The 54711-nt window shown below is 66.1% G+C and carries 45 protein-coding genes (1 of these 45 cut by a window edge); 22 read left to right on the forward strand and 23 right to left on the reverse strand.

Annotated elements, in window-relative coordinates; genetic code table 11:
* The 5 genes from D1610_RS10905 to D1610_RS10925 form a co-directional block, all read left to right on the forward strand.
* Nucleotides 1-231 carry the final stretch of a glycoside hydrolase family 28 protein gene (locus D1610_RS10905; protein ID WP_118864206.1) on the forward strand. 1158 nt of this gene lie to the left of the window's left edge, so 231 of the gene's 1389 nt are visible here — the last part of the coding sequence; the start codon falls outside the window, past its left edge; the stop codon is at nt 229-231.
* The gene (locus tag D1610_RS10910; protein ID WP_245942163.1) at nt 228-2642 is read left to right on the forward strand and encodes a glycosyl hydrolase 115 family protein; all 2415 of its coding nucleotides are present in this window, start codon (nt 228-230) and stop codon (nt 2640-2642) included. Before D1610_RS10905 ends, D1610_RS10910 begins: the two co-directional genes overlap by 4 nt.
* Before the next feature lie 91 nt (nt 2643-2733).
* Nucleotides 2734-4278: an MFS transporter gene (locus D1610_RS10915; protein WP_118864207.1), complete on the forward strand. Its 1545-nt coding sequence runs from the start codon at nt 2734-2736 to the stop codon at nt 4276-4278.
* Nucleotides 4275-5567 (forward strand): oligogalacturonate lyase family protein, encoded by a 1293-nt coding sequence (locus tag D1610_RS10920; RefSeq protein WP_222926992.1) that lies wholly within the window; start codon nt 4275-4277, stop codon nt 5565-5567. Before D1610_RS10915 ends, D1610_RS10920 begins: the two co-directional genes overlap by 4 nt.
* Nucleotides 5568-5569: 2 nt before the next feature.
* The gene (locus tag D1610_RS10925; RefSeq protein ID WP_118864208.1) at nt 5570-6550 is read left to right on the forward strand and encodes a glycoside hydrolase family protein; all 981 of its coding nucleotides are present in this window, start codon (nt 5570-5572) and stop codon (nt 6548-6550) included.
* A gap of 348 nt (nt 6551-6898) precedes the next feature.
* Here the strand turns inward: D1610_RS10925 and D1610_RS10930 are convergent, their stop codons facing one another.
* From D1610_RS10930 to rhmD, 6 genes are read right to left on the reverse strand one after another with little or no spacing between them, the layout of a single operon-like run.
* A complete protein-coding gene (locus D1610_RS10930) occupies nt 6899-7981 on the reverse strand; it encodes a glycoside hydrolase family 43 protein (protein ID WP_118864209.1) in 1083 nt (360 codons plus the stop codon).
* Nucleotides 7982-7984: 3 nt separating this feature from the next.
* The gene (gene rhaT / locus D1610_RS10935) at nt 7985-9043 is read right to left on the reverse strand and encodes an L-rhamnose/proton symporter RhaT (protein ID WP_118864210.1); all 1059 of its coding nucleotides are present in this window, start codon (nt 9041-9043) and stop codon (nt 7985-7987) included.
* Nucleotides 9040-9942 (reverse strand): amidohydrolase family protein, encoded by a 903-nt coding sequence (locus D1610_RS10940; RefSeq protein WP_118864211.1) that lies wholly within the window; start codon nt 9940-9942, stop codon nt 9040-9042. Before D1610_RS10940 ends, rhaT begins: the two co-directional genes overlap by 4 nt.
* A complete protein-coding gene (locus D1610_RS10945; protein WP_118864212.1) occupies nt 9943-10689 on the reverse strand; it encodes an SDR family NAD(P)-dependent oxidoreductase in 747 nt (248 codons plus the stop codon).
* Nucleotides 10686-11558 (reverse strand): 2,4-didehydro-3-deoxy-L-rhamnonate hydrolase, encoded by an 873-nt coding sequence (locus D1610_RS10950; RefSeq protein ID WP_118864213.1) that lies wholly within the window; start codon nt 11556-11558, stop codon nt 10686-10688. The genes D1610_RS10945 and D1610_RS10950 overlap by 4 nt, the downstream gene beginning before the upstream one ends.
* A gap of 10 nt (nt 11559-11568) precedes the next feature.
* Nucleotides 11569-12762, reverse strand: coding sequence for an L-rhamnonate dehydratase (rhmD, locus tag D1610_RS10955; protein WP_118864214.1), 1194 nt, complete (start codon nt 12760-12762; stop codon nt 11569-11571).
* A 183-nt stretch (nt 12763-12945) separates the two neighbouring features.
* On the opposite strand from rhmD, the gene D1610_RS10960 reads away from it, so the two are divergent.
* The 7 genes from D1610_RS10960 to D1610_RS10990 are packed head-to-tail and all read left to right on the forward strand — an operon-like array spanning nt 12946 to nt 18981.
* The gene (locus D1610_RS10960) at nt 12946-13800 is read left to right on the forward strand and encodes an IclR family transcriptional regulator (RefSeq protein ID WP_118864215.1); all 855 of its coding nucleotides are present in this window, start codon (nt 12946-12948) and stop codon (nt 13798-13800) included.
* Entirely contained in the window at nt 13797-14561 is a 765-nt protein-coding gene (gene lra1, locus D1610_RS10965; protein ID WP_118864216.1) for an L-rhamnose 1-dehydrogenase Lra1, read from the forward strand. The genes D1610_RS10960 and lra1 overlap by 4 nt, the downstream gene beginning before the upstream one ends.
* Nucleotides 14558-15313, forward strand: a complete 756-nt coding sequence (locus D1610_RS10970; protein WP_118864217.1) for a rhamnogalacturonan acetylesterase — start codon at nt 14558-14560, stop codon at nt 15311-15313. Before lra1 ends, D1610_RS10970 begins: the two co-directional genes overlap by 4 nt.
* Nucleotides 15304-16221 (forward strand): alpha/beta hydrolase, encoded by a 918-nt coding sequence (locus D1610_RS10975; protein ID WP_118864218.1) that lies wholly within the window; start codon nt 15304-15306, stop codon nt 16219-16221. The genes D1610_RS10970 and D1610_RS10975 overlap by 10 nt, the downstream gene beginning before the upstream one ends.
* Nucleotides 16218-16982, forward strand: coding sequence for a (Fe-S)-binding protein (locus tag D1610_RS10980; protein ID WP_118864219.1), 765 nt, complete (start codon nt 16218-16220; stop codon nt 16980-16982). The genes D1610_RS10975 and D1610_RS10980 overlap by 4 nt, the downstream gene beginning before the upstream one ends.
* Nucleotides 16979-18370, forward strand: coding sequence for a lactate utilization protein B (locus D1610_RS10985; RefSeq protein WP_118864220.1), 1392 nt, complete (start codon nt 16979-16981; stop codon nt 18368-18370). The genes D1610_RS10980 and D1610_RS10985 overlap by 4 nt, the downstream gene beginning before the upstream one ends.
* Nucleotides 18367-18981 (forward strand): LutC/YkgG family protein, encoded by a 615-nt coding sequence (locus tag D1610_RS10990; RefSeq protein WP_118864221.1) that lies wholly within the window; start codon nt 18367-18369, stop codon nt 18979-18981. Before D1610_RS10985 ends, D1610_RS10990 begins: the two co-directional genes overlap by 4 nt.
* A gap of 266 nt (nt 18982-19247) precedes the next feature.
* Here the strand turns inward: D1610_RS10990 and D1610_RS10995 are convergent, their stop codons facing one another.
* Nucleotides 19248-20540 (reverse strand): glycoside hydrolase family 172 protein, encoded by a 1293-nt coding sequence (locus D1610_RS10995; RefSeq protein WP_118864222.1) that lies wholly within the window; start codon nt 20538-20540, stop codon nt 19248-19250.
* 16 nt (nt 20541-20556) lie between these two features.
* Nucleotides 20557-21570: a glycoside hydrolase family protein gene (locus D1610_RS11000; protein WP_425453217.1), complete on the reverse strand. Its 1014-nt coding sequence runs from the start codon at nt 21568-21570 to the stop codon at nt 20557-20559.
* 211 nt (nt 21571-21781) lie between these two features.
* Here D1610_RS11000 and D1610_RS11005 point away from each other — a divergent pair, with 211 nt between their 5' ends.
* Entirely contained in the window at nt 21782-22795 is a 1014-nt protein-coding gene (locus D1610_RS11005) for a glycoside hydrolase family 43 protein (protein ID WP_118864224.1), read from the forward strand.
* A gap of 87 nt (nt 22796-22882) precedes the next feature.
* Nucleotides 22883-25822, forward strand: coding sequence for a TonB-dependent receptor (locus D1610_RS11010; protein WP_147414315.1), 2940 nt, complete (start codon nt 22883-22885; stop codon nt 25820-25822).
* A 51-nt stretch (nt 25823-25873) separates the two neighbouring features.
* Here D1610_RS11010 and D1610_RS11015 read toward each other — a convergent pair whose 3' ends face one another.
* The 3 genes from D1610_RS11015 to manD all read right to left on the reverse strand — a co-directional run bounded on the left by D1610_RS11015 (nt 25874) and on the right by manD (nt 31534).
* Nucleotides 25874-27151: an MFS transporter gene (locus D1610_RS11015; protein WP_118864226.1), complete on the reverse strand. Its 1278-nt coding sequence runs from the start codon at nt 27149-27151 to the stop codon at nt 25874-25876.
* A 64-nt stretch (nt 27152-27215) separates the two neighbouring features.
* Nucleotides 27216-30275: a glycoside hydrolase family 2 protein gene (locus D1610_RS11020; RefSeq protein ID WP_245942164.1), complete on the reverse strand. Its 3060-nt coding sequence runs from the start codon at nt 30273-30275 to the stop codon at nt 27216-27218.
* Between the two features lie 47 nt (nt 30276-30322).
* Nucleotides 30323-31534 carry a D-mannonate dehydratase ManD gene (gene manD / locus D1610_RS11025; protein WP_118864228.1) on the reverse strand — a complete coding sequence of 404 codons (1212 nt, stop codon included), beginning with the start codon at nt 31532-31534 and terminating at the stop codon, nt 30323-30325.
* Between the two features lie 226 nt (nt 31535-31760).
* Here manD and D1610_RS11030 point away from each other — a divergent pair, with 226 nt between their 5' ends.
* From D1610_RS11030 to D1610_RS11040, 3 genes are all read left to right on the forward strand, one after another.
* Nucleotides 31761-33146, forward strand: coding sequence for a M20/M25/M40 family metallo-hydrolase (locus D1610_RS11030; protein WP_118864229.1), 1386 nt, complete (start codon nt 31761-31763; stop codon nt 33144-33146).
* A 17-nt stretch (nt 33147-33163) separates the two neighbouring features.
* Nucleotides 33164-34780 carry a tetratricopeptide repeat-containing sulfotransferase family protein gene (locus D1610_RS11035; RefSeq protein ID WP_182466790.1) on the forward strand — a complete coding sequence of 539 codons (1617 nt, stop codon included), beginning with the start codon at nt 33164-33166 and terminating at the stop codon, nt 34778-34780.
* Nucleotides 34781-34932: 152 nt separating this feature from the next.
* Nucleotides 34933-37416: a TonB-dependent receptor gene (locus D1610_RS11040; RefSeq protein ID WP_425453216.1), complete on the forward strand. Its 2484-nt coding sequence runs from the start codon at nt 34933-34935 to the stop codon at nt 37414-37416.
* Between the two features lie 30 nt (nt 37417-37446).
* Here the strand turns inward: D1610_RS11040 and D1610_RS11045 are convergent, their stop codons facing one another.
* The 6 genes from D1610_RS11045 to D1610_RS11070 all read right to left on the reverse strand — a co-directional run bounded on the left by D1610_RS11045 (nt 37447) and on the right by D1610_RS11070 (nt 40702).
* A complete protein-coding gene (locus tag D1610_RS11045) occupies nt 37447-37902 on the reverse strand; it encodes a DUF1801 domain-containing protein (RefSeq protein ID WP_245942167.1) in 456 nt (151 codons plus the stop codon).
* 5 nt (nt 37903-37907) lie between these two features.
* Nucleotides 37908-38138 carry a hypothetical protein gene (locus tag D1610_RS11050; protein WP_118864232.1) on the reverse strand — a complete coding sequence of 77 codons (231 nt, stop codon included), beginning with the start codon at nt 38136-38138 and terminating at the stop codon, nt 37908-37910.
* A gap of 9 nt (nt 38139-38147) precedes the next feature.
* Nucleotides 38148-38552 carry a DUF1801 domain-containing protein gene (locus D1610_RS11055; protein WP_118864233.1) on the reverse strand — a complete coding sequence of 135 codons (405 nt, stop codon included), beginning with the start codon at nt 38550-38552 and terminating at the stop codon, nt 38148-38150.
* Nucleotides 38553-38584: 32 nt separating this feature from the next.
* A complete protein-coding gene (locus D1610_RS11060) occupies nt 38585-38995 on the reverse strand; it encodes an SRPBCC family protein (protein ID WP_118864234.1) in 411 nt (136 codons plus the stop codon).
* Nucleotides 38992-39315: an ArsR/SmtB family transcription factor gene (locus D1610_RS11065; protein WP_118864265.1), complete on the reverse strand. Its 324-nt coding sequence runs from the start codon at nt 39313-39315 to the stop codon at nt 38992-38994. The genes D1610_RS11060 and D1610_RS11065 overlap by 4 nt, the downstream gene beginning before the upstream one ends.
* Before the next feature lie 76 nt (nt 39316-39391).
* Entirely contained in the window at nt 39392-40702 is a 1311-nt protein-coding gene (locus tag D1610_RS11070) for a sugar porter family MFS transporter (protein WP_182466791.1), read from the reverse strand.
* 307 nt (nt 40703-41009) lie between these two features.
* Here D1610_RS11070 and D1610_RS11075 point away from each other — a divergent pair, with 307 nt between their 5' ends.
* From D1610_RS11075 to D1610_RS11085, 3 genes are all read left to right on the forward strand, one after another.
* Nucleotides 41010-42098 (forward strand): LacI family DNA-binding transcriptional regulator, encoded by a 1089-nt coding sequence (locus D1610_RS11075; RefSeq protein WP_118864235.1) that lies wholly within the window; start codon nt 41010-41012, stop codon nt 42096-42098.
* Between the two features lie 71 nt (nt 42099-42169).
* Nucleotides 42170-45079 (forward strand): TonB-dependent receptor, encoded by a 2910-nt coding sequence (locus D1610_RS11080; RefSeq protein WP_118864236.1) that lies wholly within the window; start codon nt 42170-42172, stop codon nt 45077-45079.
* Between the two features lie 135 nt (nt 45080-45214).
* Nucleotides 45215-46720: a tryptophan halogenase family protein gene (locus tag D1610_RS11085; RefSeq protein WP_222926993.1), complete on the forward strand. Its 1506-nt coding sequence runs from the start codon at nt 45215-45217 to the stop codon at nt 46718-46720.
* 8 nt (nt 46721-46728) lie between these two features.
* On the opposite strand, the gene D1610_RS11090 is transcribed toward D1610_RS11085, so the two are convergent.
* A complete protein-coding gene (locus tag D1610_RS11090) occupies nt 46729-47742 on the reverse strand; it encodes a cupin-like domain-containing protein (RefSeq protein ID WP_118864237.1) in 1014 nt (337 codons plus the stop codon).
* A gap of 50 nt (nt 47743-47792) precedes the next feature.
* Between D1610_RS11090 and D1610_RS11095 the strand changes: the two genes are divergently transcribed.
* Together D1610_RS11095 and D1610_RS11100 are read left to right on the forward strand one after the other, a co-directional pair.
* Nucleotides 47793-48470, forward strand: coding sequence for a DUF6445 family protein (locus D1610_RS11095; RefSeq protein ID WP_245942169.1), 678 nt, complete (start codon nt 47793-47795; stop codon nt 48468-48470).
* Between the two features lie 19 nt (nt 48471-48489).
* A complete protein-coding gene (locus D1610_RS11100) occupies nt 48490-49938 on the forward strand; it encodes a glycoside hydrolase family 30 protein (protein WP_222926994.1) in 1449 nt (482 codons plus the stop codon).
* Here the strand turns inward: D1610_RS11100 and D1610_RS11105 are convergent.
* The 5 genes from D1610_RS11105 to D1610_RS17085 all read right to left on the reverse strand — a co-directional run.
* Nucleotides 49884-50315 carry a hypothetical protein gene (locus tag D1610_RS11105; protein WP_118864239.1) on the reverse strand — a complete coding sequence of 144 codons (432 nt, stop codon included), beginning with the start codon at nt 50313-50315 and terminating at the stop codon, nt 49884-49886. The genes D1610_RS11100 and D1610_RS11105 overlap by 55 nt on opposite strands.
* 342 nt (nt 50316-50657) lie before the next feature.
* On the reverse strand, nt 50658-51008 hold the full coding sequence (locus D1610_RS11110) for an SseB family protein (protein ID WP_182466792.1): 351 nt from the start codon (nt 51006-51008) through the stop codon (nt 50658-50660).
* A gap of 263 nt (nt 51009-51271) precedes the next feature.
* On the reverse strand, nt 51272-52852 hold the full coding sequence (locus D1610_RS17080) for a hypothetical protein (protein ID WP_222926995.1): 1581 nt from the start codon (nt 52850-52852) through the stop codon (nt 51272-51274).
* 49 nt (nt 52853-52901) lie between these two features.
* Nucleotides 52902-53321: a hypothetical protein gene (locus D1610_RS16865; RefSeq protein ID WP_147414316.1), complete on the reverse strand. Its 420-nt coding sequence runs from the start codon at nt 53319-53321 to the stop codon at nt 52902-52904.
* On the reverse strand, nt 53318-54711 hold a 1394-nt coding region (locus D1610_RS17085), incomplete at its 5' end, for a hypothetical protein (RefSeq protein WP_182466794.1). The genes D1610_RS17085 and D1610_RS16865, both read right to left, overlap by 4 nt.

Genomic DNA, 54711 nt, shown 5'->3' on the forward strand with positions numbered 1-54711 from the left:
GTGCTCTACCAATGGCGCACGCTCACCCCGACCTATGACCGGCGCCTCACCCCGGTCCAGGGCATTCATGTCCGCGACGTCCGGGCCGAAAGCGCCGCATTTCTGTGCGAGATCAAGGGCGCGGCCGAACTGCCGGTAAAAGATGTCACGCTCCGCGGCGTCCGCGTGGCGAACGTCACCGGCAGGCCCGTATTTGCCGATCACGCCGTTGGCCTGCGTGTCGATCGATGAGACGCGTGCTGCTTCTCCTCGTGCTGCTGCTGGCCGTTCCGGCCATGCCGGCCAGCGCGCAGCTGGCCGACTGGATCGACTCGCGTCCCGGCGCCCGGAGCATCGCGCTCGCCGGGGCGAGCGTCGTCACGGCGCCGGGCGACCATGCGGTCGTCGGCATAGCGGCCGACGACCTGCGCCGCGATCTCGCCGCGGTCACGGGCCGGACGACAGGCGGCGGCCAGATCTGGGCCGGCACGATCGGCCGCAACGCCGCGATCGACCGGCTGATCGCCTCGGGCAAGCTCGATGCGAAGCGGCTCCGTGGCGCATGGGAAAGTTTCGTCATCGCCACGGTCGAGCATCCCGCCCCCGGCGTGCCCCGAGCACTCGTCATCGCGGGCAGCGACCGGCGCGGCACCGCCTTTGGCATCTACGAGCTCAGCCGTGCGATCGGTGTCTCGCCATGGCGGTGGTGGGCCGATGTCACGCCGCTCAACCAGCCCGAACTGCACGTTCGCGCCGGGACGCAACGCTTCGGCCCGCCCTCGGTCAAGTACCGCGGCATCTTCCTCAACGACGAGGATTGGGGATTGCATCCCTGGGCCGCGACGCATTTCGAGCCCGAGGCGAAGGGCATCGGGCCGAAAACCTATGCGCGGCTGTTCGAGCTGATGCTGCGTCTGAAGGCCAACACGCTGTGGCCGGCGATGCACAAGGTGACGCCGGCGTTCAACGCCAACCCGGCCAACGCGGCGCTCGCCCACCGTTATGCGATCGTCATGGGCAGCTCCCACGCCGAGCCGATGCTGCGCAACAATGTCGGCGAATGGACCGCGCCGGGCGAGGATTTCAATTACGCCGCCAACGCCAAGGGGGTGGCCGATTACTGGCGCGAGCGCGTCGCCACCAACGCCCGTTATGAGAGCATCTGGACGTTGGGGATGCGCGGCATTCACGACAGCGGCATCGTCGGCGCGGGGACGATGGAGGATCGCAAGGCGCTGATGGCGCGCATCCTCGCCGATCAGCGCGCGATGCTGGCGAAGGCGGGCATCGCCGGCGCGCCGCAGGTGTTCACGCCGTACAAGGAGGTGCTCGACATCTATCGCGCCGGGCTGGCGGTGCCCGACGATGTCACGCTGATGTGGCCCGACGACAATTTCGGCTATATCCGCCGCTTCCCGCAGCCGTCCGAACGGGATCGGCCGGGCGGGCACGGCGTCTATTACCACCTCTCCTATCTCGGCGCGCCGCTCGCCTATCTATGGCTGTCGACCACGCCGCCCGCGCTGATCGCCGAGGAGATGGGCCGCGCCTTCGATCTCGGCGCGGACCGGATGTGGATCGCCAATGTCGGCGATCTGAAGCCCGCCGAGCTCGCCACCGACTATTTCCTGTCGCTCGCCTGGGACGTACCAGGCACACGCGCGATGGGCGTGGATCGCTTCGTTGCGCGCTGGGCGACGGAGAACATCGCCACCGATCCGGCGGCAGAGATCGCCGACATCTTTGCCGAGCATCACCGGCTCAACTTCATCAGGCGGCCCGAGCACCTGCAATGGTGGCGGACCGGAGAGCGGGTGCGCGGATCGCCCTACGACGCCGGCGAGGCGGCACGGCGGATGGCGGCGTTCGATAGGCTGCTCGAGCGGCTGCAGGCGGTCGAGCGACGCGTGCCGGCCGCGCGGCGCGACGCGTTCTTCGAGCTGCTCGGCTATCCGGTCGAATCCGCGGCGATGGCCAATGCCCGCCTGTTCGCGGCCGAAGCGCACGACCGGCTGCGCGACCGCGATCTCGATGCGGCGCTCGTCCAGGCGAAGAGCGCGCACGCCGCCGACCGGCGCATCGCCGCGCTCACCGCCCAGTATGACGCGGTCGCCGACGGCAAATGGCGGGGCTTCATCGCGGTCGAGCCGGCCGACGGCCAGTGGAAGTCCTACCGCGCGCTGCCGCCGGTGCTGCCCGCCATCGCGGCCGGACCCGTCGAGCGCGCGCCGCTGCCGCAAGGAGAGGCGGCGCGCGAGGTCGCGATCGAGGCCGAAACGCTCGCCGGGAACTGGCGCCGCGTCGATGGGCTGGGCCGCAATGGCGCGCTGATCGCGTCGCGCAGCGGCCAAACCGTCTCGGCGCGCGGTTCGTTCACGCTGCCGCCCGGCAAATGGCGGCTGACGGCGGAGCTGGTCCCAACCTTCCCCGATGCCGAGGGCGCACCGCTCGCTCTCGATCTGATGCTGGACGGCACATCGCATGCGATCCGCCTCGCGCGCGAGACGGGCGACGCCGCCTGGTCGCAGGCTGTGCTCGACAACCGCCTCGCCGTGCCGGTCGCGGACGCTGTGGGTGGTGGCGCGCACCTGATCGCGCTGTCGGCGAGCGGCGGCGGCGTGCTGGTCGACCGCCTAGTCGCGATTCCGATCAGCGGCGAATGATGGGTTGAATGTTCCATATTATGTGATAGCAATTCACATTATGGCATAAAGTGACCGGTCGCATGTCCGGCACCCTGCGAAGGAGGATGGATTGGCGGACAGCAAGGCTCCCGCGGCGCGGCCGGTGCGGACGATCAACTATCTCGCCTATGGCTCCAACGACGTGCTCGGCGCGGGGTCGATGGCGGTCATCTCGGGCTGGGTGCTGTTCTTCTACACCACCTTTTGCGGGCTGGCCGCGTGGCAGGCGGGCCTGATCTTCCTGGTCGCGCGTGTGCTGGATGCGGTCGCTTCGCCGATCATCGGCCACATCTCCGACAATATGGGCGACACGCCGATCGGGCGGCGCTTCGGGCGGCGGCGCTTCTTCATCCTCGCCGCGATCCCGCTGCTGCCTTCCTTCGCCATCATGTGGGTCTCCGGCCAGAGCTTCTGGTATTATCTGATCACCTATGTGCTGTTCGAGCTGGTCTACGCGATGGAGATCATCCCGTACGAGACGCTCGCGGCGGAAATGGGCAAGGATTACAGGACCAAGGCGAAGTTCGCCGGCATCCGCATCCTGTTCGCGCAGGCGAGCGCCATCCTGGCGGGCTTCCTGCCCGGCTGGCTGATCGAGGCGCTGGGCAGGGAGAATGCCGACACCTTCCTCTACATGGGCATCCTGTTCTCGATCCTGTTCATGGCGACGGCGACGCTCCTCTACGTTTTCAGCTGGGAGCGGCCCTATTCGGAGATCGCCGCGCTCAGGCCTGAGGGGGAGGCGAAGCCCGGCGTCGGCGCGGCGGTGAAGGCGCTCTACCGCAACCTGTTCTCCACCTTCCGCATCCGCGCCTTCCGCCTGCATCTCGGCATGTATCTGGGCGGCTATATCAGCCAGGACGTGTTCAACGCGGCCTTCACCTTCTTCGTCGTGTTCGCGCTGGCGGGCTCGATTACCGTCGCCTCCTCGCTGCTCGGCACCATGTATATCGTCCAGTTCGTCGCGGTGATGATCGCGATCAACCTGGCGCTCCGAAGCTCCCCGGCGCGGGCCTATCAGCTCGCCGCGGTCAGCTTCGCGCTCGGCGCGATCGTGCTGCTCGTCATGTGGAATGCGGGCGTGCGCTCGGGCGATCTGCTGCTGTGGGTGCCGATCGTGCTCGCCGGGCTCGGCCGCGGCGCGCTCAACTACATCCCCTGGGCGACCTACAACTACATGGCCGATGTGGACGAGATCGTGACGGGCCGCAGGCGCGAGGGCGCGTTCGCCGGCGTCATGACCTTCGTCCGCAAGATGACGCAGTCCGCGGCGGTGTTCGGGGTGACCACGATCATGAGCTGGGGCGGCTTCGTCTCGGGCGCCGAGGTGCAGAGCGATCAGGCGATCACCACGCTGGCGATGGTGCTGGGCATCGGCACCATCGGCGTGCTGCTGGCGGGCATCTGGGTCTCCACCCGCTTCCGGCTCAATTCGGCCACGCACGACGTGCTGATGGATGAAATCGACCGGCTGAAGAGCGGTGACGCCGCGCCGCCCACGCCCGAGACCAAGGCGATCGTCGAGGACCTCACCGGCTGGCGGTACGAGCAACTCTGGGGAAACAACCCTGTCGCGCGCGCGCAGGTCAAAGAGGTTCGGGAGCAGACCGCATGATCATCCGCCACACCCTCATGCTTTCGGCCCTGGCCGCGATCACCGCGCCCGCCGCCGCCCAGGTCGGCCGCGTCTATCCGAGCGAGATGCGGACCGTGGTCGACCGCACCACCGGCCGGCCGATCACCTATCTGACCGACGGCGCGAAGGGCGACAGCAAGATCTACCCGACGCATCCGCAATGGGCGCATGACGGGCGGCACATCGTCTTCCGCTCCTCGGCGCGCGCGGAAGGATCGCAAATCTTCGCGGTGGACGAGATCACCGGCGTGATCGTCCAGCTGAGCGAAGGGCCGGGCGTCGGCGCGGGCAGCGTCAATGTCGCCCGCAAGTCCAATCGCATCTACTACATGCGCTATCCCGCGCCGGGCGACGCCGAGGGGCGGATCAGGCTGATCGAGGTCGATCTGACGCCGCTGCTCGCCGCCGCCGCCGCCGGCACGCCGCGCGCGGGCGGCTACGAACGCGTCGTCGCGACCATGCCGGAGGGCCATATCGAGGCGGGCGGCTTCACCCTCGATGCCGATGAGAAGACCGCCTATGTCGGCTTCGATGCGCGCCGCGCGCCGCGCCGCGAGCCCGGCCAGCCGGTGCCGCAGGTGCCGGGCGGCATCCGCGCGATCGACATCGCCACCGGCAAGGTGCGCACCGTCATCGAAACGCCGTTCCGCATGGGCCATGTCCAGGCCAATCCGTTCGTGCCGGGCGAGATCCTCTATTGCCATGAGACCGGCGGCGACGCGCCGCAGCGCATGTGGGTGGTCAAGGCCGACGGCAGCGGCAACCGCCCGCTCTACAAGGAAGGCCCGCTCGACTGGGTGACGCACGAGCAGTTCGCCGACGCCGATCACGTCATCTTCAACCTGATGGGGCATAAGCGGGAACTGCGCCAGGTGCCGACCGGCATCCTGGTGGTGAACCTGCGCGACAACACGGTCGAGCATCTCGGCCAGATCCCGATCGAGGATTTCAAGCGCACCGCGCTCGCCGGGTTCAACGACCCCAACATCCCCAAGGACGAGACGAGCACCGGCGGCTATTGGCACAACGCCGTCACCTATGACGGGCGCTTCGCCGCGGGCGACGATTTTGACGGCAACGTCCATCTGATCGATCGCAGCACGGGCGAACGCACGCTGCTCACCACCGGCCATCGCATGCGGCCCGATCATACCCATCCGAGCTTCAGTCCGGACGGCAGCCGGCTGCTGATCCAGTCGGGCCGCCAGACCGACGGGCGCACGTTGGCGCTCGCGATCGTGCCCGTGCCAGAGGCGACGGCGGAATAGCCGTGCTCGCCGCGCTGCTCGCGCTGGCGGCGGCGCAGGACGCGCCGGTCGCGCCCAAGCCGCTGTTCCGCGATCCGGTGCATGACGGCGCGGCCGACGCATCGACGGTGTACGATCCGGCCACGCGCGAATGGGTGATGTTCTACACCAACCGCCGCGCCGATCTGCCGGTGACGGACAAGGACGTGTCGTGGGTCCACGGCACGCATATCGGCACCGCGCGATCGAAGGACGGCGCGGCGTGGCGCTATGGCGGCGTCGCCGCAATCCCGGCGAGCTGCACCGGGCAGACTTTGTGGGCGCCCGAGGTGCAGCGCTTCGGCGACACCTGGCACATGTGGCTGACCGTGGTGCCCGGCGTCTTCGTGGACTGGAACGCGCCGCGCTTCATCGTCCATCTCACCAGTCGCGATCTCAAGACCTGGACCTGCGGGGAGCGGCTCGATCTCGGCTCCGACCGGGTGATCGACGCGAGCGTCGTCGCGCTGCCCGGCGGCGGCTACCGGCTGTGGTTCAACAACGAACGCGCTGGCAAGGCGATCCGCTATGCCGACAGCGCCGATCTCGTGCACTGGCAGGTCAAGGACACGGTGGTCGACACGCCCGGCGAAGGGCCGAAGGCGTTCCGCTGGAAGGGGCGCTGGTGGCTGGTGAGCGATGCGTGGAAGGGGCTGCTGGTGATGCGCTCCGACGATGCGACGCATTGGACGCGCCAGCCGGGCTATCTGCTGGGCGATGCCGGCAAGCAGCCGACCGATCGGGCCAAGGGGCAGCATCCTGACGTGATCGTCAGCGGCGACCGTGCCTATCTGGTCTATTTCGTCCACCAGGGCGGCGAGCCTCGGGCCGAGCGCGATCCCGCCTGGGCGCGCCGCAGCGTGCTGCAGATCGCCGAGATCGTGGAGCAGGACGGCATCCTGTCGATCGATCGCGAAGCGCCCATTCGGCTGCGCCTCGCGCCGCCCGCCGGACAACAGCCATAAGGGACGAAGCTGTCGGTAAGGGATTGCCGGCCTCCCGTGAAGGCGGCGACAGGGCAGCCTTGTCGATCGAAGAACCTGAAGCAAGATTCTTCTTTCCTACATATAACCAAATAGGCTATAGAACGAGCATGTTCCCGCTCGAATCATCGCTTTGGTTTGCGCAGCCAGCTGTCCCGACGTTCGATCGGGCGGTGGTGAGGATCATGCGAACATGCGTTTGGGGGTCAAATCCCTCAACACTGTCAACTTGCGCGAAGCAGCGGCCGCCTTCCAGCGCCGAATTCCGCCGCCGGAAGGCGCTTTCTCAAATGTGTCAACTTGCCGCGCCGGGTCCGCCGCGCGCGCGAATCAGCACTCCGGCAGGGCGTTGCCCGTCGGCGATACCTTGGTCGTGCACGGGTGCGTCGGATAGGCTTCGAGGTCCAGCTCGGTCGCCTCGCGCACCACCGTCACCTTGTCGCCGTCGTCGCGCATCTCGTAGAGCTTGCCGAGCGCGTAGGTGAAGGGGCGATGGAGCACCATCATAAGCTGCCCGTCGAAGCGGCGGAACAGCATGCCGTGGCCGCTGTCGCGCCGGACCAGCGGGTCGAGCTGCTCCCACGGCCCCTCGATCGATCCCGATTTCGAACGGGCGAGCGCCTGGACATAGCCGCGCTCGCCATAGCTCGACCACAGCATCAGGAGGGCGCCGGTCCTGGTGCGGAAGAATTCGGGTCCATCGGTCACCCATACGCGATCGCCGTCGGGCTGAAGCTGGCCGCGGGCCCAGGGCGCCTCGTTCGCCTTGAACAGCAGCCGCGGCTTGCCGGCGGGCTTGAGATCGTCGGTCAGCGGAAAGGCCTCGATCGTGCCGATCGTCGTTTGCAGCCATTCGTGCGCATAGACGTACCAAGGCTTGCCCTCAGGATCGACGTAGAGCGTGCCGTCGAGCGTCATCAGCTCCTTGGGCGCGATCGGCTCGCCCTTGTCGACGAGCGTGTAGGGGCCTTCAAGCTTGTCCGCGACCGCCAGCACCGTGCCCCGGCGATAGGGCTTGCGGTTGCCCTGGGCCGGCAGCTTGGCGGCCTCGTCATGGAAGGTGGTGAACAGATACCATTTGCCCTTCCACGGGTGCACCTCGGGCGCCCAGCTGCCCGCTTTCGCCCAGGTCCCGGTTTCGGGAAGGGCGAAGACGACCTTGGGCTTGGTCCAGTGCTTCAGGTCTTTGCTGCTATAGGCCATCGTGCCGAGCCGCGGGTCGCCCGACATGGCGGGCTCATTGCGGTTGAACAGGTAATAGGTCTGCGTCGCCTTGTCGGCGACGATCCACGGATCGTGGAGCTGCATCTGCGGCATCAGCAGCGTCGCCTCGGCGGGAGCGGGAGCCTGCTGCGCCGAGCCGGGAATCGCGGCCGCGGCGGCGAGCAGGGCGGCGAGGATGAGGGTGCGCATGTCTTACTCCGCCAGAAGATTGCCGTAACCGATCACGATGGTCGCGCCGACGAGGATGCCGACGCCGGCCCAAACCATCGCCTTGACGCGGGGCGCGGCGTCCCTCCATTCGCGAAAGGCGAAGCCCCAGATCGTGCCGAAGATGATGATCGACGCCATGTGCAGCGTCCAGCTGGAGAAGCCGAGCCGCCCCATCTGGCTCTCGCCCATCGTGTAGAAGAAGAACTGGAAATACCAGGCGGTGCCGGCGATCGCGCAGAGCAGCAGGTTGCGCCCCAGCGGCGCGCCTGCCGCCTCGCCGCGGCCCAGCCATTGCGGCGCGCTGCGGTTGCGCGCGATCAGCACCACGCACCAGATGGTGTTGGTGATAAGGCCGCCGAACATGACCAGGCACAGCACGGGAAGGCCGGTCCACAGCGGCCCGGTGCCCGCCTCGGCAGAGATCGCCTTGATCGGCTCGCCCGCGGCGAGGCCGAAGGCGAAGCAGGCGGAAAAGATGCCGGCGAGGATCGCGACGACGATGCCCTTCCTGAAATCGAACTCGGCGACCGCGGCGGCCTTCTGCTCCTCGGACAGCGCGGCGTCCTTGCGCGCGCCGGCCATCGCGACGACGATGATGCCCGCGAGCGTCATCAGGATGCCGCCGAGGATGACGTTGCCGGAGAGGGTGTCGAGCAGCTTCGCCGCGAACTCGCCGGCGAAGATCGGCGGGATCAGCGTGCCGAACACGGTGCACAGCCCCAGCACCACCGCCATGCCGAGCGACAGGCCCAGATAGCGCATGACCAGGCCGTAGCCGAGCCCGCCGAACCCCCAGAGCAGGCCGAAGACGATCGGCCAGCCGATTACGGAGGCGGGCGTCCGGCCGAGCACGCCGAGCAGGTCCTCGGTCTGGATGGCGGCGAAGAACCAGGGGGCGAGCAGCCATGAAAAGATGCCGCCGGTCAGCCAGTAGATCTCCCAGCTCCAACGCTTCACCCCGCGATAGGGGACGTAGAAGCTCGCCGAGGCGAGACCGCCGAGCCAGTGATAGAAGACGCCGGCCAGCGGGTTGGGCGTCACAGGTCGATCCCGAGCCGGTAGAGCCGGTTGGCGTTGCCGGCGAACATCGCGCGGCGCTCGTCGTCGGAGAAACCGCCGGTGATCGCGGCATAGGCGGAGAGGTGCGCGTCGAAGCCGCCGAACAGCTTGTCGGTCGGGAAGTCGCTGGCGAACATCACCCGGTCGGGTCCGAACGCATCGACCGCGGCGAGCACATAGCCGCGCGCGTGCTCGGGATCGAACGGGCGGCGGGTGAAGCCCATGCCGGAGAGCTTGACCGCGACGTGCGGGATGGCGGCGAGCGCGGCGATGCCCGCTCGCCAGGCTTGCTCCTCGCCGGGCACCATCATGCCGGCGTGGTTGATCATCACCGGGATTTCGGGGTGGCGTTCGATCAGCGTGGCGAGGCCGGGGAACTGCCCCGGATAGGCCTGGAGGTCGAAGCTCAGCCCATGGCGCCCGAGCAGCGCATAGCCGCGCCGCCAGGCCTCGTCCTGCGTCACGTCGCGCGGGCCGTATGTCCGCTGCGGGTCGGCGTGCCAGTTGACGATGTGGCGGATGCCGCGGACGTTCGGATGCGCCGCGTGCGCCTCGAGCAGCGCGTCGAGATCGGGATCGGCGAGATCGGCGAAGGCGATGATCGCATTCGGCATCCCGCGCTGATCGGCCATCGCCTGCAGCCACGTCGTCTCGTCGAGCGCCTGCGCTGGATCGGCGCCGGCATCGACATGGACGATTCCACGCACGTCCCATTCGGCTGCGTCGGCGAGGTAGTCGTCGAGCAGATAGGTCGCCGCGATCGCCTCGACCGAGCCGTTGGGGCCGTCATCGGCGAAGGGCGGCGTCAGCCAGGGATAGCGGATCCGGTCGAGATCCCAGAGATGGACGTGCGCGTCGATGAAGGGGAGGCGCGCGCCCATTCAGAAGGTGGTGCGCCCGCCCGAGGTGTCGAAGGTCGAGGCGGTGGTGAAGCTGCATTCCGCGCTCGCCATGAAGCACACCATCGCCGCGCTCTCCTCGACCTCGCCCAGCCGGCCCATCGGGATCTTGGACCGCATGTAATCGACCTGGCTTTGCGGCAGCTGCTCCAGGATCGGGCTCTCGAAGGTCGCGGGCGTCAGCGCGTTGACGACGATGTTCTTCTCGGCAAGCTCCTTGCCCAGCGACTTGGTAAGGCCGATCACCCCGGCCTTCGACGCCGAATAGGCCGAGGCATTGGGATTGCCCTCCTTGCCCGCGACCGAGGAGACGTTGACGATCCGGCCATAGCCGTTGGCGATCATGTGCGGCACCACGGCGCGGCAGCAGTAGAACAGGCCGTTCAGGTTGATGTCGATCACCCGCTGCCAGCTGTCGACCGGGAATTCGTGGACCGGCGCGGTGGCGCCGGTGACGCCCGCCGAGCAGATGAGGATGTCGACCTTGCCCAATGCTCCGGCGCTCGCCTGCACGGCGGCGTGGACGGCATCGGCGTCGGACACGTCGAGCGAGACGAAGTGCGCCGCGCCGATCTCGCGCGTCGCCGCTTCGGCGTCGCCGTTCAGGTCCCACAGCGCGACCTGGCCGCCTTCGGCGACGATCCGCCGCGCGACCGCCTTGCCGAGGCCCGATGCGCCGCCCGTGATGATCGCGGTCCGCCCGGCGAAACGCCCTTCGAACAGGCTCATGCGGGCACACCCTCGCCGAGATCGCGCCAGGCGACGACGTTCTGCGTCTGCTCGCCCAAGCCGGTGATGCCGAGGCGCATCGTGTCGCCCGCCTTGAGGTAGACGGCGTCGGGCTTCTTGCCTTCACCCACGCCCGGCGGGGTGCCGGTGATGATCAGGTCGCCCGGATAGAGCGTCACGAAGCGGCTGAGATAGGAGATGATCTGGGCGACATTGAAGATCATCGTGCGGGTGTTGCCGGTCTGCATCCGCGCGCCGTTCACGTCGAGGAACATGTCGAGCGCTTGCGGATCGCCGACCTCGTCGGGCGTCACCAGCCAGGGGCCGACCGGGCAGAAGGTGTCGTGGCCCTTGCCCTTCGACCACTGGCTGCCGCGCTGCTTCTGGTTGAAGCGTTCCGAGACGTCGTTGGCGAGGACATAGCCGGCGACATGATCGAGTGCTTGCGTTTCCTCGACATAGCGGCAGGTGCGGCCGATGATCACGCCCAGCTCGACCTCCCAGTCGCCATGCGTCGCATCCTTGGGCAGCATGACGTCGTCATTGGGTCCGTTGAGGCTCGACAGCGCCTTCATGAACATGACGGGCTCGGTCGGGATCGGCAGGTTCGATTCGATCGCGTGGTCTTCATAATTGAGGCCGATCGCGACGATCTTGCCGATGCCCTTGACCGGCACGCCGTAGCGCGCGCCCGCCGGCGCTGCGGGCAGCGTCGCCGGAACGATCGCGGCGAGACGGGCGAGGGCGTCACGCGAAAGCTGCGTGGGATCGATGTCGGGAACCACGCCGGACAGATCGCGGATCGCGCCATCGGCGTCGATCAGACCGGGCTTTTCCTGGCCTGCGGGGCCATAACGGCAGAGTTTCATAAGTGCCTTTTCAGTGGGTGTAGGGCCGCGCGAGCGGCACATCGCGGTTGAGCTCGACGCCGAAACCGGGCTTGTCGAGCGCGCTGGCCTTGAGCCGGCCGTTCTCGGGCACGGGCTCGCCGATCAGCTGGGGGTGGAACATCGGCACGACCTGATCGGCCTTGGGCGCCATCATCAGGAACTCGGCAAAGGGACTGTTGTGGCGCGTGACGACGAAATGATAGCTGTAGACCGACGATCCGTGCGGGATCATCAGCGCGCCCTTTGCATCGGCATAGTTGGCGATCTTGATCAGCTCGGTGACGCCGCCGCACCAGCCGACATCGGGCTGGATGATGTCGCAGCATTCCATGTCGAGCAGCATGCGGAAGCCCCATCGGGTCGCCTCATGCTCGCCAGTGGTGACCAGCATGCCCTTGGGCGCGGCCTGCTTCAGCGCAGCATAGCCCCAATAATCGTCCGGGCTGAGCGCCTCCTCGATCCATTTGAGGCCGTGTTCGTGCGCGGCGTGGGCCAGGCGGGTGGCGTAATCGAGATCGAGCGCCATCCAGCAATCGAGCATCAGCCAGAAATCGGCCCCGACGCGCGAACGCATCTCGGCAAGCTCGGCGATGTTCTTGTGGAGGCCCTCGATGCCCTCGGCGGGGCCGTGGTGCAGCGGCATCTTGCCGCCGATAAAGCCCATCTGCTTCGCCAGATCGGGCCGGGCGCCGGTCGCGTAGAATTGCAGCTCGTCGCGCACCGCGCCGCCCAGCAGGTGATGGACCGGCTCCTGCCGCAACCGCCCGAGCAGATCCCACAGCGCCAGATCAACCCCGGAGATGGCGTTCACCACCAGCCCCTTGCGGCCGTAATATTGCGTCGAGAAGTACATCTGGTCCCAGATCTTCTCGGTCTCGCGCGGGTCGCGGCCTTCGAGGAAGCGGGCGAGATGCTTCTCGACGATGAAGGCCGCGGGCTCGCCGCCGGTGGTCACCGCGAAGCCCATGGTGCCGTCATCGGCCTCGATCTCGACCACCAGGGTACCGAGCACATTGATGCCGAAGCTCTGGCGCGACCGGCGATATTCGGGATAACGCGCCATCGGCGTCGCGATATGATCGTCGATCCAATGGCCTTCGCCCTGATCATGATAATCCGCGCCGCCGCCACGCACGACGAAAGCCCGCACTTGCTTGATCTTCGGAAACCAACCTCTTGGCACGATCTTCCCCCGAAACGCCGCCTTCGATCAATCACATCCCTTATCCGATTTATCGCGAACCTCGTACCAGCATATGGTACGGGCTTGTTCGCCGCGACCGGCAGGGTTGTGCGCTGACTTTTTGAAGGCGGGGGCTTCTTTGTCCTGTTTACATTCTCACTTTATGGGATAGGATACTAGTAGATGAGACAAACAACGTCAAACGAAGAATCAGAAGACGCTTCGCCGCGGCGCGGCGGCAAGGTGCAGGGCAGCCAGACGCTGCTGCGCGGACTCGACATGCTCGACAAGGTGACCGACGGCCCTATCAAGCTTGCCGATCTGGCGCAGCGGATGGGGCTGACGCGCTCCACCACGCACCGGCTGGCCAATGCGCTGATCGATCGCGGCTTTCTCACCTTCCTGCCGCGCGAAGGCTATCAGCTGGGGCCCAAGCTGCTGCATCTCGGCTTTCTCGCGCAGAGCCGGACCGACCTGGTCCAGGTCGCCCGTCCATTGATCGAGGAACTCGCCGCGCAGACCGAGGACACGGTGCATCTCGGGCGACTCGATAACGACCAGGCGCTGTATCTCGACAAGATTCCCGGCCGCCGGAGGGTGGAGATTTCGAGCCGCGTCGGCGATCGTCAGCCGCTCACCTCCACGGGGCTCGGCAAGGCGCTGCTGCTCGATGACACGCCGGTGCGCTGGCAGAAGCTGTTCGACGACGATCAGGCGGCGGGCGCACCACGCGCCGATTACGCGCTCTGGCTCGATCGGATGTACGGCTATGTCACGGAAGGCCGCGCCTATGACCTGGAAGAGAATGAGGATCTGATCCGCTGCGTCGCCGCACCCGTGCGCGATGCGTCGGGCAAGATCGCTGCGGCAATCAGCGTATCGAGCGCGGCGCAGTATATGGATGATGCGCGCATGGCGGCCTTGACCGCCGATGTGCGCGCCGCCGCGGATCGGATCAGTGCCGAGCTCGGCTGGCGTCCGCAAGCCGATGCGGCGGAGGCGCCGGCGACAAGGAAGCGAGGAAAGGACAAGGGGTGAGGCTGCTCGAAGGCAAGACTCTGTTGGTGACTGGCGCGTCGGCCGGGATCGGTCGCGCGGCGGCGATCGGCGCCGCGGCGGCGGGCGCCTCGGTCGCGATCAACTACAGCCGCGACGATGCCGGGGCCGAGGCCTGCGTCGCCGAGATCGAACGCGCCGGCGGCAAGGCGATCGCGGTCAAGGGCGACGTGTCGCTGCCCGAAACGGCGGGCGAGTTCGTCGCGCGCGCGGTCGAGGCTTTCGGCAAGGTCGACGTAATGGTCAATAATGCCGGCATTTGCCCGTTCCACGCCTTTCTCGACATGCCGGTCGAGACGCTGGAGCGGACCATGCGGGTCAACCTCCACGGCGCCTATTTCATGGTCCAGGCGGCCGCGCGGCAGATGGTCGCGCAGGGGCATGGCGGATCGATCATCGCGGTCTCTTCGATCTCCGCGCTGGTCGGCGGCGAGTATCAGACCCACTACACGCCGACCAAGGCGGGGGTGCACTCGCTGATGCAGTCGACCGCGATCGCGCTCGGCAAGCACGGCATACGCTGCAACTCGCTGCTGCCCGGCACGATCCTGACCGACATCAACAAGGACGATCTCGCCGACCCTGAAAAGCGCGAATATATGGAAGGCCGCGTGCCGCTCGGCCGGCTGGGCCAGCCGGAGGACATGGTCGGGCCGATCGTCTTCCTCGCGTCCGACATGGCGGCCTATGTCACCGGCGCGGCGCTGCTGGTCGACGGCGGCATGTTCGTGAACCTGCAGTGATCGCCGCGCTCGCCGCACTGGCGCTGGCCGGCCAGACCGTCTTCATCGCCAGCGATTCGACCGCGCAGACCTACAGGCAGGACCGCTATCCGCAATCGGGCTGGGGGCAGGTGCTGCAATGCGGCCTGGATGGCGTGGCGGTGGACAATCGCGCGATCGGCGGGCGATCGACCCGCACCTTCGTCAGCGAAGGCCGTTGGGACAAGCTGATCGCCGATGTGAAAGCCGGCGACACGGTGCTGATCCAGTTCGGCCACAACGACGCCAACCGCAATCGGCCCGCGCGCTATGCCCCGGCGGCGACCGATTACCGCCACCACCTCACCCGCTTCGTCGCCGATGTGAAGGCGAAGGGAGCGACGCCGGTGATCCTGACGCCGGTGGCGCGGCGCTCCTTCTACGAAGGTCGGGCGCAGGCCGATTTCGCCGAATATTCGTCGGTCGCGCGGGTCGTCGCGCGCGAGACCGACACCCCCCTGATCGACCTCGAAGCGCTCTCGCGCACCTGGCTGACCGAAGCGGGGGAGGAGCGGGCCAAGGCCTATTTCCTGCATTATGATGCGGGGGAGGTCGCCGCCTTTCCGAAGGGGATAGAGGACGACACCCATTTCAGCGAGCTCGGCGCACGGCATGTCGCCGACCTGATCGCCGATGCGCTCGCTCGGCTGGAACTGCCGGTGTCGGACGCGGTGCGTAAGGACCGCCCGGCGCTCGCTCGCGAGACTCCGCTCGGGAGCTGGGAATGTCGCTGATCGACCGCCGCACGCTGATCGGCGGCGGCGTGACGCTGGGCGTGGCGGCGCGGCTGCCCGCGGCGCAGTCGCCCGGCGAGACGATCGCGCTCTGGCCGAACCAGGCCCCGGGCGGCGAAGGGGTGACGGTGACGCAGCGCGAGATCCCGCGCTCGGCCGATGGTCCGGCGGACGACACCGCCTTTCTTCACGTCACTCGCCCGCAGCTGACGCTGGCGCGCCCGGCCAAGCCCAACGGCGCGGCGCTGATGCTGATTCCCGGCGGGGGCTATATCCGCGTCGCGATCGGGCGGGGCGGGCGAGCGTTGGCGCAGCATTTCGCCGATGCGGGCTTCCATACCTACACGCTGCTCTATCGCCTGCCGGGCGACGGCTGGGCGGCCGGGCCGAACGCACCGCTGCAGGACGCGCAGAGGGCGCTGCGCCTGATCCGGGCGCGTGCCCGGCGGGAGGGCTATGATCCGGCGCGGATCGGGGCTCTGGGCTTCTCGGCGGGCGGACATGTCGCGGCGCGGTTGGCGACCGTCGAGACCTCCGCCTATGCCGCTCAGGACAGCGCAGATGCGATGCCGTTGGGCTTGAAGGCGGCGGGACTGCTCTACCCGGTGATCCTGACCGACGGTCCGCACGCGCATGGGACGTCGCGGCGTGAACTGATCGACAAGAACCCAGCAGCCGAAAATGTTGCCGGCAACGCCGCGGTCTCCCGGAACACACCGCCGACCTTTCTGGCTCACGCGCTGGACGATCGCGTCGTGCCGCCAGAAAACAGCCTCGCGATGCTTGGCGCGCTGAGGGCGGCCAAGGTTCCCGCCGAATGCCACCTGTTCGAAAAGGGCGACCATGGGCTAGGCCTGGAGTCCTGGTCGGACCTGTTCCTCGGCTGGGCCCGCCGTCACGGGCTATGACGCCCGCAAGCTCCCCTCGCGTCGCGCTGTTCGTCACCTGCCTGGTCGATCTGATCCGCCCGCGCATCGGCTTCGCCGCGCTCCGCGCGCTGGAGGCGGCGGGATGCGAGGTGGTGGCGCCCGAGGGGCAGACCTGCTGCGGTCAGCCAGCGCTCAACTCGGGGGACCGCGACTCCGCCGTAGCATTGGCGAAGAGCACCATCGCCGCGCTCGAGGGACACGATCATGTCGTCGTGCCCTCGGGATCGTGCGCGGCGACGATCCGCGAACACTATCCCGAGCTCCTGGCCGACGATCCCGACTGGCGCGAGCGCGCCGTTGGCCTAGCGGAGCGGACATGGGAGGTGCTCGCCTATCTCGACGAGGTGCGCGGCTGGCGCCCCGATACCGTGTGCGCCGCCACCGCGGTCTATCATGACAGCTGCTCGGGTCTGCGCGAACTGGGAATCAAGACGCAACCGAGACGGCTGCTCGCAGGCGTCGACGGGCTCGCACTGGTCCCCCTCGCCGGAGAAGAAACCTGCTGCGGCTTCGGCGGCACCTTTTGCGTCAAATATCCCGCCATCTCCAACGCGATCGTCGAGGAGAAGGCCGACGCGATCGAGGCGAGCGGGGCGGAATTGCTGCTCGCGGGCGATCTCGGCTGCCTGATGAACATGGCGGGCAAGCTCCATCGGCGCGGATCGAAGGTGCGCGCGTTCCACGCCGTTGAGCTGCTCGCCGGGATGGGCGACGGCTCCGCGATTGGCGAGGAGGGATGAGCTTCATCGACCGCGCGGCGGCGGCGCTGGCCGATCCGGTGCTCAAGACCGCCGTCGAACGCACCGCCGGCACCGCCGAGGCGAATCGCGCGGTGGCGGTGGAGGCGTTCCCTGACTTTGCCGCGGCCCGGGCGCGGGCGGCGGCGATCAAGGATCACGTCATTGCCAATCTGGGCGAATATCTGGAGCGGTTCGAGGCGAACGCGGTAGCGGCCGGCGCACGCGTCCACTGGGCGGGGACCGCCGATGAGGCCTGCGCGATCGTCGTCGACATCTGCCGCGCGGCGGGCGCGAAGACCGTCGCCCGTTCCAAATCAATGCTCGGCGAGGAGATCGGTTTGCCGCACGCCCTCGCCGAGGCGGGAATCGAGCGGATCGAGACCGATCTTGCCGAACACATCATCCAGCTCGCCGACGAGCCCCCTTCGCACATCGTCTGGCCGGCGATGCACAAGACGCGCGACCAGGTCTCCGCGCTGTTTCGCCGGCACCACGCATCGCCGCACGAGGACGAGAGCATCGCCGCGATGGCGGAGAGTGCGCGGCGTCATCTGCGCGAACGCATGCTGGGGGCCGATATCGGCATCTCTGGCGCGAACTTCCTGGTCGCCGACACGGGCGCGGTGTGCACCGTCACCAACGAGGGCAATGCCGAGCTGTCGCTGGTGCCGCCGCGCGTCCACATCGTCACCGCGGGGATCGAGAAGCTGGTGCCCTCAATGGGGCATGCGGTGCATATGCTCAGGATGCTGGCGCGTTCCGCGACGGGCGCGGCGCTCACTCAATACACCACCTTCTACTCCGGGCCGAAGCGTGCGGACGACGCCGACGGACCGGAGGAGATGCACATCGTGCTGGTGGACAACGGCCGCACCGCGATGCGCGAAGAGGGTCTCGCCGAGATGCTGCGCTGCATCCGCTGCGGCGCGTGCATGAACCATTGCGTGGTGTTCCGCCAGATCGGCGGCCACGCCTATGGCGGCACCTATCCCGGGCCGATGGGAGCGGTGCTGACCCCGGCGCTAAGCGGCCTCGCCGCCAATCGCGATCTGCCCCAGGCGTGCACGCTCAACGGCAAATGCCAGGAGGTCTGCCCGGTCGCGATCCCGTTGCCGACGCTGCTGCGCGGCTGGCGCGAGCGGAGCTGGCGCGAAGGACTGGAGCCTGTGACGACGCGCTGGGGCGTGCGGGTTTGGGCGTGTCTTGCGAAAAGGCCCCGGCTCTATCGCTTCGCTACCTCGGCCGCGATCCTGGGGATGCGGCTGTGGGGCGGGGGCGGGTGGAGTCGTTCGCTGCCGCTCGCCGGCGGCTGGACGCGCCACCGCGACATGCCCGCGCCGGAAGCGGCGAGCTTCATGGCGCAATATGCGCGCGGGCGGCGGCGATGAACGCGCGCGAAGCGATTCTCGGGCGGCTGCGCGGCGGGGCTGATCCCGCCACGCTCGATGTCGAGGCGACTCGCCTGCTCGATCGTCCTGAGCGGCCCGTGGTTGACGTTGCCGATCTCGTCGGGGGTTTTCTCGCGCAGCTCGCACAAGCAAGGTTGGGGGCCACATTCGAGCGTATCGGCGCGATGGCCGACCTCCCCGGAGCGGCGCAACGTTATCTTGCCGCCCAAGGCTTGGCGTCGGCGCTTTATCTTCCGCCCGACCCAAACCTAGCCGCGCTCGACTGGAGCGGTCTCGCCATCAGCCATGATTGCGCCCCCGATCAGCCGGCTGCGTTGGCCATCGCCCGCGTGGGCGTCGCCGAGACCGGATCGCTGGTGCTCGAGACCGCGCCCCAGGCGCCGATGCTGCCCAACTTCCTCTGCCTGCATCACATCGTGCTGCTGCGCGCCGAGGCCATCGTGCCCCATCTGGAAGACGCCGTGCTTTCCGGATCGCAGCCTCGCGCGCATTACTGGATCACCGGGGTCAGCGGCACCACCGATATCGAGGGACAGTATGTCCGCGGCGCGCACGGCCCGCGCTTCCTCCATGTCGTGCTGGTCGGCTAGGGTCCAAACCCAATTAGAACAGGGTCGTGACGGAGCGGATTTTGGCACCAGGCTAGGAGCAAGGAGGGAGCGATGCCATAGCATCGTGACCGACGCGCGACGCCGCATGGCGCCAAAAGCCGCCCGCCGCCGGAGGCGGTCGCCCGGAGAAACCCGCTGGCAAGGAGCACAGCGCAGTCGCGTAGCCAAAGCTACGCGCAAGCAAGCGACGCGGCCAGCGGGCTTCTCCGGGCGATCACGATCCCTGTTCTAATTGAGTTTGGACCCTAGTCCGCGGCGGGCGGCGTATAGGCTTCGACCGGCTTGGTTTCCGGCTTCTTTTCCGGGGGCTTGCGGATGCCGGCGAGCCTCGCCTCGACCGGCGCGATACGCGGCAGGCCGTTCTCCGGTCGGTCGAGGTAGAAATAGGCGACCGAGGCGACGTCGTCGCTGCGGTAGAAATTGGTCCAGCCTTCCGGCAGGCCGGGCGTGTCCAGCGGCACGGGCTTGTCGCCTTTCAGCAGCTGCTGGAAATTGATCCGCGATCCGGGATCGATCGTCACGGGGATCAGCGGCGCGCCCTGTTTCTGGAGCCGCATCACCTCCTTTTTGGGCCAGCCGCCGATCTGCTGCAGCTCGACCTTGATGTCGGAATCGAAGAAGATCGGATCGGGCACATGGAAGCGGTAGAAGGTCCAGCGGCCGGTGCTCTCGTCCGAGATCGGCGCGCCCTGGAAGCGGTTGACGAAGGCGCCCTGGCCCCAGGCGGTGCCGATATAATCCTCCGCGCCGGTGCCGACGAGCGAATGCCGGTCGCCATCGCCATCGAGCGAGATGCGCATCTCGCCTTCGCCCCACCAGCTCTTCTCGTACGCCGGGTTGGTCAGGACCGTCATGCTCATGCCCACGAACCGTCCGCGGCCGGTGATGCGCGGCAGCACGTCGTGCGCGTCGCCCAGCGTCGTCGCGCGGTCGCGCGACCACCAGGCGTGGAAATACATCGCATCCTCGGGCTGCGAGCGTAGCCGACGGTGGTTGATGTCGAAGAAGATCAGCGACAGCTGCTTGTCCGACTGGTTGCGCACGACGATGCGCGCGCCCTTGCGGAAGGGCATCGGGATATAGGAGACGAACGAGCGGCCCTCCGCGCTCGACAGGAGCTCGGTCTCGAGCGGGCGCATCTCGCCCGCGCCGTGCAGGAAGAAGTCGCCCAGCGGCACCGACACCGCCGGCGTCGCCGCGCCGTCCCAGTACATCTCCAGCACCAGCGCGCGCAGCCGTTCGGGCGAGCGGTCGTCGATCGTCATCCACATGCGGTCGATGATGCCGGCGCCCGCGATATCGGCGAGGACATGGCTGCCGCCTGCCGGAATCGTCTCGAACGCATGACCCTTGCCGCCCTTGTTCTCGATGCCGCCGGCGCCCTTTTCGCCCGTCGGGTTCTCGGGGCTGGTCCAGGCGGGCTCGCCCGACTGGGAGAAGAGGTGCAGCGAGGCGCGCTCGGTCGCCTGCGCATGGGCGGCGGACGGCGTCAACGCGGCGACCGCGAGGATCGCGCATCCGATCAAGCGGTTCGACATCGGCTTGCTCCCTTGTTCATTTGTTGCTCGGAAAGGCGGCGACGATGGCGTCGTACTGCTTGCGGCTGATCGCGATCATCGATCCGTGGCGGACGCCGGCCGGCATCTCGAAGCGGTTCCATTCGGGCACGCCGCTGTTGCCCGACACCTGATACCACGGCCCTTCGAGCCGCGGCGCCATCGAGAGGCCGTAGCTCGTCCCGGCATATTGCTCGTAATACAGCAGCCAGTCGGCGCCGTTCGGCGCGCGGATCAGCGTCGGCGCCTCGCGGAAATTGGGGCTGAGCGGCGGGCCGGGCTCGGGATAGGGGCCGAGCAGCTCGTCGGCGCAGCTCATCCGCACCGTCTTGCCCGTGACCCAGTTGTACGACGGATAGCGTTCGTCCTTGACGATGACGCAATAGCCGCCACCGTCATTGGGCTGGACGATGGTGTCGATCGTTGCCATGTCCCAGGGCAGCAGCCGGCGCGGCGGCGCGGCGAAACTCTTCAGGTCCTTCGACAGCACGTACAGCGTCTTCTGGCTGGCCCAGTAGCGCTCCGGATCGTCGGGCGAGCCGGGCACGTTGGGCGTATGCCAGGTGAGCAGGAAGCGCGCCGAAGGCTTGTCGTAATGGAGCTTGGGCGCGCCGATCCGCTGCAGGGCGTGCGGGTGCTCCTTGATGTTGGAAAGATCGGGCCGGTAGGTGCCAAACGGCGCCCAACGGATGAGATCGTCGGAGACCCAGAAGCGGATCAGCGGATCGGAATCGCTCTTGTTGCCGACCAGGTAATAGCGTCCGTTCGGCCCCTGCGCGATCGAGGCGTGGCCGTGATAATCCTCGGAAACCGCGCGGCCGCCGTTCAGCGCCTGCCAGTGAAACCCGTCCAGGCTGACCGAATAATGGAGCACGCCGTAGCGCGCCTTGGTCATGTGCGCGAAGAGATAGGCCTTGTCGGGATGGATGTAGGGCGTGACCGGCGCGCCGGGAACGGGCTGCGCCCTGGGGGAGTCTTGCGCCGGTGCCGCGGCCGCGACGGTCAGCGCGATTGCGCTGAAGATGAGCGTTCGAAGCACCGTCCTGCCTCCCCTCTGGCGTGCCGTTCCTGCATTGCACTTGGGGCATGCGGCCGTCCATCGCCGGATATGAGCGCCGATTGCCAAGCGTGGTCAACCCATTTATCCGATATATATGTTTGATGTCGGAGGAGTGATGCGGATTCGGGCTTCAGCAACGCCTCGGCGCAGCCTGGTCCTCGCAATGGCGCTGGGCGCGGCGATGCTCGGCGGCTGCGCGACCGACCGGACGGCGAGCGAGCATTCGTCAGCCCGCTTCACGAACCCGCTGCTGCCGTCCGGTCCCGATCCTTGGGTCACGCGCGACGGCGATACCTATTACTACATGCACACGCTTGGGAACCGGCTGGCGATCTGGCGGACGCGCGATCTGACCAAGCTCGCCGAAGCGGAGCCAAAGACGATCTGGACGCCGCCCGCGCAAGGCCCCAACGCGCAATCGATCTGGGCGCCCGAGCTGCATCGCATCGACGGCAAATGGTACGTCTATTACACCGCCGCCGCGAGCGGACATGACGGCGACGAGCATCGCGGCGTGTTCGTGCTGGAGAATGCCGGCACCGATCCGACGACCGGCGAGTGGATCGATCGCGGCAGGATCAACACCGCGCACGCGGGGATTGATGGCACGACCTTCGAATATGGCGGCGAAAGATACTTCGTCTATTCGCCCTATGTCGGTCCGGACAGCGTGCTGGCGATCGCGAAGATGGCCGATCCGTGGACGTTGGCGGGAGAGGAGGTGATCCTGGCGCGGCCCGATCTCGCCTGGGAGCGGCAGGGCGGGCGGCAGATCCTCGAAGGGCCGGAGTTCCTCCTCGGCCCCCGTGGCGATCTGTTCCTGAGCTATTCGGCGAGCGCCTGCTGGTCCGACGACTACGCGCTGGGCCTGCTCCGCGCGCCGCCCGGCAGCGATCCGATGGACGCATCCGCCTGGACCAAGGCGCCGCGCCCCGTTCTCGCCAAGGCGCCCGAGAACAACGTCTATGCGACCGGCCACAACGGCTTCTTCACCTCGCCCGACGGCCGCGAGAACTGGATCATCTATCACGCCAACACCGGCCCCGATCGGAAATGCACCTCCAAGCGGTCGCCGCGCATCCAGCGCTTCGGCTGGACCGCCGACGGGCGGCCCGACTTCCCGGTGCCGGCGGGGGCCGATACGCCGCTCGATCCACCCTCGTCCCGCCGCCGCTGATGTTGCTTCGAAACCACAATCATTTTTTAAATACGATAAATACGTTTTAGACCTTGCGGCGCAGGTCGGGGCTTGCTCTATGGGCAGATGGCGAAGGCAGCGGGGAAAACCCGCGCCGATCACCAGGCAACAGGTGGGGAGGGACGGATGGCCCGGATTGCGCGTTTTCGCGGCACCGCGTCGGTGATCGCATTGTTCATGGGCGTCACGCCCGCATTTGCCCAATCGACCGACGCGCCGCCGGCGGATCAGGCGACGGCACAGGAAGCGCAGACGGTGGAGGACGCGCCGCCGGTCGCCGACCAGTCAGGCGACGAGATCGTCGTCACCGGCCTCCGCCGCAGCCTTGAAACTTCGCAGGCGATCAAGCGCAATTCGGAAGGCATCGTCGACGCGATCGTCGCCGAGGATATCGGCAAGCTGCCCGACATCACCGCGTCCGCCGCACTGGCGCGCGTCACCGGCGTGCAGGTCAATCGCGCGGCGGGCGAGGCCGCGCAAGTGCAGGTGCGCGGCCTGCCCGACATTACCACCACCTATAATGGCCGCGAGATTTTCACCGCCGAGGGACGCTTCGTCCAGATCCAGGACTTCCCCGCAGGCTCGGTCGCGGCGCTCGAGGTTTACAAGTCCTCGACCGCGAATCTCATCGAAGGCGGCATCGGCGGGCAGGTCAATGTCCGCTCGCGCCGGCCGTTCGATTTCAGCGGTTTCGAGGCGTTCGGATCGCTCAACGCCGTACACACCGACCAGGCGCAGGAGTTCGACTGGAACGGCAATTTCCTGATCAGCAACCGCTGGGATACGGGCATCGGCGAGATCGGCATCCTCGTCAACGCCGCCTACACCAAGTTGCGCCACCTCGATTCGACGCGCGAGCAGAGCCTTGTCGCGGGCATCGGCCGGCTGAACGACGACGAGGGCGAAGACTTCGATTATCTTGAGGACACCTTCCGCTATCCCGACGCCACGGCGATGTTCTACGGCGCGGGCGAGCGGTGGCGCCCGTCGGCGACGGCGACCATCCAGTGGAAACCGACACCCAATCTCGAAATCTATGCGGATGGTCTGTTCCAGGGATTCCGCAGCAAGGACACCAATACCTTCCTGTTCGTGCCGCTGTTCGGCAACGTCCAGTTGTCCAACGTACAGCTGATGGACGACGGCGTCCGCGCGCAGAGCCTGACGGCGAGCTACCCCAATGCGATCGACTTCCGTCCCGACGGCTTCCAGGGCACCACGCGGGCCAAGACCGACACCTATCAGGGTGCGCTCGGCGCCATCTACACCAATGACGCGCTGACCATATCGGGCGATGTCGCTTACACCGACTCGACGTTCACGCTGCGCGCCATCAACGTCGATCACGCTTTCGCCTATTCACCGGTGCGCGACGTTAATTTCGACGCGCCGGGCGCGTTTTTCAGCTTCCGCGACTTTGACGGTTCGGACCTGGACAATTTCCTCTATCGCGGTTTGTTTCAGGAGAATTTACGCGCGGAGGGCGATGACCTTCAGGCGCGCGTCGACGTCACCTACGATCTCGACGCCGGTTTCCTGAAGCGAATCCAGGCGGGCGTTCGTTACGACGATCGCAGCGCCGCCCGGCGGCGTGGCGACCTATATATTGGCGAGGAATTTCCCTTCCCGCGTATGCTCGGAAACCTGCAGATCGATGGCCAGCGGATTCCGCTGGAATTCGCGCCGGTGGCTCCGGGCTTCCGTGGCGACGACGTGCAGCGGTTCCGCACCTTTATTCAGCCTGTGCGCGACAGCATCTGGGATAATGTGGAGATACTGCGCGAGGTTGCTGGCGCACCAGAAGGCTTCCCTGATTTCGATCCGGTCCAGACGTTCCTCGCCGACGAAAAGTCATACACCGGTTATGCCCAGGTGAAATACGGCTTCGATGCTGGTGCGGTCGCTTTTGACGGCAATGTCGGCATCCGTGCGATTCGTACCGAAACCACGATCGCCGGCACCCAGCGTGAGCAGATTGGAATCGATGAGAATAATGATCCCATCTACGAGTTCACCGGCGTAGACCGGTCGAACGAATATGACGATTTCCTGCCGAACGCTTCGTTGCGGGCCGTACTCGGAGAGGTGCAACTACGCCTAGCCTATACCCAAACGCGGACTAGGCCGAACTTCTTCGATCTCAACCCGTCCTTCGCGATCGGAACGCCGCCCACCATCTGTATTCCCAATCCGCAGATTCCCGGCAGCGGTCCCGACAACCCGAACTGCTTCCGGGGAACGAGCGCCGGTAATCCGGATCTCGGACCACTCACCTCCACCAACTATGACGCAAGCCTTGAATGGTATTTCTCGCGCGCGGGTTCGGTAACTCTGGCGGCGTTCCGCCGCGATGTGAACGGCTTCATCTCGCGGATCACAACCGAGACGCAGGATCCTGAGTTTGGACGGCTCCGCACTAGCATTCCGGTCAATGGTGGCGAAGGCCGGATCCAGGGCATCGAAGCTGCGTTCGCCAGCTTCTTGGACGTCGACTGGGTGCCAGAATGGGCGCGCGGCTTCGGCCTCCAGGCGAACTTCACCTATATCGATGCGGAGTCGCAGCTGCCTTCGCAGCTGGCCGGCAATGTGCCGCCGGGCAGCCCGGACCGGCCGCGCCTGCCTGGAGTCTCGGAATACGCCTACAACATCGTCGCTCTGTACGAGAAGCCGAAGTTCTCGGCGCGTCTCGCCTACAATTATCGATCCGACTTCGTGATCGAGTATGGCCGGGTCTTCGATCCCGGAACGGGCGACATCAACCCCGAGACAGGATTGCCGTTCGGCGGTGATGGCCCGGTGCTTCCGTTGATGCACAAGGGCCGCGGCGTGCTCGACCTGTCCCTGACGACCACCCCGGTCGAGAACATCACAATCGCGTTCGACGCCACCAATCTGCTTGGCGATCCGATTGAGATTTACCGCGAATATGAACCCGGCAAGCCCTTCCCTCGACAAACCAAATTTTTGGAGCGGGTGTATTCGCTCGGCGTCCGCTTCCGCTTCTGAGCGCATGTTGCTTAACTCGCGATCCGGGTCGGGCCCGGATCGCGACAATCCTCAATCGATCCGCGCCGGTTCCAGCCGGGGCGAGATCAGGTGGACGATCAGCAGCGCGATCAGATAGACCGAGCCGATCAGCGCGAAGATCGGCGTGTAGTTGCCGACGCTCTCCAGCACGTGCCCGGCATATTTCGCCATCAGCATCCCGCCGATCGCGCCCGCCATGCCGCCGATGCCGACCACGGAGGCGGTCGCGCGGCGCGGCATCAGGTCGGATACGAGCGTGAAGACATTGGCCGACCAGCCCTGGTGCGCCGCCGCCGCCAGCCCGATGATCGCCACCGCGACGATCAGGTTCTCGGCATGGATGGCGAGGCTGACCGGCACCACGCACAGCGCGCAGGCGAGCATCGCCGTCTTGCGCCCGGCGTTGACGGTCCAGCCGCGCTTGATGAGATGCGACGACAGCCAGCCGCCGGCGACGCTGCCGACATCGGCGATGAGGTACACCGCGATCAGCGGCGGACCGAAGCTGACGAGATCGAGGCCATAGGTCTTGGCGAAGAAATCGGGCAGCCAGAACAGGAAGAACCACCAGATCGGATCGGTCATGAACTTGGCGACCGCGAACGCCCAGGTCTGGCGGTAGCGGAGCAGCGCCAGCCAGCCGATCTTCTCCGTGCTTTCGGCCGGATCGGAACGGATATGCGCCAGCTCGGCCGGGGAGACCTTGGGATGGTCCTCCGGCAGCCGATAGGTGAGCAGCCACAGGATCACCCAGACGAAACCCAGCGCGCCGGTGATGAGGAACGCCGCCTGCCAGCCCCAGGCGATGACGATCGGCGGCACAGCCAAGGGCGTCAGGATCGCGCCGACGTTGGAGCCGGCGTTGAAGATGCCGGTGGCGAGCGCGCGTTCCTTCTTCGGGAACCACTCGCCGGTCGCCTTCACCGCCGCCGGGAAGTTGCCCGCCTCGCCGATGCCGAGCGCGAAGCGCGCCATCGCGAAGCCCGCCACCGTCCGCGCGCCCGCATGCGCCATGCCGGCGATGCTCCACACGATCACCGCGATCGCATAGCCCCATTTGACGCCGACCCGATCGACGAAGCGGCCGACCGCGAACAGTCCGATCGCATAGGCCGCCTGGAACCAGAAGACGATGTCGGCATAGTCGAGCTCGCTCCAGCCGAACTCGGTTTCGAGCACCGGCTTCAGGATGCCGATCACCTGCCGGTCGATATAGTTGATGGTGGTGGCGAAGAAGAGCAGCGCGCACACCGTCCAGCGGTTGCGGGTCATCCGGCTTGCCGGCGTCGCCGGGCTGTTCGTCGCCATTGTCGATCCTCTCAGGTTCGGCGCGCGGCATTCCGCGTCGCTCTGTCGCTCTGGTCGGGCTGCGCTAGTCGCGCGGCGCCGGTCCGTGGAAATCCGCCTCGACTATGCCCAGGCCCCAGCCGGGCGGCACCTCGTTGGCGCCGGTGTCGCCGGCCTGGCGCGCGGTGCTGAGCTCGACGATGTTGCCGAAACCGTCGCGATCGGTGACCGGGCCCGTCTGGCTGATCCGCAGCACGCGGCCGGTGGCGGGCGCGAACGCCTGGCCGACATAGCCCAGGCTGCGCTCGGTCTCGCCCTGCCAGACGGTGCGCCCGTCGAGCGTGAAGCGCAGGGGATAGCTGCGCGAGCGCCAGCCGACGAGTTTGAGCTCGATCTCGCTCAGCGTCACCGGACGGTCGAAATGATATTCGATCCAGGCGGTCTCGCGCTTGCCGTCGCTCGCCCAGCGCGAGAGCTCGTTGTCGTCGACGCTGCGCTCGGCCTCGGCCTGGTTCGAGCCGGCGACGATGCGCGAGGGGAGGATAGTGGAGCGGGTAGGGCGATAGGATGGGCCGGCCGGTGTCGGCCCGCGCGTGAGCAGCCCCGGCTGATGATGCTCCGGGAAGTCCGGGGAGAGCCCGTTCGTCGCCGGTTCCGGAAGCACGACCGGAATCGCTACCGTCGCACTCTTCAGCCCCTCCGCCGTGGCGGTGAGCCGGACCGCGCCCTTCCGCGTGCCCGCGCGCAGCAGCACGCGGTTCACGCCGCCCTCGACCGGCAGGGTGCGCGACAGGACGTAATTGTCCTCGTGCCGGGCGGTGCCGGGGTGGCTGGTGGTGCCGGGGATCGATTCCTGCGCGACGGGAACCTCGGGCCGCGGCTTGCCCGATGAATCGCCCTGGGCGATGCCGCCGCGCCATTCGGCGGGGCCGTCGAGCTCGAACGAGACCTTGTGGCCGGCGGTCGGGACGCGCCGGCCCTGCGCATCGACCACCTCGACATCGACCAGCGCGACGTCGGCGCCGTCCATCACGAAGCCGCGCGGGCTGGTGCGCGGGGTCAGGCGGATCGCGGCGGGCGCGCCCGCGGTCTCGAGCGCATGTTCCGATCGGCTGCCGTCGGCGTGGGTCGCCACCGCGCGCAGCGTGCCGGGCCGCCACTGGACCTTGGGCCAGGTGAACAGGAAGCCGTATTCGTGCTTGCCCTTGCCGAGCGAGCGGTCGCCCAGGAACAGCTCGACGCTCTCGCCGTTCGAGACCACCATCAGGTCCTTCGCCGTGCGGACGGCATAGTTCCAATGGCCGATGATGTGGGTCGCGGGCTTCTCCGGCTCGACCCAGCCGTTCCACATCACCTGGTGCGCGAAGAAGCCCTGCTTGGGCAGCCGCACCGGATCGACCTCGCCCGAGCGGCGGTAATTGTTGTCGCCGCGGAAATGGGTGTTCGAATCCGACCAGATGATGTTGACCCCGCCCGAACTCACCCGCTCGCCGGTGCCGGGGCGGACGCGGTAATAGTCCCACCAGCGGCGGACATCCTCCACCGCGTGGCTGTCCTGGTTGCGGTTGTAGTCGGGCGAATCCGTGTGGAAGGGCGGGGTGTGTTCGTCCTGATAGGCGCGGGCGCCCTCGTCGCGCGAATATTCCATCGCCCACATCGGGATGTCCGAGCTCTTGTTGATGTAGAGCATCTCGCCGCCATATTCGGCGATCTCGCTGTCCAGCATCTCGCGCGATCCGATCGCCCGGCCGCCGTGCGGATCGTAGCGGTCGCGGATCGCCATCAGATCGGCCATGTGCGCGTCGCTGATGCTCTCGTTGCCGCCTTCGTAGAACAGGATCGACGGGTTGTTTCGGTTGTAGATGATCGCGTCGCGCATCAGTTCCTTGCGCTGTTCCCAGCGGCGGCCGTCGACGTCATGCTCGGCGTCGCCCGCGGGCATCGCCTGGATCAGGCCGACCCGGTCGGCGGACTCCACGTCCTGCTTGGAGGGCGTGATGTGCATCCAGCGGACGAGATTGCCGCCGCTTTCGACCATCAGCGCGTTGGAGAAGTCGCTGATCCAGGGCGGGATAGACACGCCGACTGCGGGCCATTCGTTCGAGGTGCGTTGCGCATAGCCGTGCACCTGGATGACGCGGCCGTTCAATTCGATCATCCCGTCGGCGAAGCGCGTCTGCCGGAAACCGGTGACGGTGTCGACGCTGTCGATCGCCTTGCCGTCCTCGATCAGGCTGGTGGTGACGGTGTAGAGATAGCCATAGCCCCAGCTCCAGAAATGGAGGTCGGAGAGCCGCGCGGCGGCGCTCAGCGTCTCGGTGCTGCCGGGATGGACGGTGTCGGCTTCGCCGTCGAAGCGGCCGACCAGCTTGCCTTCGCGGTCGCGGATCTCGACGCGGTAGCCGATGCGGCGCGGCGCGTCGCCGTCGTTGCGCACCTGGGTTTCGGCATGGATCGTCGCCGCGCGCGCCCGCAGGTCGAAATCACCGGCCCAGACATATTGGCCGGTGGTGCCCAGCCCCGAATAGAGCGGCAGCGTCTGGTAGAGCTTGCCCGTCAGGTGCAGGCGGACATTCTTGGTGATGCCGCCGTAATTGACGTTGAAGTTGCGGTCGTTCCACTGGAAGCCGCTGCCGGTCGCGCGCTCCTTGTAGCGCCAGTCGTTGTCGACGCGGACCGCGATCAGGTTCTCGCCCGGCCTGAGCATCGGCGTGATGTCCGCGCCGAACGCCATCGCGCCGTTTTCGGAGAGGATCACCGACCGGCCATTGACCCAGACCTCGGCGGCCTGGCGGACGCCCTCGAACTCGAGGAAGGCCTTGCCGCGCTCGGCGCCGGCGGGAAGGGTGATGCGCTTGCGATACCACGTGATCCCGGTCGAAAGCTCGCGGATGTCGCGGGCGAAGGCCTGCTTCTCGTTGAAGGCGTTGGGCAGGGTGACGATCCGCCACTTGGCGTCGTCGAAACCGGGCTGCTCGGCCCCCTTGATGTCGCCGGTCGTCATCCGCCAGCCGGGGTTGAGGCTGTAGGTCGCGCGCGGCGAGGCGACGACGGTGGACGCGTCATGCGCGCGTGCCGGCGCGGCCCCGGCGATCGTCATGACGCTCGCAGCGCCGAGCAGCGCCAGAATCCGCATTGCGGCCATGTTCATCATCCCCTTTTTGCATGTGTCCGGACCGTTCGAACGATCTCTCACCAATTGAACAATGTGCCGTCTTGGAGGCGGTTCACGGGCAGGTAAGCGCGTTTGTATGGGTGTTTGGCGGCGAGGGTTTCGTCGATGTCGACGCCGAGGCCGGGTGTGTCGCCTGGGTGCATCATGCCGTCCTGGAAGCGGTAGGCGTGGGGGAAGACGGCGTCGGTCTCTGGGGTGTGGCGCATATATTCCTGGATGCCGAAATTGGGCACCGAGAGGCCGAAGTGGAGTGCGGCCGCCATCGAGACGGGCGAGAGGTCGGTGGCGCCGTGGCAGCCGGTCCTGACCTGGTAGAGATCGGCGAGCGCGGCGATCCGGCGCAAATGGGTGATGCCGCCGGCATGGACCACGGTCGCGCGGACATAGTCGATCAGCTGCTCCTGGATGAGCTGGCGGCAGTCATGGACCGAGTTGAAGATCTCGCCCACCGCAAGCGGCGTGGTGGTGTGCCGGCGGATCAGGCGGAACGCCTCCTGGTTCTCGGCCGGCGTCGCATCCTCCAGCCAGAACGGGCGGTAGGGCTCGAGGTCCCGGCCCAGCCGGCCCGCCTCGATCGGGGTCAGCCGGTGGTGGACGTCGTGGAGCAGGTGCACGTCCCAGCCGAGCCCCTCGCGGCCAGCCTCGAACAGGGGCGGGACCGAGCGGAGATACTTCTCCGTCGACCACAGATTCTCGCTCGGCAGGTCGGCATCGGCCGGCTCGTAGAAATAGCGGTCCTTGGAGACGCCGTAGGTCGAGGCCAGCCCCGGCACCCCCGATTGCAGCCGGATCGCCTTGTAGCCCTGCTCCCGATAGTCGAGCGCCGCCTCGATCGTCGCCTCGATGCTCGCGCCATTGGCATGGCCATAGACCATGCAGCCCTCGCGCGAGGCCCCGCCCAGCAGCTGATAGACCGGAAGCCCCGCGACCTTGCCCTTGATGTCCCACAAGGCCATGTCGACCGCGGCGATCGCGGTCATCGTCACCGGCCCGCGCCGCCAATAGGCGCCCTTGTAGAGATACTGCCAGATATCCTCGATCCGGTGCGCATCGCGCCCGATCAGGCACGGAATGACATGATCGCCAAGATAGCTCGCCACCGAAAGCTCGCGGCCGTTCAAGGTCGCATCGCCCAAACCCGTCACACCATCCTTCGTGCGCACCTCCAACGTCACGAAATTACGACCAGGACTGGTCACGATCACTCGGGCGTCGGTGATAATCGACATTATGATCTCACAAGATGGAATTAAGTTTCATTAATTGCGACAAATTGGTCGCCCAATTATGATCCGCTGTCAAGCGGGGAAATGAGGCCATGCCGCTAATCTCGCCTATACGCTACAAGATTGGCCAAGCCAATTTGCGTTGATGTCTCCGGTTGCCATCTTCGGCAAAGTCCCACAACTTGCCCTGTCGAAGCGCGGCTTCGGGACAAGTTCGAAAGGGGCGGTTATGCATCGATTGGTCTGGATCGCGGCGCTGACAGCTTCCACCGCGGCGGACGCGCTGCCTGCGCAAACGGCCGACCGGACCGCCATAGAGGCGATCGAGCTCGCCAAGCGCTCGATTGGGTTCCGGACGGTGCGGGGCCCGGGCAACCAGACGCCGCAATTCGCCGCCTATCTGAAGCAGCAGCTGGTTGCGGGAGGGTTCGCCGCCGAAGACGTGACGGTCACACCGGTGGACGACACCGCCTATCTGGTGGCGCGCTATCGCGGAACGGACAGCGCCGCGAAGCCGATCGTCATCTCCGGCCATATGGACGTGGTGGAGGCGAAGCCGGCCGACTGGGAACGCGATCCGTTCACCGCGGTGGTCGAGAACGGCTATATCTATGGCCGCGGCGCGACCGACATGAAGCTGGACATCGCGCTGGCGGCGGCGACCCTGGTCGAAATGAAACGCGCCGGCTTCAAGCCGCGCCGGGACATCGTGCTCGCGCTTTCGGGCGACGAGGAGACGACGATGAAGACCTCGGCGATCCTCGCCGAGCAGCTCAGGAACGGCGAAATGGTCCTCAACATAGATGGCGGCGGGGGGCTGCTCGGCGAGGACGGCAAGCCGCAATATTTCACGATCGGCGCAGCCGAGAAGACCTATGCCGACTTCGAACTGAGCGTGACCAATCCGGGCGGCCATTCCTCTGCGCCGCGCAAGGACAATGCGATCAATCAGCTCGCCGCGGCGCTGGTGCGGATCGGAAGCCATCGCTTCACCCCGCAGCTGAGCCCGATCACCAAGGGCTATTTCGAAGGCATCGCCCCGCGCCAGACGCCCGAACTCGGTGCGGCGATGCGGGCGTTCGCCGCCGATCCGGCCGACAAGGCGGCGATCGAGACGCTGGCGGCGAGCCCGGCCTATGTCGGGCAGATCGGCACCACCTGCGTTTCCACCATGGTGTCGGGCGGGCACGCGTTGAACGCCCTGCCGCAGCGCGCGACCGCCAACATCAACTGCCGCATCTTTCCGGGAGTGAAGCCCGCCGCGGTGATGGCGGAACTCGAGAAGGTGGCTGCCGAGCCGGCGGTCACCTTCAAGGACGTGACCGAAGGATCGAACCCGACCGACGCATCGCCGCTGCGGCCCGATCTGACTGCGGCGGTCAAGAAGGCTTTGGCCGGGATCCGGCCCGGCGTGCCGGTGTTCCCGAGCATGTCCGCGGGCGCGAGCGACTCGATGTGGTATCGCTCGGTCGGCGTTCCGAGCTATGGCGTCAGCCCCTTGTTCATCAAGGAATCGGACGATTTCAGCCATGGGCTGAACGAGCGCACCCCGATCGACAACGTTCCGCTGGCGATCCGCTATTACCGCTCGTTGCTCGCCGACCTTTCGAAATAGGCGTCCGGTTCCACCGGATGGCCCGGCCTGCGCCTGTTCCGCGACATTGGCCGCAGCGTCTGATCGATGCCGCGCTGGCGCTGCACGACAACCGGCTGGCGGAGGCCGAGCCGCTGTTGAAGGCGCACCTCAAGGCGGACCCGTTCGATGTCCAGGCGATCCGCATGCTTGCGGAGCTTGCGGGGCGGATCGGGCGATACAAGGATGCCGAGAACCTGCTGCGTCGCGCGGTCGAGCTGTCGCCGGGCTTTACCGCCGCCCGCGCCAATCTCGCCATCGTCCTCTACCGTCAGAACCGCGCGGCCGAGGCGGTCGCCGAGCTCGACCGGGTGCTGGAGGAGGAGCCCGACAATCCCGGTCACGCCAACCTGAAGGCGGCGGCGCTTGGCCGCGTCGGTGGGTTCGACGAGGCGATCGAGCTATATCGGGCGGTGCTGAAGGAAACGCCGCGCCAGCCCAAGGTGTGGATGTCCTACGGCCATATGCTGAAGACGGTCGGCCGGCAGGCCGACGGCGTCGCCGCCTATCGCCGGGCGATCGATCTGATGCCCGAGCTGGGCGAGGCGTGGTGGAGCCTCGCCAACCTCAAGACCGTCCGCTTCGACGATGCGGACATCGCCGCGATGCAGAAGGCCCTCGCGCGTAGCGACATTTCGGACGAGGACCGGTTCCATCTCGATTTCGCGCTGGGTAAGGCGTTCGAGGATCGCGGACGGGCGGCGGAGTCGTTCGAGCATTATGCCGCGGGCAATGCGCTCAGACGCACCAGGATCAGTTATGACGCGGACGAGACGCAAGACTTTGTCGATCGCAGCATCGCGATCGCCACGCCCCAATTCTTCGTGGAGCGCGCGGGGCTGGGGTGCGGCGAGCCCGATCCGATCTTCATTCTCGGCATGCCCCGCGCGGGCTCGACGCTGATCGAGCAGATCCTCTCCAGCCACAGCCAGGTCGAGGGCACGTCGGAGCTGCCCGACATTCCGGTGCTTGCGCGTCGCTGGCCCGACTATCCCGAGCACCTCGCCGAGCTCGCGCCCGACAGGCTGCGCGCGTTGGGCGAGGAATATCTCGACCGCACCCGCGTGCAGCGCCGCACCGATCGGCCGCTGTTCATCGACAAGCTGCCCAACAACTGGGCGCATGTTCCCTTCATCCACCTGATCCTGCCCGGCGCGAAGATCATCGATGCGCGGCGGCATCCGCTCGGCTGCTGCTTCTCCAACTTCAAGCAGCATTTCGCGCGCGGGCAGGCGTTCAGCTACAGGCTCGAGGATATGGGGCGCTACTACCGCGATTATGTGCGGCTGATGGCGCATCTCGACGCGGTGCTGCCCGGCCGGGTGCACCGGGTGTTCTACGAGAAGATGGTCGAGGACACGGAAGGCGAGGTGAGGGCGCTGCTCGCCGCATGCGGCCTGGATTTCGAGCCCGCCTGCCTGGAATTCCACAAGACCGAGCGCGCGGTGCGCACGGCGAGCTCGGAGCAGGTGCGCCAGCCGATCTTCCGCGAAGGCACCGAGGCATGGCGGCCCTATGCGGCATGGCTGGGGCCGCTCGAGGCTGCGCTGGGCGAGGTGCTCGCCCGCTACCCGGCGATCCCGCCATTTGCGGAAGGCGGCGCCGGACCAGCGTGACAAAACTGTCACGTTGCGCCCACGAAATGAAAACGGCCGCATCGCCCCCGTTGACGGATGTTGCGGATGCGAACACCCTTTTCGGCACATAGTTTCGTGTCGTGGGGGAAGCGATGGATCGAAACATACGCAGCGCTGCACTGACGCTCCTGTTGACCACCACGGCGGTCATCGTGCCGCCGGCGCATGCGCAGGATCAGGAGGCCGCCGCCGACGCCCAGGCGACGCCGGCCCAGCAGCAATATGCCGACATCATCGTCACCGCGCAGAAGCGCGAGGAGAACCTGCAGAACGTGCCGATCAGCATCCAGGCGCTCGGCACGCGCAAGCTCGACGAGCTCAATATCGGCAATTTCGAGGAATATTCGCAGCTCCTTCCGTCCGTGGCGTTCCAGAGCCTCCAGCCGGGTGTGACCACGGTCTACATGCGCGGCGTCGCGTCGGGCGGTGACGGCAATCATTCGGGATCGCTGCCCTCGGTCGGCGTCTATCTCGACGAGCAGCCGGTATCGACCATCGGCGGCACGCTCGACGTGCATATCTACGACATCGCCCGCATCGAGAGCCTGGCCGGGCCGCAGGGGACGCTCTACGGCGCCTCGTCGCAGGCGGGCACGATCCGCATCATCACCAACAAGCCGAGCACCGCCGCCTTCTCAGGCGCGATCGACGGCGAGATCAACACCGTCGAGGACGGCGATATCGGCGGCAAGCTGGAGGGTTTCCTCAACATCCCGTTGTCGCAGAACGCGGCGTTGCGGGTGGTCGGCTTCTACCAGCGCGACGCCGGCTATATCGACAACGTCCCCGGCACGCGGAGCTTCCTGCCGGAGGAAGGCGGCATCACCGTCGACAACGACGCCTTCGTCGAGGAGAATTTCAACCAGAACGAGGTCTATGGCGGCCGCGCCGCGCTCAAGGTCGATCTCGACGAGAATTGGACCGTGACGCCGACGGTCATCTATCAGGAGCAGAAGACCGGCGGCATCTATGGCTCCGATCCGCTGGTCGGCGACCTGCAGGTCCAGCGCTTCTATCCCGATTATCGCAAGGAACGCTTCATCCAGGCGGCGCTGACGATCGAAGGCAGGATCGGCAATTGGGACGTCACCTATGCCGGCGCCTTCCTCGATCGCACGACAGCGAGCGCGACCGACTATACCGACTATTCCGAAGCCTATGATTCGCTCTATGCGTCGGTCGGCGGGCTTGCCGGCTATTTCTATTATCAGGACGCCGACGGCAACACGATCGATCCGCGCCAATGGGTGGTCGCTTCGGATCATTTCAAGAAGGTGAGCCAGGAATTTCGCGTCGCTTCTCCGCAGGACGCGCGCTTCCGCGTCGTCGCCGGGCTGTTCTACCAGCGCCAGACCAACGAGATTCACCAGGACTACCAGATCCCCGGTCTCGGCCCGCTGGTCTCGGTCAACGGCCTGCCCGGCACATTGTGGCTGACCGAACAGTTCCGCGTCGACAAGGACTATGCGATGTTCGGCGAGGCGAGCTTCGACATCCTGCCGAACCTGACGCTTACGGCGGGCGGCCGCGCGTTCATCTACGATAATTCGCTGATCGGCTTCTTCGGCTTCGGCCGCAATCCGGCCTATATACAGGACGCGGAGGACAATCCGCCGCCCAACGCGGCGGGCAGCTCGCGGACGGGCGTCGCCAGCTGCTTCACAGTCGAGGGGATCCGGCTGCGCGATGCCGAGCTCGCCGGGCGGACGCGCACGCTGCTGCCGCCCGCAGTCGCCGGCGGACCGTGCACCAATCTGGGCGTGTACAGCCCGTCGACCGGCACCGTCTCTCCCGAGAAGGCCGACGGCCAGGGCTTCACCCACCGGCTCAACCTGACATGGAAGCCGACCGAGAACATATTGCTCTACGGCACCTGGTCGCGGGGTTTCCGGCCCGGCGGCATCAACCGCCGCGGTGACGTCGCGCCCTATGCCGCCGACTTCCTGACCAATTACGAGATCGGCGCGAAGACGACGCTGTTCGACGGGCTGTTGCGGCTGAACGGCGCGGTCTATCAGCAGGAATGGAAGACCTTCCAGTTCTCCTTCCTCGGCGAGAACAGCTTCACCGAGATCCATAACGGCCCCGACGCGCGCATCCGCGGGATCGAGATGGACGCGAACCTGATCACCGGCGGCCTTTCGCTGACCGTCGCAGGCTCCTACACCGACGCCAAGACCAAGCAGAATTTGTGCGCGATCGACGATCCCACCTACACCTGCTCGGGTCCGGACAATTCCATCGCGGCGCCGGCGGGCACTCGCCTTCCGATCACGCCGCAGTTCAAGATCAACGGCACGGCTCGCTATTCGATACCGGTCGGCGGCACGGGGACTGCTTACATCCAGGGGCTGGTCGCGCACCAGAGCTCGGCATCGTCGGACATCCGCGTGGCCTCGGCCGCCTCGATCGGCCGCCTCGAGGCGTTCACCACCGCCAATCTCGCGCTGGGCGGGAATTTCGGGGACTATTCGTTCGAGATCTTCGCGCAGAACATCTTCGACGAACGGGCGCAGCTCACCAGGTTCCAGGCCTGCGGCAATTGCGGCCAGCGGACCTACATCGTCTACAGCACGCCCCGTACGATAGGGATACGCGCAGGCAGGAAGTTCTGAAGGGCGCGGGAAGCAGCGCCGGCTCGGCCGTCAGGGAACCCAGCCGGGCAGCGCCGCCGCCTGCTTGATCCAGCCGGCGACGAGCGTCTCGTCCAGCCCTTCGCCCTCATGGATGTGGAAGTAGCGTGTGTGCGCGTCCCTGGATTCGACCGGGGGGAGGGGGCGCAGCGCCGCACCCCGGAACAGCGCCACCTTGATGTATTTCGTGTAGCAATGGATGCCGAGAAAGAAGCCCTGGCCCTCGATCCCGTATAGCGGCGAGTTCCATTTGACCGCCTTGCGCACGCCGGGCACGGTGCGCTCGATCAGCGCGTCGAGGCGGCGTCCGGCCTCGCTCTTCCACCCCGGCATCGCCGTGATATAGGCTTGCACCGGGGCGTCGCCGTCGCCCTTCGGGATCTGCGGATTGCCGCCAGAGAGGAGGGCGGGCTTGCCGCCGGACGGCTTGCCCGCGGCGTTCGCCTTGCCGGTCGTCTTGCCCGCCACGCTGCTCATTCCTGCGGCCGGGCGCGCCGCCCGCCGCGCCGTCTGGCGGCATAGGGCAGCGCGAACAGGTAGAGGCCGGAGAGCGCGAGCAAGGCGAGCGGGAGCAGGGGCAGGAGATAGACCCATTGAACCGGCTCCTCGCCCGCGCCCAGCATGGCGAAGATGCCCGCGACGATCGCGGTGAAGATGATCGACAGCCAGCGATGGGCCTGCCGAATCCAGATGTTCCACTTCACCGGCGCCTCCTATTTCCCGGCCTTGGACAGGTTCAGCGCGACGGCCGCGCGGACGAGCGCCTTCAGCGCCGCCTCGTCGATCGCCTCACCCTCGCGGAAATCGATGGCGCGCCGCGTGTTGCCGTCGAGGCTGGAGTTGAACAGGCCGGCCGGGTCGTCCAGCGACGCGCCCTTGGCGAAGGTGAGCTTCACCTTGTCCTTGTAGGTCTCGCCGGTGCAGATCATCCCGGCATGCTCCCACACCGGCACCCCGGCGGGGTTGGACGGCTTTCGCCACTTCACCTCCTCGACCGCGTCGGGGTCGGCCTCCACGATCAGCGCGCGCAGCCGGCCGAGCATCTCGCCGCGCCAGTCGCCCGGCGCCTTTGCCGGTCGGGCGGGCGATGCGCCCTGTTGCGATCCGCCGTTGTTCATGCCTTCTCCTCCCTGATTTTGCGCCGCCGGCTTCAATCCATCCGCGCCAGGACCTGCTCCAGCCTGGCGAGGAAGCGCGGCCACCCGGCTCTGGCGCCGTGATAGGCCAGCTTCTGATCGGGCCGGAAGCCCGCCTGCTCCATGCGCAGGCGGGTTCCGGCAGGCGTCGGAAAGAGCGTCCAGGTGACGATGCTGTCCAGATCCTTGCCCGCCCATGTGTAGGAGAGCGTCCGGTTCGGCTCGATCTCCACGATTTCGCAGCCGACATCGCCCCATTCGGCGCGAAAGCCGAACCGGTGGCCCAGGGCTGGCTTGAAGTCGGTCTTCATCAGCCACTCCTCGATCAGGTGCGGCTGGGTGAGCGCGCGCCAGATCTTCTCCGGCGGATGGGCGATCTCCCGCTCGACGATGACGGACCGGATGTCGGCCGATGCGCCGCTCACTGATCCATCCTCTTGAGCAGATCCTCGAGATCGTCGAACCGGCGCTCCCAGAAACTGGCCATCTGGCTCGTCCAGTCGATCAGCGGCGCAAGCGCGCCGCGCTGGGCGCTGTAATGCGTTTGCCGCCCCGCCTGGCGGTGGCGCACCAGCCCGGCCTGCCTCAGCACGCCGAGATGCTTGGACACGGCCGGCTGCGAGACCCCGGCGCGCGCCGTGAGCGCCCCGACCGTCTGCTCTCCGTCGCTGCACAGCCGCTCGAAGATGGCGCGCCGGGTCGGGTCGGCGAGCGTTCTGAAAAGCACGTCATGGGCGGTGGACATAAAACGCATAACTCGCTCGCTATGATTGAACTCATAACCATCGGGATATGCGTAAGTCAAATCCCTGGGGCGGGTCTCAGGACGGATCCGGCCTTCCGGCGCTGAGCCTGGCGCTCATCGCCTCCAGCGACTCCCGTTTGGTTTCGGGGAACAGCCACCATACGATCAGCGACTGCAGCAGCATCGCCGCCGCGAACACCCAGAAGGGCAGCGCCTGGTTGAACTGGGCGATCACCGGAAAGGCGAAGGAGAGCCCGGCATTGGCGATCCAGTGCGTCGCGCTGCCGATCGATTGTCCGCGCGCCCGGACGTCGGTGGGGAAGATCTCGCTCAGGAAGACCCAGATCACCGCGCCCTGGGACATCGCGAACGCGACGATGAACAGGATCAGCAGCGGCAGCAGAAGCGTGTTGGGCGCAGCGCCGGAATAGACCAGCGCCACGCCGGCCAGGGCCAGCGCGGTCACCAGACCGCCCATGATCAGCAACGGCTTGCGGCCGATCCGATCGATCACCAGCATCGCCGCCATGGTGGCGGCCAGGTTGGCCGCGCCGACCGCGACCGCCTGCGCGTCTCCCGAAAGCCCGGTGAAGCCGCCGGCCGCGAAGATGTCGTTGAGATAATAGAGGATCGCGTTGATCCCGGAGAGCTGGTTGAACAATCCCATCGCGATCGCGAGCAGGATTGGCCGGCGATGCGCCCGCCAGCGCAGCCGCCCTTCATGGGCTTCGTCGTCCGCCCGGCCGGCGATTTCGATGCCGAGCTGCTCGGCCGCCGTCGCCGCCTGCGCATGCCTGCCGCGCGCGGTGAGCCAGCGTGGACTGTGCGGCGTGCCGATCAGCAGCAGCGCGAAGACCACCGCGGGCGCCGTCGCCGCCGCCAGCTTCCAGCGCCAGGCCAGATCGTCTGGGGCGATCTGCCCGATCAGGAAGTTGCTCAGATAGGCGACAAGGATGCCGATGACGATGTTGAGCTGGAACAGCCCGACCAGGAAACCGCGCCGCGCGGGCGGACTTATCTCGGCGATATAGACGGGGATCAGCACCGACGATCCGCCGATCGCAATGCCGCCGACGAAGCGAAACGCGGAGAAGGTAATCAGATCGCCGGCAAGCGCGCAGCCGATCGCCGAAATCACATAGAGCAGCCCGATCGCGCGCAGGACGCCCAAGCTGCCGTAACGGTCGCCCGGCGCGCCGCTGAGCATCGCGCCGGCCAGCGTTCCCCATAACGCCGCGGATACCGCCACGCCCAGGCCGGCCGCGCTCAGGGAATAGTTGGAGCGCAACGCATCGGTGACCCCGGAGATCACCGCCGTGTCGAACCCGAACAGCAACCCGCCCAGGCTCATCGCCACCACGGCGCGCGTGTGCACCGCCGTGGTCATGCGCCGGCAGACTCGTGCGCGGGGCAGCCGAAGCGCGGTTCCCTTGAGCTATCCTTCACAAGACCTCCCTTCACGTCGCGTGTCGCCGGAGCGCGCGATCTTCAAGGCCCTGCGCTTCAAGAGGCAGGCCATTTAAGAAATTTGTTTAAATTAACCGGGGCTGTCAAGCTGGCTGTGGCGGCGCCTGGTTGAGAACGCTTCGTCCGCCGGATCGTCGTTTCATTCGAGCAACTTGGTCCTGGCGACGCGCCGAACCGGCTTGCGGAGCCCTTCGCGGCGCAATAGGTCCAAGGCCAGCGAGGGGCAGTTGATCAAGAAGAAACCGACGATCGACGATGTGGCGACGCTGTCCGGCGTGGCGCGCACGACCGTTTCGCGCGTGATCAACGACGGCCCCAATGTTCGCCCCTCGGTAAGGCGCCGGGTGATGGAGGCGATCGATCAGCTGGGCTATCGGGTTAATGTCCAGGCGCGCAATCTCGCCACCGGCAACAGCCGCCAGATCGTGCTGATCCACGAATCCAATCTGGAGGCAGAGCCCAACAGCTATTATCATTCGGGCCTGGAGCTGGGCGCGCTGACCGGCTGCGCCGAGCATGGATACCAGCTGACGACGCAGGCGGTCGATTATGCGGCCGGCGGCTGGCGCGAGCGGATCATGTCGTTCATCGAAAGCGGGCGCTGCGACGGGCTGATCCTGCCGCCGCCCTTCTCGGACGAGCCGGGGCTGGTGCGCGCGATCATGGCGGCCGATTGCCCGGTGGTGTGCATTTCCGCCGGGGAAGCGGTGCGGGGGATCGCGCCGTCGATCGGCATCGACGACGAGACCGCGGGCTATGACATGGCGCGCTATCTGATCGCGCTGGGCCATCGGCGGATGGCCTATGTCAAGGGGCTGGAGGGGCACATCTCCGCCGAAGGCCGTCATGCCGGCTTTGTCCGCGCGCTGGCCGAGGCGGGGATCGACCCGGCCTCGAGCATCGCCGCGCGCGGCAACTTCACCTTCCGGTCGGGCATCGAATGCACCGAGCAGATCCTCGCCGGGCGGACCGGCGTGACCGTCATCGTCTGCGCCAATGACGACATGGCGGCGGGCGCGATGCTGGTCTGTCACAAGCACGGCCTGGCGATACCGGGGGATATCTCGGTGGTCGGCTTCGACGATACGCCGCTGTCGGACATCATGTGGCCGCCGCTGACGACGGTGCATCAGCCGATCAAGGAGATCGCGCGGCGCGCCGCGGACCTGCTGGTGAAGCAGATCGAGAATGGCGGCGCGGCCGAGGCCGCGCGGCACGAGTTCGTCGGCCACCGCATCATCGAACGCCAGTCCGCGGCGGCGCCGTCGAAGCTCGCCGGCATATTATCGATTGCGCCCGAATCGCGGATCGATTAGCAAATTGGAAGCGCTTCCAAACAGCTCGGTCGCGGGCGGACGGGGGTGTCGGAAAATCGGGGGAGGTATTCATGGGCAAGGAACGGGCCGAGGCGTCGCGGTCGAAGAAATTCCATCTCGCGGCGTCGGCGCTGGCGATCGCCGCCGCCCTGCCGACCGTCGCCCGCGCGCAGGACACGCCGCCGCCCGAAGAGGCCGAACCACACGAGCAAACGGAAATCATAGTAACCGGCATCCGCCGCGGGCTTCAGGATTCGATCAACCTCAAGCGGAACGAGACGTCGATCGTCGAGGCGATTTCCGCCGAGGACATCGGCAAGCTGCCCGACGTCTCGATCGCCGAATCGATCGCGCGCCTGCCGGGGCTTGCCGCACAGCGAGTCAATGGACGCGCGCAAGTGATCTCTATCCGCGGCCTCGCCCCCGATTTCACGACGACGCTGCTCAACGGCCGCCAGCAGGCGAGTTCGGGCGACAACCGCGCCGTCGAGTTCGACCAATATCCGTCCGAGCTGCTTTCGGGTGTGGTAATCTACAAGACGCCCGACGCACAGATCTCCGGCATGGGTCTGTCTGGCACCGCCGATCTGCGCACGGTGCGCCCGCTCGAATTCGGCCGGAAGGCGATCGCGCTCAACCTGCGCGGCGAGAAGACCGAAGGCGAGCGGCTGAACGCCGATGTCCGCAATTGGGGATTCCGAGCCAGCGCAAGCTATATCGACCAGTTCGCGAACGACACTATCGGTCTGGCGATCGGCTATGCCTATCTGGATTCACCGTCGCAAAACAAGCATTACAAGGCCTACGGCTATGAGGCGTTCGGAGGCGTCTGCGAGCCGGATACGGTGCCGCCGCCCGACCCGATGTGCTCCCCCGATTCCGTGACGCCCGATACTGCGAACGACGCGCTGATCCTCAATGGGCAGGAGGCCTTCGCCACCTCGCGCCTTAACAAGCGCCATGCAGCCATCGGCATCCTCGAATGGGAGCCGAGCGACAACGTGCATTCGACGCTCGACGTCTATTATTCCCGCTTCGAGCAGGAAGAGACGATGCGCGGGGCGCAATGGTTCTCCAACGCCTGGGCGGACGGCGCCTTCTTCACCGATGTCGAGGCCGAGGATCGCGGCGGCACGCCGGTCGCGATGAGCGGTACCGCCAACCGGGTCGTTCCGATCCTACGCAACGATTTCAATACGCGTGAGGACGAGTTGTTCTCGGCCGGGCTCAACAACGAATTCAAGCTTGACGACCGCACCCGCTTCGTCACCGACCTGTCCTACTCGACCAACAATCGGCGCGAGCAGATCCTGGAGACCTATGCGGGCTACGGCATGGGGACGGGTGGCGTGTCTCCCGCCACGCCAGATGTCGGCCGCACGTTCGATACGATCGATTTCATCGTACCCGATGATGGATATCCGACCTATTCGGAAGGTCTGGACTATGCCGACGCCGACCAGATTTCGCTTGGCGACCGGGCGCCGTGGGGCGGCTGGGCACATGACGGGTCGATCCGCTTTCCCGACGTCAAGGAAACCGTCTGGGCGATCGACCTCAGGCTGAGCCACGAGGTGGAGGGCTTTTTCAGCGGCTTCGACGCTGGCGTGAACTTCACCCACCGCGACAAGACCAAACGCGTTTCAGACAACGACCTGTTTCTCAAGAACGGCCGCCAGCAGGTGACGGTCGATCCGCGTTACCTGGTGGATCCGACCTCGCTCGGCTTTGTCGGCTTCGGCAACGTGCTGAGCATCGACCTCGAATCCGCGCTTGATGAATATTGGGTTTCCGCCCCGATCCTCGATGCCAACTTCTTCGACAAGAATTGGGACATTGAAGAGGAAGTGGTCACCTGGTTCGCCAAAGCCAACATCGACTGGGGCAATCTGCGCGGCAATATCGGCGTGCAGCTGGTGCAGCAGAACCAGAAATCCAGCGGGGTGGTGATCAACGGGCTGGAGCAGGGACAGCCGATCGTGCCCACCCTGATCACCGAGGGGGCGGAGTATACCGACATCCTGCCCAGTCTGAACCTGATCTACGATCTTGGAGGCGGACATCGACTGCGCTTCGCCGCGTCCAAGACGATGGCGCGCCCGCGCATGGACGAGATGCGCGCCAATGTGACACCCGGCTTCGACCTCTTCCAGTGCTCGAACCGTCCGCCTCCCGGCTGTGCGGCGGGAGAGGCGGTCAATCCCTGGTCGGCGTCGGGCGGCAATCCGAATCTGGAGCCATGGCGAGCGACCGCGTTGGACGTCGCCTATGAATGGTATGTCAATTCCACCACCTATCTTTCGATCGCCGGTTTCTACAAGGATCTCGACACCTATATCTATCAGCAGACCGGAACCTTTGACTTCACCGGCATTCCGGTTCCGGCCGCGGGGCAGAGCGCCTATGCCAATCAGGTCATCAGCCCGATTGGCCAGATCACCCTGCCGGCCAACGGCAAGGGCGGGACGATCAAGGGGTTGGAGTTCAGCGGCGCGATCAACTTCGGGACGTTGTGGAATCCGCTTGAGGGGCTGGGGCTGATCGGCAGCCTGTCGCTGACCGAATCGGACCTCAATCCGACTTCGAACCCCGATCCGACGCAGGAGGTCCGCATTCCCGGCCTGTCGGGGACGATCTACAACATCACCGCCTATTACGAACGCGGCGGCTTCCAGGCGCGGATCAGCCAGCGCTACCGGTCGGCCTTCAAGGGCGAAGTGGTGCAGCTGTTCGCCACGCGCGGCTTCACCGAGATCCTGGCGGACAAGCAGATCGACGCGCAGGTGGGCTATACCTTCCAGGGCGGTGCGCTGGAGGGGCTGGGCGTGCTGTTCCAAGTCAACAACCTGACCGATTCGCCCTATCGCACGCGGCTGGGCCTCGACAGCGGCGGCACCACCACTGCCGATGGCGGGACCCTGCTGGAAACCTATGAGAAATACGGCCGGCAGTTCCTGCTCGGCTTCAACTACCGCTTCTGATCGGAGCCGAGGGCGCGGGCAGTATTGTGCAGTTCGCCCGTGGTTATGGTTTGCGCTATGCCGCACCCCGGCAGACCGGCGCGTTGCCGGTCCAGACGGTGACGCGCTGCGAGACCGCGCGGTAGGGGCGAACGGATGATGCAGCAGTTGCGGCGGATATTGATCGCGGGCGGCGGATCGGCTGGCTGGATGACCGCGGCGCTGCTCGCCAAGCTGTTCCAGGGCCTGTACGAAATCACACTGGTCGAATCCGAGGAGATCGGCACCGTCGGCGTCGGCGAGGCAACGATCCCGGCGATCAAAAAATACAACGAGCTGCTGGGGCTGGACGAGAACGAGTTCCTCCAGCGCACTCAGGGCACCTTCAAGTTGGGCATTCAGTTCAACGACTGGTGGCGCAAGGGCGAGAGCTATATCCATGGCTTCGGCGTGATCGGGCAGGATCTGGGCTGGCTTCGCTGCCACCAATATTGGCTGAAGATGCGGGCGCAGGGCCGCGCGAGCGATTTCGCCAATTTCTCGATCAACACCGCCGCCGCGCTCGAGAACAAGTTCATGCGCGCCAAGCCCGATATGGGCGAATCCCCGATCGGCCACATCGCCAACGCCTTCCATTTCGACGCGGGCCTCTATGCCCGTTTCCTGAGCGGCTATGCGCAGGAGCGCGGCGTCAGGCGGCGCGAGGGCAAGATCGCCGGCGTCGCGCTGCGCAACGAGGACGGTTTCGTCAAATCGGTGACGATGGATGACGGCGAGGTGATCGAAGCCGATTTCTTCGTCGATTGCTCGGGCTTTCGCGGCCTGATCATCGAGCAGGCGATGAAGACCGGGTACGAGGACTGGACTCATTGGCTGCCGTGCGACCGCGCGATCGCGGTGCCGTGCGAACGCTCGGCCGATTTCACCCCCTATACCCGGTCGACCGCGCGCGAGGCCGGCTGGCAGTGGCGCATCCCGCTGCAGCACCGCACCGGCAACGGCCATGTCTATTCGAGCAAATATATCGACGACAATGCGGCCGAGCGCGTGCTGCTCGACAATCTCGACGGCGAACAGCGCGCCGATCCGCTGCGGCTGCGCTTCGTCACGGGCAAGCGCAAGCGGATATGGAACAGGAATTGCGTCGCGGTCGGGCTGGCGGCGGGGTTCATGGAGCCGCTCGAATCGACCAGCCTGCACCTGATCCAGTCGTCGGTGATCCGCATGGTGCGGCTGCTGCCCGATGCGGGCTTCGACCAGGCGGGGATCGACGAGTTCAACCGCCAGACCGATTTCGAATATGAGCGCATCCGCGACTTCATCATCCTTCACTACAAGGCGACCGAGCGGAACGACACACCGTTCTGGGATTATTGCCGGACGATGGAGGTGCCCGCGACCTTGCAGCGCAAGATGAATCTGTTCGCCGCCAATGGCCGCATCTTCCGCGAGGATGAGGAACTGTTTTCGGAAGAAAGCTGGATCCAGGTGTTCCTGGGCCAGGGCGTGATCCCGCGCGGCTACGATCCGCTGGTCGATATCAAGAGCGACGCGCAGGTCGCGCAGTTCCTCGGCAATATCGAGGCGGTGATCGCCAAATGCGTGCGGCTGATGCCGTCCCACGCCGATTTCGTCGCCAAGACCTGCCCCGCGCCCGCCTGATGCCCGGGTCAGCGCCCTCCGCCAGCCTGGCGCTGCAGCTTCGCGATCAGCTGGCGCCGCATCTGCGCCACCGCATCGGGCCCGGTTGCGCCCAATATGCCGCGCGCCTGCGGCGGCAGATGCTCACCGGGATCACCGTCCTCGAGGAAGACATAGCGATCGAACATCGCGCGCCAGGCGCGGCGCTGGTCGGCGGGCAGGTTCCTGAGCGTCATCAGCCCATGCATCAGCGCATCCCATGCCGATCCGATGTCCGTGCGCGCAGGATCCCACCAATAGTTGACGAGGACGTTCACCCGGTCGAGCGCCTCGACATGGTGATACCATTGATAGGGGATGTAGAGCGCGTCGCCGGGGCCGAGTTCGGCCGTCTGCGCCGCCTCGAGCGCCTGGGCAAAGCGCGGGAAGCGGTCCAGATCGGGCGCCGTCACATGCGCCATGCTCACCTGCGTTCCCGCCGGGGTCAGGTGGAACGGCCCCATATAGAGGTTGGCGACCTGATCGGGCGGAAACAGGGTGAAGCGGCGGCGTCCCACCGCGACGCAGGCGATGTTCTCCGACGGATCATGATGCGTCGCGACCTTGGCGGCGTTGCCGATCCACAAGCGCGGGATGACGGCGGACGGCACAAGAGGCATCGCATGCGCCTCGACGAAACCCGGCAGATGATCGGGCGCCGTCAGCCCCTGCACCGCGAGCGTATCGGGATGAGGCTTCGCGGCTTCCGCCAGCAACGCGTCGAGGAAGGCACCCAGCGGCACCTCCTCCCGCGCGAAATTGGGCGCGCGGAGATCGTTGCCGTAGTGCAGCCGGCCTTCCGTCTCGGGCGCGGCGCGGACATGCTGAATGGAACGATCCCCCGCATATCCGGCGAGCAGCGCCACCGCCTCCGCATCGCTGGCCGCGCGCGCCAGCGGCCAGTCGCCGACCAGACCCTTCATCACCACGGGCTTTGCGGCGGCGCGAATCTCGTCGTGAAAGACGACGGGCGTTACGTCGCGTTGGATCGGGATCGCTTGCATCGCGCCAGCGTCCGCGCTTGCCAGCCGGCTGTCAACGCCGGGTACGCCCGGTGAGCACGCGATCGGCGCGGATCGAACGCATCGGCCATGAGGGCGAGCCGGTGGTCGTGATCGACAACTTCTCACCCTGTCCGGAGCAACTGGTCGAGGACGCGACGACGCTGACATTTTCGACCTGGAGCCAATATTATCCCGGCGTCCGCGCGCAGGTCACGCCGCGTTATTTCGATGGACTGGCGGCGATCCTTGCGCCCGTCGTGCGCGATGTGTTCGGTTTTCGCAATCGGCTGGAAGTCTCCGGCGCGCTCTATTCGCTGGCCACGACCCCGCCGGGCGATCTGGCGCTGCCCCAGCGCATCCCGCATTTCGATGGGGTCGAGGACGGCATGATCGCGATCATCCACTATCTGACGCGCGCCGGCGCGAGCGGCACCAGTTTCTACCGCCACCGCTCGACCGGCTTCGAGACAGTGAACGCGGCGCGCCACCGCATCTATCTCGATGCGCTGCAGGCCGATTTCCGGACACATGGCGAGCCGCCGCCCGGCTATATCGCCGGCGACACGCCGATCTTCGAGCGGATCGCCGATTTCGCGCCCGCCTGGAACCGCGCGCTGATCTATCGCAGCAGCCTGTTGCACTGCGCCGCCATCGCCGACGATTCCGCGCTGACCGACGATCCGCGCACCGGGCGGCTGACGGTCGCAAGCTTTCTGTCGGCGGAATGATATAAGAGGGAGAGAGACCATGCCGCACCCCGGACCGACCCTGAAGAGCCTCGGCGGAATGCTCGCAACGCTGGCGCTGGCCGGCTGCTCCTCCGCCGATGGTTTGCGACCGGCGGATGCCAGCCCCCGGGTCCAGATGTGGCTGACCACCCAGGACCGGACCGCGCTGCTTGCCGAGCAACCCGCGCTGAAATGGGCGGTAGGCCAGGCGCCGGGAGCTGCGATCGCCGTCGATCCCAGCCAGCGCTATCAGGAGATGGTCGGCTTCGGCGCTTCGGTGACTGACGCGTCCGCCTATCTGATCCAGAAGATGACGCCCGACGCGCGGAAGGCGCTGCTCACCGATCTGTTCGGTCCCGCACCGGGCATCGGCATCGGCTTCACCCGCGTGACGATCGGCGCGTCCGATTTCTCGCGCACGCATTACAGCTATGACGACATGCCGAAGGGCCAGACCGATCCCGAGCTCAGGCATTTCTCGATCGCGCCGGCCAAGGCGGAGGTGCTGCCGACGGTGCGCGCGGCTCTCGCGATCAATCCCGAGCTCAAGATCATGGCCTCTCCGTGGAGCGCGCCGGGCTGGATGAAGAGCACCGATAGCCTGATCAAGGGCACGCTGCGAGAGGAGGCCTATGCCCCATTCGCGACCTATCTGACGCGGACCGTGCAGGATTTCACGGCGGAAGGCGTGCCGGTTCATTATCTGAGCATCCAGAACGAGCCCGATTTCGAGCCGGAGAACTATCCCGGCATGCGTTTGAGCCCGGCCCAGCGCGCGGAGATCATCGGCGATCATGTCGGCCCGCAGTTCAAGGCGGCGGGGCTGAAGACCGAGATTCTCGAATGGGATCACAACTGGGACAAGCCCGAACAGCCGCTGGGTGTCCTGGCCGACGCCGAGGCCGCTAGCCACATCTCCGGCGTCGCCTGGCACTGCTATGGCGGCGACGTCTCCGCTCAGAGCATCGTGCGCGAGAAGCATCCCGACAGGGACGTGTTCTTCACCGAATGTTCGAGCGGAGAATGGTCCGCCGCCTGGCCGGACGCCTGGCCATGGACGATGCGCAACCTGATCATCGGCGCCACGCGCCACTGGGCGCGAGGCGTGCTGCTGTGGAACCTCGCGCTCGACGAGAAATTCGGCCCGCATCTGGGCGGCTGCGGCGATTGCCGCGGTGTGGTGACGATCGACAGCAAGACGGGGGCGGTGACGCGCAACCCCGAATATTACGCGCTCGGTCATCTCAGCCGGTTCGTGCGGCCGGGCGCGCGACGCATTGCCTCGACCAGTCCGGTGGCGGCTGTCGAGAGCGTCGCGTTCGTCAATCCCGACGGATCGCAGGTGCTGCTTGCCTTCAATGCCGGCAAAGATGCCGCCGACGTGGCGGTGAACGCGCCTGCCGGGCACTTCCGCTATCGTCTGCCGGCCAATGCTGCGGTGACGTTCCGCTGGCGCGGCGAGCGGTAACGCTTCGGAGCGGCGGGGGTGGCGCGGCCGGCGGTGGCCTGGGCGGTGAGGCGGCCGAGCCTGTCATAGCTTGAGAGCAGGCCTTCGTGGCGGGGGGTCCCGTCCGAGGCGAGGCGGGTCCAGGTCCTCGCCAGCTGGTTGCCGGCGGCGTCATAGGCGTAGTCGAAGGTCCCGCCCGCGGCGTCGATCGTCTTCTCGAGCCGCCCGCCCGCATCGTAGAGGTTGCGGGTGACGCGCTCGCCCGCGTCGCCCGCGCCCGCCTGGCGGGTGCGGGTGAGGTTGCCGAGCCCGTCATAGGCGTAGTCGATCGCAGGCGTGACCGCGACGCCGTCATGGTCGAGGAACGACGCCCGCTCCTCGCGGATCAGGCGGGCCAAACTTCACGAAGCTCGCGCATATCGGAAACGGAAGTTCAGCATGTTCAGTGTACGAAGTTCGCGCATATCGCGGAGTGAGGTTTGAGGAATTTGAGGCTCAAAGGCGATTGTTCGCGCGGGGCCGGACCGGATGGACGGTGGCGTGCGCCTTGCGGCGCAGGCGAGGGGCGGACGGCGTCAAAGAGCGAGCCGGCGGCGGAGCGCTGGCGAGTCGGAACAATAGCAGAACGCAGACGTGTAGGACAGCGCTAATACGCGGAGCAATATGTATTACCCCCGGAATTATAGCGATTTTGGCGGACCAATTGGCTTATGATTCCGAAATTCCTGTGCGGGCATGGCCTACGCCTTCAGCTTATCCCTAAGGCTCGGCGTAGCATCAGGTGCGATTATCAACTGCGTTGCGTAACCAGGGTTAATGATAACTCCATATTTTGGGGGCAGTCGAAGGAAAAATTCCCGCCCATTCATTTGCAGAATGTAGCTTGCCACGTCGCTATGTAGCCGAGGCCGATCCGATGATGAGAAGGCTGCCACTAGTGGCTTCCCATCTTTTTCCAGAAGTAGCGGATCGAATCCGCGACCATCATCTCGTACCTCCGCCTTGCTAGAAATAAAGAGAGAAGATGCCGCAATATTCATCAGCAGCGCATCGATATGTAAGTGTCCGCGCTTCGCTTCGACGATGGCCACTTCGAGATCATTTTGAGGCTCAAAATCCTTTAGCACGATAGCAAACCCTAGATAGTTGCATTCGGATATAAATCATTGGCTTCCGATACGGACAACAACTTCGCCGCATGCAAATTCTCATGCCATAGCGCGCCACATAGTTTGCACCGGTTCAGGAAAGTTGGCCCCTCTTCGATTGTAGAAAGTCGTTCAAAACGTTCGAAGGGCGCATGATACCCCTTAGAACAAAATTTGCAGAGCTTGAGAGCATTCCCCAACATCATTTACCACTCCCGTATCGGAATCCGGGTACCGTTTGGATCAATCTTAAATAGCGTCGATCCGCTTGGTATTGAACCGCCTCCCGGCACGACAAATTCGCGTGTCGGATTGACCAAATATCCGCCTCCGTTCGGCAATCTCAGCGCGGTGTGGCCACCTTCGAGGAAATGGGGAAGCGCCGTGTCCGCTGCCGTTGGCAGTCTGGGAGACAGTCCGTTTAACGGGAATTCGACACCGAAGACATCACCACCCGAGATATATGCCCGCTCCAGAGAAGGTGCGCCACCCGTGTAGCGGTAGGCACTCGCAGCATCGGTCACAATAGCAGAATCCTCTAGTGGCATGAAGAAATGGGCTTCTCCGGTGCGCCCCAGCGTTGCATCCGCTCGATCGATATACGGGAGAGCCTGCTGATCGAAGAAATAAACGCCTCTGCCTGCCGCGCTGTCTGCGACATGACCAACGTTGCCCAGTTTTGCAGGCATTGCTCGCGCGCCGCCCAATGTAAACAGACCGATGTCGGTGGTTTGCCGGTCGAACGGCGCGACGGTGCCGGCCCGGCCGCGATAGTAGGAGGAGCCGAAGTCCAGCGGACCCGTGATCGGTGAAAAGACGAATTCCACCGGTGCTGCGACATATCCCAGACCGCCCGCGTCCCAGAGATCATAGGCCTGACGTTGTCGTCCCCATATCGCCTCCTTCAATCTCGTCCATGGCGTGTAGGCCCTGGCTATCTGGCCTTCGTAAGGATTCGCGTTGCTCTCCAGCCTCCATCCGCCGCGTTCGCGGCCGAGCCAGCCGGCATTGAGCAGGGTGAGGACATCGATGCCGAGATCATAGTCCGGCGCCAAGCGCTGTCCGGTGATGAAAATCTCGCCTGTGGCGGGATCGCTCAGGGCAAGGGGGTAGCCATGGCCGGCGAGGGGATAGGGTTCCTGGGCGATGGCGGGCGCGCCTGGGGTCATGTAGGCCGAGCCTGCGAGATCGGCGGGCAGGTCGATGCTGCCGACCGGTCCGAAAGACAGGTCGGGCGGTCCGGCGAGGTCGGCGTTCAGGTCTTCGGCGCCGCCATTCGCCCCCGGCATTCCGCCCGCCTTGCCCGTCCTGCTGCTGCCGGCGAAGGCGTCGCTCACCCAATCGCCGAGCATCCCCCCGACGGTCTGGCCGATGACGGATGGTAGCGAGGCGATGATGTTGTCGCCGAAGCTGGTGCCTTCGGCGAGGCTGCGGGTGGCGGCGTAGGTGATGGCGCTGGCGCTGCTTACAGCCAGGGTCTGGCCGAAGTTGAGCTTGGCCTGCGCCCCGCCGAACAGGCCTCGTACCTGTCCGCCGACGCCCGCGCCGATGCCCGCGGCGGCGACGCCGGCCCAGTCGAAGTTCGACTGGAGCTCGGTCGCGACGGCGATCCCCTGAACGACGGCGTTGCTCACCGCGCCGTTCACCGCGTCGATCAGGAAGTTGCCGCTGGAGGGGCCCGACAGCCCCGCCGAGAGCGCGGTGATCGCCACGCTCTTGAAGTCGAACCCGCCCTCCTGGATGCCCGTCGCCAGCCCGAACCCCTGGCCCGCCACATTGCCCGCCACCGCGCCGCCGACCGGGCCGAGGAACGACGTGGCGACGTAGGTCAGTCGGCTATATTGCTGTAGCGTTTGCGAGATTCGCCTCGATCGCAAGAATGATCTTTTCCGCCTTCAACGTGGAAAAGCTGATTCCTTTTGATGCGAAATACGCTGCCGCCAGACGCACCGCCTCACGCAGCGACTGACCGATGAATTCCTGAATGCCCTTACCATCTGCGACCGATTGAGGGACTGCAATTGCGACTGAGAGGCCTTTCTCCTTCTTTGAGAAATGTCCCAGTTTGTGGCCTGTAAAATCAGGTTCATTGATGGTACCAGGCACGACAAAGATAGGGTTAATCCATGCTTCCTGACCATCATCGTATCCCGGATCTCGCACTCGTGCGGCCACCTGAGAGGCTTTGATCAATATCTTACTAACGTCAGATTCCCGATGCTCAGGCCCACCAAAATCAATACCGATGGTTATCATTGTATGTTTCTCGCTTTTATAGCCCAAGGCTCGCGATTAAGTGGTCCCGGATTGGCAATAGTACGTTGACGTTCCAGAGCGATCATGTCTGCGCGCGACCCCTGATCGACGCGCAGCATGTACTTATCCTTCATGAAGGCTTTGGAATAGCGGGTATCCATATTCTGCGTGATGCCGTTCTTTAGGAACGTTCCATCCGTCGAGTAGAGTTCGTACAAATATGCGGTCCGAGGGGATGCCGCCGAATTCCCGTGCACGACGAAGGCGCGCGTGTTGACCGTTCCCGTCGCTCTTTGGAATCCCGCGATGGCCGGCGCGCTCAGCGCGTATCGCGATCCGCTGACGCCCAGGTCGAACGTTCCGCCGGCAGCCAAGCGCGCCGCATATCCGGCGTTGACGCCCTGATTGACGGTTCCGTTGAACGTCAGTCCGGGTGCAAAACGTGCCCCTAACGCGCTTCCGGCGACGTAGGTTGTCATCGGCCGCAGATTGTCATGGGTGAACAATTGATCCACCACATGGGCAGCTTGGCCTGCGGTGGCGTTGAAGATCGCGCCGGTTACGCTGGTGCTCGGATCGTTCCACCAGGCCGAGAATGCTTGCGCCCGCTCGTGGTTGCGGGTCATGCTGGCGGGCGTCAGTGCGATGATGTCGCTACCGAGCTGCGCCATGCTGGCGAGGCCCACCACCAGATCGCTAAGCCCGCCGGCGATCTCCTGACCTGAGGTTACGACCGTATCCATGAAGCTGCCGGCCAGTCGATCAAATCGTGAATTTTCCCAAGCTTCCGGGCTTATCGCATCGACAAAGTAAGGATTCTGACTGGGATCGGGCTGGTAATAATAGCCGAAGGCGCGCAGCCCATCCGGCCCTTCCATCCACTCGGGCGTCGGTCGCGCCACGATGCGCGGTGCGTTCGCCGCGCTTATGCCATTTGCCGGCCCGCCTTCGAGAATCTGACCGTCATACTCAAGGTAGACGGAGCCTCGCGGTCTACCGTTCCCTGCGGTGTTCCCCCCCACGGTCGCATAGCCGTTGGCGGCGGCCGCCAGTTCGGCGGCGGAGGGTGGCACCTCGCCCAGATAAGGCAGCGGCGAGAGCGCGGCGACGAGTTCGGCTCCGCTCGGCGTGACGTCGCCCGAAATCAGCGGGTCGCCCGGATCGAGGCCGATCCCGCCCGCCTTGCCGGTGCGGCTGTTGCCGGCGAAGGCGCCGTTGATCGCATCGCCGAGCATTCCGCCGATGGTTTGGCCGATGACGGATGGGAGCGAGGCGATGATGTTGTCGCCGAAGCTGGTGCCGGTGGCGAGGCTGCGGGTGGCGGCGTAGGCGATGGCGCTGGCGCCGCTCGTCGCGAACTGCTGGCCGTGGGCGGCGAGGCGGGAGCCGG

Source organism: Sphingomonas gilva (genome assembly GCF_003515075.1).
Lineage (GTDB): Bacteria > Pseudomonadota > Alphaproteobacteria > Sphingomonadales > Sphingomonadaceae > Sphingomonas > Sphingomonas gilva.

Bases quoted from the DNA above. Each gene is read 5' to 3' on its own strand.
- D1610_RS10910 (WP_245942163.1), top strand. From the start codon at position 228: ATGAGACGCGTGCTGCTTCTCCTCGTGCTGCTGCTGGCCGTTCCGGCC.
- D1610_RS10920 (WP_222926992.1), top strand. From the start codon at position 4,275: ATGATCATCCGCCACACCCTCATGCTTTCGGCCCTGGCCGCGATCACC.
- D1610_RS10930 (WP_118864209.1), bottom strand. From the start codon at position 7,981: ATGCGCACCCTCATCCTCGCCGCCCTGCTCGCCGCCGCGGCCGCGATT.
- D1610_RS10940 (WP_118864211.1), bottom strand. From the start codon at position 9,942: ATGGGCGCGCGCCTCCCCTTCATCGACGCGCACGTCCATCTCTGGGAT.
- D1610_RS10945 (WP_118864212.1), bottom strand. From the start codon at position 10,689: ATGAGCCTGTTCGAAGGGCGTTTCGCCGGGCGGACCGCGATCATCACG.
- D1610_RS10950 (WP_118864213.1), bottom strand. From the start codon at position 11,558: ATGAAACTCTGCCGTTATGGCCCCGCAGGCCAGGAAAAGCCCGGTCTG.
- D1610_RS10960 (WP_118864215.1), top strand. From the start codon at position 12,946: ATGAGACAAACAACGTCAAACGAAGAATCAGAAGACGCTTCGCCGCGG.
- D1610_RS10975 (WP_118864218.1), top strand. From the start codon at position 15,304: ATGTCGCTGATCGACCGCCGCACGCTGATCGGCGGCGGCGTGACGCTG.
- D1610_RS10980 (WP_118864219.1), top strand. From the start codon at position 16,218: ATGACGCCCGCAAGCTCCCCTCGCGTCGCGCTGTTCGTCACCTGCCTG.
- D1610_RS10985 (WP_118864220.1), top strand. From the start codon at position 16,979: ATGAGCTTCATCGACCGCGCGGCGGCGGCGCTGGCCGATCCGGTGCTC.
- D1610_RS10990 (WP_118864221.1), top strand. From the start codon at position 18,367: ATGAACGCGCGCGAAGCGATTCTCGGGCGGCTGCGCGGCGGGGCTGAT.
- D1610_RS10995 (WP_118864222.1), bottom strand. From the start codon at position 20,540: ATGTCGAACCGCTTGATCGGATGCGCGATCCTCGCGGTCGCCGCGTTG.
- D1610_RS11005 (WP_118864224.1), top strand. From the start codon at position 21,782: ATGGCGCTGGGCGCGGCGATGCTCGGCGGCTGCGCGACCGACCGGACG.
- D1610_RS11010 (WP_147414315.1), top strand. From the start codon at position 22,883: ATGGCGAAGGCAGCGGGGAAAACCCGCGCCGATCACCAGGCAACAGGT.
- D1610_RS11015 (WP_118864226.1), bottom strand. From the start codon at position 27,151: ATGGCGACGAACAGCCCGGCGACGCCGGCAAGCCGGATGACCCGCAAC.
- D1610_RS11020 (WP_245942164.1), bottom strand. From the start codon at position 30,275: ATGGCCGCAATGCGGATTCTGGCGCTGCTCGGCGCTGCGAGCGTCATG.
- manD (WP_118864228.1), bottom strand. From the start codon at position 31,534: ATGTCGATTATCACCGACGCCCGAGTGATCGTGACCAGTCCTGGTCGT.
- D1610_RS11030 (WP_118864229.1), top strand. From the start codon at position 31,761: ATGCATCGATTGGTCTGGATCGCGGCGCTGACAGCTTCCACCGCGGCG.
- D1610_RS11035 (WP_182466790.1), top strand. From the start codon at position 33,164: ATGGCCCGGCCTGCGCCTGTTCCGCGACATTGGCCGCAGCGTCTGATC.
- D1610_RS11055 (WP_118864233.1), bottom strand. From the start codon at position 38,552: ATGAACAACGGCGGATCGCAACAGGGCGCATCGCCCGCCCGACCGGCA.
- D1610_RS11065 (WP_118864265.1), bottom strand. From the start codon at position 39,315: ATGTCCACCGCCCATGACGTGCTTTTCAGAACGCTCGCCGACCCGACC.
- D1610_RS11070 (WP_182466791.1), bottom strand. From the start codon at position 40,702: ATGACCACGGCGGTGCACACGCGCGCCGTGGTGGCGATGAGCCTGGGC.
- D1610_RS11080 (WP_118864236.1), top strand. From the start codon at position 42,170: ATGGGCAAGGAACGGGCCGAGGCGTCGCGGTCGAAGAAATTCCATCTC.
- D1610_RS11085 (WP_222926993.1), top strand. From the start codon at position 45,215: ATGATGCAGCAGTTGCGGCGGATATTGATCGCGGGCGGCGGATCGGCT.
- D1610_RS11090 (WP_118864237.1), bottom strand. From the start codon at position 47,742: ATGCAAGCGATCCCGATCCAACGCGACGTAACGCCCGTCGTCTTTCAC.
- D1610_RS11100 (WP_222926994.1), top strand. From the start codon at position 48,490: ATGCCGCACCCCGGACCGACCCTGAAGAGCCTCGGCGGAATGCTCGCA.
- D1610_RS16865 (WP_147414316.1), bottom strand. From the start codon at position 53,321: ATGATAACCATCGGTATTGATTTTGGTGGGCCTGAGCATCGGGAATCT.